The organism is Enterobacter sp. Taxon_2 (assembly GCF_058355295.1).
On record NZ_CM178024.1, the window covers coordinates 456,678 to 514,348 of the forward strand.

A 57,671-nucleotide genomic window follows, 5' to 3' on the forward strand; every position below is an offset into this window, starting at 1 on the left:
ATTGTCGGAGCGTCAGACGCCATCAACGCCCTGGGGATCCCGTGGCGAGAGATACAGGCCAACATCACGCCGGATCAGCTCGGGGTCTATTCGGGCAATATCATGGGACAGCTCGACGATTATGGCTTTGGCGGTATGCTCCAGTCGCGCCTGAAAGGCCATCGCGTCAGCGCCAAACAGTGTCCGCTGGGCCTGAACAGCATGTGCGCCGATTTCCTCAATGCGTATGTGCTGGGTAGCGTCGGTCATACCAGCGCCACGCTGGGGGCATGCGCCACGTTTCTGTATAACCTGAATGCGGCAGTTGAAGATATTAAAGCGGGGCGCATTCGCGTTGCCGTTGTGGGCAGCGCCGAAGCGCCGGTCACCTCAGAGGTGATTGAAGGATTCGATGCCATGGGCGCCCTGGCAACGGAGAGCAAGCTTAAGCATATTGATGAAACGGAAACGGCCGACTGGCGCAACAGCAGCCGCCCGTTTGGCAACAGCTGCGGTTTTGTGATCGCAGAATCCAGCCAGTACGTCGTGTTAATGGACGACGAGCTGGCGCTGCAGCTTGGGGCAGAGATCCACGGTTCGGTGGGGAATGTCTTCATCAACGCTGACGGCTTTAAGCGTTCTATCGCGTCACCGGGGCCGGGGAACTACATCACCATGGCGAAAGCGGTAGCCTCTGCGGTATCGATGGCCGGGATAGAGACGGTGCAGAAGGGATCGTTTATTCAGGCGCACGGTTCAAGCACGCCGAAGAATTGCGTCTCCGAGGCGGATATTTTTGACCGCGTTGCGCAAGCCTTTTCGATTCGCGACTGGCCGGTGACGGCGGTGAAATCGTATCTTGGTCACTCCCTGGGGCCCGCCAGCGGCGACCAGCTCATCAGCTGCCTCGGCGTCTTCCGCTATGGCATTTTGCCGGGAATTAAAAGCGTGTCGCACATTGCGCCGCAGGTGAATAACGCACGCTTAACCATACCTGTTCAGGACTGCAAATTAGAGGAAGGCCAGGGGCAGATTGCCTTTATAAATTCAAAAGGCTTTGGCGGTAATAATGCCACGGGGGTGGTTTACTCGCCAAAGCTTACCCATCAATGGTTGCGCAAACGCTATGGGGACGCGGTGTTTGCGGAGTATCAGCAGCGTAACCGCCAGGTGCGACGTCAGGCTAACGCGTATGATGAGGCGGCTTCGCAGGGTGAACTCAATGTCATTTATCTGTTTGGCCAGCAGGGGATAAATGAGGAAGATATTAAGATTGATATGAATGGCATCACCATTCCTGGATTTGAAAAACCGATTACATACGCGACGGATAAAGAATACCCGGATTTTTAATCGTTATATCTGATTTTATTTTTAATAAATAAAGGTGCTTGTATTTTCTCAGGTGCCTTACCTTTGTGCACCACTAAACAGGAGAAAAAAAGTGGCTAATCTCAGTGCAATACTGATTGCCTTTGGCTGGAGCGGTATTGTCGTCGGCATAATGATGGGCGGGTTAATGGGGATGTATGCTTTTAAGGGACCCTTTCGCGCACCCAAAGGACATGAAAACTATACCGATTTAAATCGCAGAATGTTAAGGCTGGCACATATTGCCTTTATTATGCTGCCGTTAATATCCATGCTCTATGGCATGTGTATTGATGGCCTCGCCGTGTCTTATACCTATAAATATTATGCCGTTATTTGCATGATGATACTTTCGGTGGGTATTCCGGTTCTGCTGATTGCATCGTGCTTTTATCTGCCATTTAAATATGTGCAGGTTATACCGTTTAGCTGTGGAATGTATGCGTTAATTGTAATGGCAATTGGCAGGGTTTCCGCCCTGTAAACTATCACCTACCTGAGAAATAAAAATGAAAACGTTACTGAATACCCGCCAGCTGGGTCGGGACGCTATTGTCGCGACCGTAGATAAGCACGTTTATACCGAAAACCGCGCCTTTGCCAACAGGCTTATTGACCGGATTGAATCCCATCCGCTGATGCGCAGCCCTATTTTGGCAAAAATGAACAGCGGCGAAGTTGATATTCAACAGATGCGCGTATTCCATCTGGAATTTTATCACGCGTTTGCGCAAGTCTTTACCGATGCCGTTATTGAAGCGTTAAGCGCGGCGAAACAGCTGGAAGCGCCGCTGGGTGCGCAGGCGAAAATGGCGGCCCGTTTTCTGCTGCAAATCAACCTGCTGGATGAGCTGGGCTTCCACCCTGGCGAAGACGCCGAGGGCAATTACAACGGCCAGCCCGCGCTGGCGCACTACGTGCAGTTCTTTACGACCATCCAGCAGCTGGGGATGACGGAGCACGAGGTGAAATCCTGGCTGCCGATGTCCAGCTCTCTGGCCTGCCGCGCAACCTTCGAGAATGCCTATGGCGACTATACCCAGCTGGTGGGTTTGCTGGCCGTGGCCGAGACCGTCTTCCATGACTTCGCCACGCCGTGGGCAAAAGGTGTTGATAAAGCAACGGATATTGACGTCACGAAGGGCTATCACAGCATCCATGTAGAAAGCGAAACGGGAGAGTCCATTGAAGATGGTCACTCCGAAGATGCATGGATCCTGTTCTGCCAGGCGCTGACGGAAGACCGCTACGCCGAGATGGAACAGCGTGTTGATCTGTGGCTGAAGGTCTGGAACGACTTCTGTAACGATCTGCTGGCTGGCCGCGCCGGAAAATAATCTTTTCACCCTCATTACATTTGAAAATATAGAGCGAATTATGATGCCGTCTCATCAGTTGTTTAACAGAGGATATCATTCCTTCAACCAGCTTTTGCCCGAACTTGCTGTTCAACAGACTACTCAGACGGCATTTGAATTCGTCCGCAGCGCCAGTGAAATTCACAGCCAAAGCTATGACCAGCTACACCAGCGCGCAGCGTCGCTTGCAGAGGCTTTAATGCAGTACGGGCAGCGGGGCGACAGGGTCATATTGCTTTATCCGGATGGTGAAGATTTTATTGGCGCTTTTTTTGGCTGTCTTTACGCCGGCAGAGTGGCGGTTCCCGTCCCGATGCCCGCAAAATCGTCAGGAAGCGCGTGGGAGCGTTTTGCCGGCGTATTACGTAATGCGCAAACGGACTGTATTGTTACGACAGCCAGGGGGGCAGAAACGCTAGGCCAGCTATCACTTCCATTATCCCCGCTTATTTTTACCTTCGACAAACCAGACACAGCTGCGCTACCTGCGGGTTATCGTCTGCATCATCTTGAACGCACCTTCTCCGGGGCATTTCACCCCGTTCTGGTAGCAGACAACGATCTGGCTTTTTTACAGTACACCTCGGGTTCGACGGGCTCCCCGAAAGGCGTGATGGTAACCCATGGCAACCTGTGGGCTAACTCACATGCCATTCACCGCTTTTTCGGCCACCACAGCGAAAGCCGGGGCATGATCTGGCTGCCGCATTTTCATGATATGGGGCTTATTGGCGGGCTACTGCAGCCCGTGTTTGGCGCATTCCCCTGTCGGGTGATGTCGCCCATGATGTTAATGAAAAACCCCCTTAACTGGCTCAAACAGATTTCCGACTATCAGGCCACAACCTCCGGCGGCCCTAATTTCGCCTACGATCTGTGCGTGCGTAAGATTGGCCGAGAGCAGGCTGAGGCACTGGATCTTTCGCGCTGGGACGTGGCTTTCTGTGGCGCAGAGCCGATTCGGCCCGCCACGCTAGCGCAGTTTAGCGAATACTTTGCGCCTGCAGGGTTCCGGCCCGGCGCGTTCCTGCCCTGCTACGGCATGGCGGAAACCACGCTCATCGTCACCGGAATGGACAAAGGGCAGGGGCTCCGCGTGTCGGACGAGGCCGGTGCGGTGAGCTGCGGGCAGGCTCTGACTGATACCGAGGTGCGTATTGTCGATCCTGACCACCATCAGCCGCTTGCTGACGGTGAGAGCGGAGAAATATGGCTGCGTGGTCCGAGCGTTGCCGCCGGATACTGGGCCAATGATGCCGCCACGCGCGAAACCTTCCGGGCGTCTCTGGCAGGCGATCCGCACCCGTGGCTGCGCAGCGGCGATATGGGTTTTCTCCAGTCCGGCCATTTGTACGTCACCGGACGGCTCAAAGAGCTGCTGATTATCAACGGCCAGAACCACTACCCGACGGATATTGAAGAGACGATCCGCCAGTCCGCTCCCGCGCTGGCGGAAGCGACGGTCTGCGTGTTTGCCAGTGAAGACGAGCGCCCGGTAGCGCTGCTTGAGCTGATGACGCGCCATAAAAATGATCTCGATATGGCGACGCTGGCACCGTCCGTGACCGCGGCGGTGGCGGAGCGTCACGGCATTACGCTGGATGAACTGCTCCTTGTCGAACGAAGGGCAATCCCCCGCACCACCAGCGGGAAATTACAGCGCACCCGCGCGAAGATGATGTATCAGCAGGGGACCCTGGACGTGGCCTGGCGCAGCCGCCAGGACGCGTCGAAACCGGTTGAACACGCGGGGGAAACCCCTCCCGCGCTGGCGGCGCTGATTGCCGGGATAATTGGCAATACGCTGAACACGACGATCGGCGAATACCGGTGGGATGACGCGTTTACCGGCTTTGGCTTGAGCTCTTTGCAGGCGGTGGGCGTCATTGGCGAGCTTGAACAGCGGCTGGGCCGCGAGCTCTCTCCCGCGCTGATTTACGACTATCCCACCATCAATCAGCTGGCGGTCGCGCTGGGAGAACCCGCTGCGGTCCGGCCGGTCAGCGCCGCCGTCGCGGAAAGCGCCATTGCGGTGATTGGTATCGGCGTGGAGCTGCCGGGGCATAGCGGCGTGGAGGCGCTGTGGTCGCTGCTGCAGCAGGGCCACAGCACGACCGGCGAGATCCCGGCGCAGCGCTGGCGTACCTCGTCCCTTGACGGCTTTAACCGTAAAGGCAGTTTCTTTGACGAGGTTGACGCCTTCGACGCAGGCTACTTCGGCATCTCTCCCCGCGAAGCCGTCTATATCGATCCGCAGCATCGTCTGCTGTTAGAAACCGTTCAACAGGCGCTCACCGATGCCGGCCTTAAGGCATCCTCCCTGCGCGGGAGCGATACGGCGGTTTATGTCGGGATCAGCGCCAGCGACTATGCCCTGGCCTGCGGCGATAACGTCTCGGCCTACAGCGGCTTAGGCAACGCGCACAGCATCGCGGCCAACCGAATTTCTTATCTTTATGATTTAAAAGGGCCAAGCGTCGCCGTCGACACGGCGTGCTCTTCCTCGCTGGTGGCGATAGAGGGGGCAATGCAAAGCCTGCGGGCCGGACGGAGTTCTCTGGCCATTGCCGGAGGCGTTAATCTGGCGCTGACGCCGCATTTGCAAAAAGTCTTCACCGATGCCCAGATGCTGGCCCCCGACGGCCGGTGTAAAACCTTTGACGCCCGCGCCGATGGCTACGTTCGTGGCGAAGGGTGTGGCGTCGTGGTGCTTAAGCCGCTTTCGCAGGCGCTGGCGGATGGCGATCGGGTCTATGCCACGCTGGTGGCGAGCGCCGTGAACCAGGACGGCCGCAGCAACGGCATTACCGCGCCAAATGGCCCATCGCAGCAGGCGGTCATCCGGCAGGCAATGGCGGATGCCGGAGTGGACAGCGACAGCATTGACTATATCGAAGCGCACGGGACGGGAACGGCGCTGGGCGATCTGATTGAATATCAGGCGCTGGAAGCGGTATTTGCGGACCGGAAAAAAACCGCACCTGTCCAGGTGGGGTCGATTAAAACCAACATTGGCCACCTGGAGGCGGCGGCGGGCGTGCTGGGTGTGGTGAAAACGTCTCTGATGTTGCACTACCGACAATACGTGCCGCACCTCAATTTCCAGCATAAAAACCCGCATATTGCGGCGATTAGCCGTCATGTTGAGGTAAGCGGTGCGCAGCCTGCCTCATGGCATGCCGATGGTGACGCACGCTACGCAGGCGTAAGCAGCTTTGGCTTCGGCGGCACCAACGGTCACGTGATTTTGCGCAGCGCGCCAGCGGTGGAAAAACGCCAGGAGCCCGCTGCGCCCCACGGCCTGCTTCTGATCGGTTCACATGATGAAGGGGCGTTTACCCTTCAGCGGGAGGCGGTCAAAAAAGGGTTATCGACATGTCAGGAGAGCGATATCGCCACCTGGTGTCGGCTGGTGAACACCCGCTACGACGCGGCCCGCTATCGCGGCGTGGCGTATGGCGCGGACCGCGCCCAGCTGGCGGACAGCCTTGCGCAGCTCACGGCCTGCAAAGCAGGTAAAGCCCAGCCTCAGGTCTGGCTCTTCCCGGGGCAGGGCACCCAGCAAATCGGCATGGGGGCCGAGCTGTATCACCATCTGCCGCACTATCGCGCCCAGTTTGACGCGCTGGCGACGACCATCCGGCAGCGTTATCAGATTGATATCACGCAGGCGCTGTTTGCCCGTGACGATAGCTGGCAGCGCTGCGCCAGAACCTGTCAGCTCTCCTTATTTGCCTGTAGCTACGCGCTTGCTCAGAGCATGATGCAGTTTGGACCCCGTCCGGCAGCCGTGATGGGGCACAGCCTGGGAGAGTACTGCGCGGCGGTCATCGCAGGCTATCTCTCGCTCGACGACGGGCTGGCTATGGTTCATCAGCGCGCGCTGTTGATGTCAGCCCTGACGCAGGAAGGGGCGATGGCGGTTGTCTTCAGCGGTGAAGCCGAGGTGTGCCAGCTGATTTCACCCTGGGCGGGTGACATTGATATTGCCGCATTCAACACCCCGACGCTGACCACCATCGCAGGTAGCCAGACGGCGATTGACGCCTGTCTCCAGGCCATTTCTGCTCAGGGTGGCCACGCCAGAAAAATTAAAACCGCCAGCGCATTTCACTCCTCGATGATGGATCCGATCCTCGGTGCCTGGCGCGAGTGGCTGGTCAACAACGTCACCTTCACCCGCGGGACGATCCCGTTTTACAGCAACCTGAACGGCGAGGCGTGCGACCAAACCGACGCCGACTACTGGACCCGGCAAATTCGCCAGCCCGTTCGTTTCCTTCAGGGCGTGCAAAACGTGCTTGCGCAGGGTGAGTTCACCTTTATCGATCTGAGCGCGGACAGTTCGCTGGGCAAATTTGTGACCGCCACCGACCGCCGTCACCGGGTGCTGGCCGCAGGCGATCGGCGACATGAGTACAAATCACTGCTGACGCTGCTGGGAACGCTGTGGCAGCAAGGGCACGACATCAACTGGAGCGGGCTGTACCACGCGACCACGCGGGAGGCGTTAAACCTGCCTGCTATCCAGTTTTGCCGCAAACGTTACTGGCTGGCGGATGAGACGCCAGCGCAGACCCCATCTGCAAAAGAGGACGCTATGTCAAATCAACACCATTTAGCCGCTGAAATAAAAGCGATTATTGCCGGTTTTCTTGAGGCGGATCCCGCCACGCTTGACGACGAACTGCCCTTCCTGGAAATGGGGGCGGACTCGCTGGTGCTGCTGGATGCCATCAATACCATTAAGGACCGCTACGGCGTGGCCATCCCGGTACGCGCGCTGTTTGAAGAGCTCAATACGCTGGACGCGGTGATCGGTTATGTGGTGGAGCACGCGCAGCCAGCGGCGGCTGCGGCTCCGCTTAGCACCCCGGAAACCGCCGGGCAGGCGGCGCAGCCTGTCGTGGCTATGCCGGAAACCAGCAAGCCGGTGCCTGGCGCGGTTCAGGATCTGATTGCCCGCCAGCTGGAGCTTATGTCCCAGCAGCTCACGCTGCTCAACGGCACGGCGCAGACTCTCCCGATGCCCGTCGCGCCAACGATGCCGGACGTCATCGCGCCAGCGCCTGTCGCGACCCCGGCTGCACCGGTGAAGGCCAGCGCGCACAACAGCTGGTTTAAAAAAGAGACGAAAAAGGTCTCCCTGGGCACCGAGCGCGACCAGCATCTGGCGCAGCTCACCCAGCGGTTTGTCGATAAAACAGGCGGGTCGAAACGCAATGCCCAGCAGTACCGCGCCGTGCTGGCGGATAACCGGGCCTCTGCGGGCTTTCGTTTATCCACCAAAGAGATGCTTTACCCCTTAGTGGGGGAACGCTCTCAGGGATCGCGCATCTGGGACGTCGATGGCAACGAGTATATTGATTTTACGATGGGGTTTGGCGCCAACCTGCTGGGGCATGCACCGGACTGCGTGCAGCAGGCCGTTGCCGACCAGCTGGCGCGGGGCATGCAGATCGGGCCACAAAGCGCGCTGGCGGGCGAGGTGGCAACGCTTATCAGCGAGCTGACCGGCCAGCAGCGGGTGGCATTTTGTAACTCCGGCTCTGAAGCGGTAATGAGCGCCGTGCGCCTGGCGCGCGCCGTGACGGGGAAAAATAAAGTCGCGCTGTTTAGCGGCTCATATCACGGCGTGTTTGACGGCATTCTGGGGCGGCAGCAGGGCGGAGAAACCCCCGAGCGCGCCACGCCGATTGCCGCCGGTACGCCGCCATCGCTGGTGGACGACCTGCTGGTGCTCGATTACGGCAGCGAAGAGAGCCTGGCGCTTATCGCCCGCTATGCCGCCGAGCTGGCGGTGGTGATCGTCGAACCGGTGCAGAGCCGTTATCCCGATCATCAGCCGCGCGAATACCTGCATACCCTGCGTGAGCTGACGACGACCCACAATATTGCGCTGATGTTTGACGAGGTGATCACCGGTTTCCGTCTGGCGGCCGGCGGCGCGCAGGCGTATTACGGCGTTCAGGCGGATATCGCCTCCTACGGAAAGATTGTCGGCGGCGGTATGCCGATCGGCGTGATTGCAGGCTCTGCCCGCTTTATGGACAGTATCGACGGCGGATTCTGGCAGTATGGCGATGACTCCTGGCCGCAGGCTGAACTGATCTTCTTTGCCGGTACCTTCTCCAAGCATCCGCTGACCATGGCGGCAAGCAAAGCCGTGCTGGAGTACATCAAAGCCCATCCGGCGCTGTATGACGACATCAACCAAAAAACTGCGCGTCTGACGATGTCGCTAAATACCTGGTTCTCTGCAACCGGTACGCCGATTGAGATCGTCTCTGCCGGCAGCCTGTTCCGTTTCAAATTCAACGGCAACTACGACATCCTCTTCCACCACCTGATGCTGCGCGGCATTTTCATCTGGGAAGGGCGTAACTGCTTTGTCTCGGTCGCGCACACGGACGAGGATATCGATCGCTTTATTGCGGCAGTGAAAGAGAGCGTTAACGCTATGCGCGTGGACGGCTTCTTTGGACAGGCCGGATTGCGCCCCGACACGCGATATGCCGTTGCGGACAGCCAGCAGCGTTTTCTGCAGCTGGCCGCGCAGGATGAAAGCGGGCGGTTGGCCGGGACGATCGGCGGCGTCATTGAAACGCCGCGCAACGTAGACAGCGAGATCATGCGCGCCGCCTGGCAACTGCTGTGCGAGCGCCATGACGCGCTGCGTATGCAGTTCACTGACGCAGGCGAACTTCAGGTGGCCCTGGCGCCCACCGTCGATATCAGCGAGGAATACGCAGCGCCTGCCGCCTGCCTCGCTGAGTTTGCCGCGCGTCCCTTTGATCTGACCGCTGGGCCGCTGGCCCGCCTGCTGTTGGTTCGCCATGAGGGGAAAACCACGCTCGCCATCGCGGCACATCATTCGGTGGCGGACGGCTGGTCGTTCATGGTGATGCTGCGCGAGCTACTGCATCTTTACGATGCCTTGGCGTCGGGTAAACGCCCTGACCTGGCGGCTGCGGCAAGCTATCTGCAGGCTATCCGTGCGCAGAACATCGTCAGCGAGGCAGCGCTACCTGCGCGTCTTGCGGCGCTTCCTGCCCGCCGGGCAACGGCAGACGTCCTTACCGTGCTGGCACCTTCCCGGACGTATCAGGGGCAGCGGCTGGTACAGCGCTTGTCGTATCCGGGCCTGACCGCGCAGCTGCGCAAAGCCTCCGCCGAGCTGCGGGTGACCCGCTTCGCGATGCTGAATGCGCTCTTTACCCTGACGCTTGAGAAGGCGGTCGGTCATTCCCCGGTGCCGGTCGGTGTGCCGGATGCCGGGAGGGATTTCGGGCAGGGCGATGCGCTTGTCGGCCAGTGCGTCAGGCTATTGCCGCTGTGTATCGACAGCGCCGCCTGTGCGTCGTTATCTGATGTCGCCAGGGCAATCCATGACGGCATCCTCGCGCAGCGCGACGAGCCCGCCCTGCCGTCACGCTGCTTCCACGGTCAGGATGCGCCGCTTCCGCTGCTGGCGACCTTTAACGTCGAGCCGCATGCTCCGCTGGCAGAGCTGCGGCAGTGGGAGGCCAGCCTGTCGCTCCTCCCGATCGGCGCCGTCGAATTCCCGCTGATGGTTAACATTCTCGAGACGAAAGAGGGGCTGTCCGTCGAGCTGGATTACCAGATGCGCTATTTCACCGAGGCGAGCGCCCGTGCGTTGCTGGAGCACTTCCTGAAGGCGATCGCCGTGCTGGCCGAGCAGGGCGAAGAGGCTGTTGATGCATTGTTCTCGTCATCAGAGGCGCTGGCCGCATCATGAAAAAGCTGACGATTTTTGTCCTCGCGGGCGCCGTGCTGGCGTTCGTGGTTAATCTGCTGATCGATGCCGGACTGTTTTATCAGGTGCAGGAGCGCGGCGGTGAACAGTGCCAAAAAATCACCGGCATTGAGGGCGCGGAAGATATCGCTCCTTTATCGGATGGCGGGGCAATAGCCAGTAGCCTCAACCGGCACGGCAGCGCGCCCGGCGCGCTCTATTATCTCAACGGCAGCGACAGGCCGCGGCGGTTGGCAGGTGACTATCCGGATGCCTTTTTCCCGCACGGTATCGATGTCTGGCAGCAGGAGGGCGAGACGTGGATCTACGTGGTGAACCACCGTCCCCAGGAGGACAGCATTGATGTGTTTCGCTTTAATCGCGCGCAGATGCGTCTTGAGTATCAGCCCGCCCTGTCGCGCGTGGTCGGAAACAACATCAATGATATCAGCGTCATTGATAAAACCCGCTGGCTGCTGACGCGGGACCACCGGTGGACGGGCTTCGCGGGACGCGTGGAGGACTATCTGCGACTGCCGCTCTCCAGCGTCCTGCTGGCAGACGAGGCGGGGCTGCATACCCTGATCGATGACCTGCATTTTGCGAACGGCATTTACTACAACCGACAATTGGGGCGTCTGTACGTGGCGGAAACCACCCGCGGCGCGGTGAGCAGCTGGGCGTGGCAGCCGAATGAGGCTGCGCCCGTCCTGCTGGGGCGCTTCAGCGGTCTGCATGGCGTCGACAATATCCTGCCGGACGGGCAGGGAATGCTGGTGGCGGCGCACCCGCAGCTTCTGAAGCTGGCCGCCTATCAGAAAGATGCTCAGGCGCGTTCACCGTCCATGGTGTGGCGGCTGACAACCGGCGCACAGGGTGAAATCAGTCAGGCCACTCTTTTCTATCAAAGCCACGGTGCGTCGCTGGCGGCAGTCAGCGTTGCCGCGCCCGTGGGCGGAAAAGTGATGTTGGGCAGCGTCTTTGACGACGGGCTGCTGCTGTGCGGGGAGCAATAAGATGCTGAAGAGATGGTTTTCCCGCCGCGGTCATTTTCAGGGGACGCTTGAGGGACATGAATTCCCCCTGCCGTCCGGCCATACGCTTCTCGAAAGCGCGCTCAACGCCGGCGTTTCCCTGCCGTATAACTGCCAGGTCGGCTCGTGTAAATCCTGTCTTTGCCGGGTAACGAGCGGCAAGGTGCGTTCGCTTGTCGACCTGAGCTATTTGCTCAGCCAGGAAGAGATTGCCGCTGGCCACGTGCTGGCATGCCAGTGCCTGCCAGAATCGGATTTAACGCTGGCCGCGGCATCCGCGTCCTGGACGCCTGCGCGAGTTAAGCAGGCTGTTGCGCTCTCATCCACGGTATGGCGCGTGACGCTGCTGGCGGAGCAGACATTGCCCTTTCAGCCTGGACAATACGTTCAGGTCGGTCTCGAAAAGGATAAGGATATCCGGAGCTTTTCCGTGAGCTGGCCGAGCCAGGGGCGAGAGATTGTTCTGGATATCACGCGCCGTGAAGAGGGGCGGTTATCTCCACTGCTGTGTGATGAACAGGCGACTGGACGGAAGGTGTGGCTCTCAGACTGCCTGGGGCAGTTCGGCCAGCGGGATGACGGTAACGGTCCTCTGCTGGCTATCGCCAGTGGATCGGGGCTAGGAACGACGCTGGGTCTGGTCCGCGCCGCGCTGGCGCGTCATCCCCACCGCGAGGTCATGCTGATCCACGCGGTTCGCAGGCGGCAGGACACATTCGACCTGCAGGAACTGCAGCGTCTGCGTCAGCACTATCCCGGTTTTCACTATCTGCACGCGTTATCCCGGGAGCGTGAGGTTCAGGCGCTGGAGCTGGCAGGACGCATTACCTGCTGGCTGGACGACTGGCGCGCCCTCTATCCCCGCCGGACGGCGGTTGCCGAATGGCGCGTCGTGATTTGCGGCAATCCCGCGCTGGCGCAGGCGTGCCGGCAAAGGCTGCTTGCCGGAGGGGTGATGAGCCACCTGCTTGAAATGGACTGCTTCTCCCCGCCGGTCGGTGCAAAAAACAGTCATAACAATAAGGAACCCGTATGTTGAGTTACCTGAGATTTGCCCTTGTCCCCTGCGTTTTTTTACCCCTAACCGCGCTAACGACCGTGCTCGGCGGCGTGTGGATCGTCGTCTCTATCCTCTGCGTGACGCTGAGCTATCTCCTATTCGATAACGCAACCACGCACGACACCGCCGATCGCCACTACCGGCTGCCGGCGCTGCTGGAAATCATCCCGTATTTACAGCTCCCGGCCGCGCTGCTGGCGTTGTTCGCCCTGATCTGGCAGGCCGCGCCGGGCGATCTGCTCGGGTTTGGCGCATGGCTTTCCGCCCTGACGGGTTACAACATCATGGCGCTGCATCACCTTACCGAGCCTGAGCTGCTGCTTGCGGCGGTCTCCACCGGCTATACCATGAGCACCAATACCGTGGTGGCCCATGAGCTTATCCACAAAACCCACAGCCTGGCGGCGATGATGGTCGGGCGCTGGCTTCTGGCGCTGGTCGGCGATGCGCAGTTTTCGATTTCACACGTCTATTCGCATCATCCTAACGTGGCGACCCCGGCGGACGGCGCGACGGCGCGTCGTGGGGAGAGTGTGTATCGCTTCTTTATCCGTTCTTCTCTGTCGCAGTATGTTGAATCCTGGCAGGTGGAAGCGCAGCGGCTGTCGCTTCAGAACCGAGGCGGGGCCATGCTGGTGAACCGGGTGGTGAGCGGGGTGCTGATGAGCCTGCTGATCGTGGCGATCTGCTTTACAGCGGCGGGCGTCCGGGGCGCGCTGGCGTGCCTGGTGACCATGCTGGTCTCTAAGTTCCTGTTTGAAACGGTGAATTATATCCAGCACTACGGTCTGGTTCGTCTGCCCGGCACGCGCGTGGAGCCGCGACACAGCTGGGATTGCAATAACCGGGCCTCGTCGGCCGGTCTGCTGAACCTGACGCGCCACTCCGATCATCACACCCATCCGCGTCGTGAATACTGGAATTTGCAGGCGCACAGCTACGCGGTGGGAATCGAAAAAGGGTATGTCGCCCATATTTTTTACGCGTTGATCCCGCCGCTGTGGTTTAAACGAATGGAGGCAAAACTCGCGTACTGGGACGAACACGTTGCCAGTGACGCAGAGCGTGCCCTGATCCGTCAGTCTGAATCATCCGCGGTTAAGTCTACTGTTCCCTGTGTTTCCGGAGAGTCCCATGAGTGAGCAATTTGATCGACTGATTGAGCAAGCCTACCAGCAGTATCGAGGACCCGCCTACCTGCGCTCGCCGATGGTGTCATGCGTGAAGGCCGGTATCCGCCTGATGGATCGGGTTGTGCCGGGGGCGACCGCCGACTGGCTGGGCAACCGGTTTTTTACGCCGCGCCGGGTGCCGACGCGTGCAGGCGATAAAGAGATGACGGCGCTGGCGAGCCGCATTGAGTCTCTCCCTTTGAGTAATGGTAAACATGCGGTGGTGTACCGCTGGGGCAGCGAGGGACCTACCGTGCTGTTAGCCCATGGCTGGGAGTCGAGGGCTTCCCACTTTGGCAGGCTGATCAAGACGCTGGTCGAAAAGGGCTTTCAGGTCATCGGGTTTGACGCCCCCGCGCATGGCAACGCGGCTGGACGCCAGAGCAGCATCGTCGAGTTCATTGAAATCATTGAACAGCTGGCGCAGCAGGAAGGGGGTTTTGACGCGATTGTGGCGCACTCGTTTGGCGGGTTATCCGTTATTAATGCGGTAAAAGCGGGATTGCGGACCCGCGCGCTGGTTATCGTGGGGGCGCCGACGCACTTTAGCGGGCTGGTCACCAAATATGCCGCGATCCTGAATCTCCCGGGTCGTCAGCAGCAAAGGCTACGACGGTATATTGAAGGGTACTTTGGTATTGGCGAGGCGGTCTGGCAGCGCTTTAACGCCTATGAGGGGCTACAGCAGGTCGATCAGCCCGCCCTTGTTATTCACGACAGCAGCGATGACATCGTATTGCGGGTCGAAGCGGAATGCCTGGTCAACGCCTGGCCTGGCGCGAGGCTGGCAGAGACCCACGGTCAGGGGCATAATCCGCTGCGCCGTCCGGGGGAGGGCATCGACATGGTGATGACGTATCTGGCTCCCTTGCTGGCGTCAGGCAATGAGCGTGATAACCCTGTCGCCTGAGAGCTGATAATAGCCCTGGATCCGGCTGCCCTTTACGCGTTGAGGTGACAGCGTTTGGGTCAGCTCCAGGGTGATCCTCTGCTGTTCAGGCGCGATGTGACACACGCGGGCCGCGTCAAAATCGAGGGCGCGGCCAACCTCAGGATAGAGCGCCTTATAGAGACTCTCTTTTGCGGAAAAGGTGATGAGTAGCGCGCTGGCCTCGTCGAACGGGCTGGCGGCAAGACATGCCCGCTCCTGCGGTGTGGTAAACAGGTGCGCTGTCCGCTGCATCATTCCGGGGGCAAAAAACTCAATGTCGACGCCCGGCGTCAGGCCAGACGCCTCTGGCGCGATGACCGCCAGCGCCCACTCATGAGAATGTGACAGGCTTCCCCGCCAGCCGGAAGGCCACACCGGAGAACGATCCGGCGCGCTGCCCGGCGTAGCGTCACAGCCGAAGGATCTCAGCACCCGTTGCGCGGCATAGCGTGCCGCAAGATACTCCGCCCGGCGTTTTATCACGGCGCTGTTGAGCGGAGCGGGAAAGGGGATGCCCCAATTATCAAAGAGCCCGTCATGGTAATCACGCGCGGTGAATGAGACCAGGCAGTAGCGCAGTGCGGGGAAAGGGGCGACGTTGCCCATCTCAACGGAGTGAATAAAAGGGGGCGCGGAATCCGTGTTTATCGCAGTAAACATAGCAGGGTTTCGGTATCTGTCGGGAGGACAGAATGCCATATAAGTGCGTGCCGGGTAAGGGGAATCACCCGGCCGCGGGAGAAAACGGTCAGGCCGTTACAGAATGGCTTTGATGCTCTGCGCCAGCGGCGTCGTTGCGCGCCCGATCAGTTTGCTCAGCGTATGGCTATCGTCAAAAAGTCCCCCTTTGGAGGCACCGACATCGGAGTCCGCCAGCATATCTGCCAGCCCTGCAGGCAGGCCGACGCTTTTCAGCGCGGCGGCAAAATCCGCTTCACTGAGATTCTGATAGGTGACCGGCTTCCCGCTCTGTTTGCTGAGTTCAGCCGCCAGTTCGCTCAGCGTCCAGCCATGGTCGCCCGCCAGTTCATACACCTTGCCCGCGTGGCCCTCTTCAGCAATCACTTTGGCTGCCGCCGCGGCATAGTCTGCACGAGTAGCAGAGGCAATTTTGCCTTCGCCTGCCGCACCAATAAACACGCCGTGTTCCAGCGCAGGCGGCGCGCTCGCCAGATAGTTTTCGGTATACCAGCCGTTGCGCAGCAGGGCATAAGGAATGCCGGACGCCGCCAGCGCGTTTTCAGTGGCAACGTGTTCAACGTGCAGACCGAGCGGTGATGTGTCCGCGTGCAGCAGGCTGGTGTAGGCGATAAATTTCACTCCTGCCGTTTTGGCGGCGTTAATCACGTTCTGGTGCTGGGTTGCGCGCTGGCCGACTTCACTGGAAGAGATCAGCAGCAGTTTATCCACGCCGCTCAGCGCGGCGGCGAAGGCGGCTTCATCCGTGTAGTCTGCCTGACGCACCACTATCCCCTGCTGGCTTAAGGCTTGCGCTTTCGCCGGGTTACGTACGATGGCCACAATCTGGCTGGCCGGTACGGTTTTCAACAGCTGTTCTATAACGAGATGGCCAAGCTGGCCTGTAGCGCCGGTAATCGCGATCATGGTGAATCTCCTTCGTGTTTGTCTGATGTTGTGGCACACTAGCACCATAACTAACTTTTAGTAAGTACGTACAAAAAGGTAAGTATGAAAGCAACGATACCGACGCTCAGCGAACAAATGCGCGATGGCAATCTTTTCGCGGAGCAGTGCCCTTCACGCGAGGTGCTCAAACACGTGACCAGCCGCTGGGGTGTCCTGATTCTGCTGGCCCTGCGCCAGGGAACACATCGCTTTAGCGATCTGCGCCGTAAAATGGGCGGGGTGAGCGAAAAGATGCTGTCCCAGTCGCTCCAGGCGCTGGAGCTGGACGGGTTTGTCGATCGCGTTTCGTATCCGGTGGTGCCGCCGCACGTAGAGTATAGCCTGACGCCGCTGGGCGTTGAGGTGAGCGAGAAGGTCGCTGCGCTGGCGGACTGGATTGAGGTAAATACGCCGAAGGTGATGGCGAATCGGGACGATCGCGCGGCGTAAAAGCCGGGTATGTGCGGCCTGATGCCCTCACCCTGGCCCTCTCCCACAGGGAGAGGGAACAAACACCAAAAACGGCAACGTGCGTTGCCGTTTTGCTTTTACTTGCTCAAATCCACCTGATAAATCGCGAACCCGATATCATCCGTCGCGACCTGTTTCATCGGATACTGCGCCTTCTGCTTAATAAACGCGGCTGCCTTATCGGACGGTGACGTTTCAAAACGGATATCCAGCGGCGTATCGCTGTGGATCGGCGCGAGACGCCAGTTGTTATCCACCGCCGGATGTATTTCGCCCGCTTTTTTCGACTCCGCGCTGATCCACGCCGCCAGCACCGAGCGGTTCTCATCTGGAGAAGCAAAGGCGATGTGGCTATCGCCCGTACCGGCAAACTTACCGCCGTAGGCACGGTAGTTATTGGTCACCACCAGGAAAGTGGCATTCGGGTCGATCGCCTTGCCGTTGAAGGTCAGGTTTTTGATGCGCTCCGCCTGCGGGTTGATCGCCTGACACTCGCCGTCATATTTCGCCGGCTGGGTGACGTCAATCTGGTAGTTCACGCCGTCGATCACGTCGAAGTTGTAGGTACGGAAGCCGTCCCAGTTAATCAGCGACTGCGGCTTGCTGCTGTGCGGATCAATCTGGTTAAACTGTCCGGCAGAGCACTCCAGCCACTCTTTCACCTCTTTCCCGGTGGCTTTAACCACCACCAAAGTATTCGGATAGAGGTAGAGATCGGCGGCGTTACGGAAGGTCAGCTGGCCCTTTTCGACTTCCACATAGCTTGCCGGGTCATTCTTACGTCCGCCCACTTTGAATGGCGCTGCGGCCGACAGGACAGGCAGTTTTGCCAGATCCGGATCGCCCTGCACAAAGTGTTCGGCATAGGTTTTCTGCGCCATATTGACGACCTGAACGGTCGGGTCATCCTGCACCAGCGCCAGGAAGCTGTACATGTTGTCGGCGGATTTGCCGATCGGCTTGCTGACGAATTCGCGCGTGGCGTCGTGATCGTGCTTCAGCACGTCGACCAGTTTTTTATCTTCAGCCGCCAGTGATTTTTTAGCCGCAGCGTCGTAAATCGGGCGCGCTTCAGCTTTTGACTGCGTCACCTTCCAGCTGCCGCTGTCGTTGTTCAGCACCAGGTCCACCACGCCCAGATGGTCGCCCCACATGCCCGGCATCACCGACGGCACGCCGTTGAGCGTGCCTTTCTCAATGTCCGCCCCTTTGATGCCGGCGAAATCTTTGCCAGGGAAGACCGCGTGGGCATGGCCGAAGAGGATCGCGTCGACACCCGGGACCTCACTGAGGTAGTAAACGGAGTTTTCTGCCATGGCCTGGTACGGATCGGCGGAGAGACCCGAATGGGCGACAACGACCACCAGATCGGCGCCTTTTTTACGCATTTCCGGCACGTATTTGCGCGCGGTTTCGGTGATGTCGTTCACGGTCACTTTACCGTCGAGGTTGGCCTTATCCCACGTCATGATCTGCGGCGGGACAAAACCGATATAGCCGATTTTCAGCGTCTGTTTTTTGCCGTCCTTATCGACGACGTTTGTCTCTTTGATCAGATAAGGGGTAAAGAGCGGCTTTTGGGTCTTAACGTCGATGATATTGGCGTTAACGTACGGGAATTTCGCACCGGCCAGCGCGTCATGCAGGTATGTCAGACCGTAGTTGAATTCGTGGTTGCCAAGGTTGCCGACGGTATAGTCCAGGGTGTTCATCGCCTTATATACCGGATGAACCTCGCCTTTTTTCAGGCCCCTGGTCGCCATGTAATCCCCGAGCGGACTGCCCTGAATGAGATCGCCATTGTCGACCAGCACGCTGTTTTTCACTTCGCCACGCGCCGCATCGATCAAACTTGCCGTGCGTACCAGTCCGAATTTTTCCGTCGGGGTATCTTTGTAGTAATCGAAGTCCATCATGTTGCTGTGCAGATCGGTCGTTTCCAGAATACGCAGATCTACCGTCGCCGCCTGAACGCTCGCTGCTATCAGCGTCGCCAGAAGCGTTGCACTAAACTTAATCATCAGAGGAGTCCTTTTTTCGATGCAGACCACAAAAGAGTATGTATCTATAGCTTGTTGCTTACAGAAATGTGAATCCTGACAGAAAAATGTAACCTGAAACCGGAATTGCTTCACAGATAGCGGAATTGTTCACATTACGATATAACTAAAACAAAGAGTTAACCTCACTGCGTTAACAAAGAGGTGGAAAATGCTAGATAAAATTTGTCAGCTCGCACGGGATGCGGGAGATGCCATCATGCAGGTGTATGACGGTAGTAAACCTATGGAGGTGGTCAGCAAAGCCGACGACTCTCCGGTCACGGCGGCGGATATTGCGGCACATAAGGTTATCCTGAAAGGGTTACAGGCCTTGACGCCGGACATCCCCGTCCTGTCAGAAGAAGCGCCGCAAAGCTGGGAGGAGCGTCAGCACTGGCAGCGCTACTGGCTGGTCGATCCGCTGGACGGGACAAAAGAGTTCATCAAACGCAACGGTGAATTCACCGTCAATATCGCCCTGATTGAAAAGGGAAAAGCGGTGCTGGGTGTGGTCTATGCGCCGGTCATGAAAGTGATGTACAGCGCCGCAGAAGGGAAGGCGTGGAAGGAAGAGTGCGGCGTGCGCAAGCAGATCCAGGTGCGCGATGCGCGTCCACCGCTGGTGGTGATTAGCCGCTCTCACAGCGACAGCGAGCTGCAGGAGTATCTGCAACAGCTGGGTGAACACCAGACCACCTCGATTGGCTCATCGCTGAAATTCTGTCTGGTAGCGGAAGGCCATGCGCAACTCTACCCCCGCTTCGGGCCAACCAACGTCTGGGATACCGCCGCCGGGCATGCCGTTGCAGCGGCAGCCGGGGCACACGTTCATGACTGGCAGGGCAAGCCGCTGGACTATACCCCGCGCGAATCCTTCCTCAACCCCGGCTTCCGCGTCTCGATTTATTGAGCCAGCAGCTTATGCAGCAGGTTGACAACCTGCTGCACCTCTTCCTGGGTTAACGCACCGTCTTTCACCCACTGAACGCGACCTTCTTTATCCAGCACGATAATGGCGGAGCTCTCTTCTTCCAGTTGCCAGGCCTTACGGGTGACGCCGTTGCTGTCGACGATAAACTGCGACCACGGGTAGAGCTTTTTATTGCTCTCAAGGCTTGAGCGCACAAACATCCCGGAGCCCGGAATGGCGTCATCGGTATTCACGATCGTGGTGGTCTGGTAGCGGTCGTGAGGGAATTTTGCGGCCTTGATCGCTTCCACCAGGTTGGCATTTTTCTCTTTTGCGGATGTACGACCGGCAATATGTTGTACAACTCTCACTTTGCCCGCGAGCTGCGCGCTATTCCAGGCTTTGTAGCTAAACTTATCATTGTCGAGAATCAATTCTCCCCGGTCAGCAATGCCGACTGGCGGTACACGTTGTCCTTTTTCAATACTGTGAGCGGAAGCCCACAGGGGCAGCAGCAGGCAGGCTGCTGCAAGGATATTACGTAGGGTCATGGCGTTTCCTTATTATTTGCAGGTGATCCGACCACTTGGTCATGCACTTTTAATGATAAGTGCGATCAATGTGGTTTTCCCGCAATCCCGATGCCACTTTGCGGGTGAACGCACATATCCATGAAAAAACGACGGCTTATACTGCGCTCAGTCACGCTTTGCAAAGATTATTCTGAATAATTGTAATCAAACGGTAAATAAACTTATGCACACTGGGTAACACCGTAGTTCTGGTCTATAGTCATTGGGCATTAAAATTTGCGCTCAGGACAGTCGGGCCGATTGTGGCACCGCAAGAGCGTATGATTCGCAGGAGATACAAGAATGAAAATTTTCCAACGCTACAACCCGCTTCAGGTGGCGAAGTACGTGAAGATCCTGTTCCGTGGACGGTTGTATATCAAGGATGTTGGCGCTTTTGAGTTTGATAAGGGCAAAATCCTTGTCCCAAAAGTGAAGGACAAACAGCACCTGTCTGTGATGTCCGAAGTCAACCGTCAGGTTATGCGTCTGCAAACTGAGATGGCTTAACCAACGTGCTATGCAGTAGTTAAAAAAACGGCTCCCGATGGGAGCCGTTGATGTTTGTAGGGGCTGGAACGTTACGCCGACACCTTCTCTTCCGCGTCCGGCAGCTTCGGCACCAGTACGGTCGGTTTGTTGTCGATGCGCGTCACCAGCAGCTGGTCGATGCGGTAGTTATCAATATCCACCACCTCAAACTTGTAGCCGGAGAACTTCACCGAGTCGGTACGTTTCGGGATCTTACGCAGCATAAACATCATAAAGCCGCCGATGGTCTCGTAGTTGCCGGACTGCGGGAACTCGTCGATATCCAGCACGCGCATCACGTCTTCAATCGGCGTGCCGCCATCAATCAGCCATGAATTATCGTCACGCTGAACAATCTGCTCTTCCAGCCCCTGGCCAACCAGGTCGCCCATCAGCGTGGTCATCACGTCGTTCAGGGTGATAATACCCACCACCAGCGCGTATTCGTTCATGATAACCGCGAAGTCTTCCCCGGCGGTTTTGAAACTTTCCAGCGCTTCGGAGAGCGTCAGGGTGTCCGGCACAATCAGGGTATTGCGGATCTGCACGCCGCTGTTCAGCGCCAGGCTCTGGTTTGCCAGCACGCGGTTCAGCAGGTCTTTGGAGTCGACGTAGCCGATAATGTGGTCGATATCTTCATTACAGACCAGAAACTTGGAGTGCGGGTGCTGCGCCACTTTGTTCTTCAGGCTCTGCTCATCTTCATGTAAATCGAACCAGATAATGCTTTCACGGCCCGTCATGGAAGACGGCACGGTACGGGATTCCAGTTCAAATACATTCTCAATCAGCTCGTGCTCCTGCTTGCGCAGTACCCCGGCCAGCGCGCCGGCTTCCACGACCGCATAAATGTCGTCAGAGGTGATGTCGTCTTTACGCACCATCGGCAGCTTAAAGATGCGGAAAATCACGTTCGCCAGGCCGTTGAAGAACCACACCAGCGGACGAAACACGTACAGACAGAAGCGCATCGGGTTGATGATACGCAAAGCCACAGCTTCTGGCGCAATCATACCGATGCGTTTCGGGGTCAGGTCGGCAAAGAGGATAAACAGGCCGGTGACCAGCGAGAAGGAGAGGATAAAGCTCAGCTGTTCGGCCAGCTCAACGGACATGTACTTAACAAACAGGCTATAGAACGCCGGGGAAAACGCCGCATCACCCACGATACCGCCGAGAATGGCGACCGCGTTGAGGCCGATCTGCACCACGGTGAAGAACATGCCGGGGTTTTCCTGCATTTTCAGGATGCGGGTGGCATTGATGTTGCCTTCATCGGCAAGCAGCTTCAGTTTGATTTTACGGGACGCGGCCAGCGAGATCTCAGATATCGAGAAAAATGCACTGACGGCAATCAGACAAAGTATTACTAAAATACTGTTTAACATAGTTTATCCGGCTTCTCGCCAGATCCTCAGAAGGGGAGTTGATACCATTTGTGTGAAAACACATTGAACACCAGCTCGTAGCGTTGAGCCGATTATTTCAGCGGGTAGTATAGCGTAAAGAGATGTAAATCTGCCAGAGGTCACATTTTTGGCATAAAACAGACCGGACAGCGGGCGCTGTCCGGTACATCGCGTTATTTCACGGTAGACAGGCGGACATCGCCCACCGCCCGACGGGTGGCATCGCCTCCCCATACCTGATCGTATTCATAGCCCGTGAGCTGTTTGATCACCACGCGGGTCCCGGCGTCGCAGTCGCGGTAATCCCCACCCAGCTTACGGCGCGCAATCTCCTTCAGAAGCAGCTTGTGCGTCTCACGGGTGAGCTTGAACCTGTAGGTGGTGAAGAAGCTGACCGCCAGCAGGGCTGCCGTTGCGAAGATCATCAGGCCGATAATCGCCCCCAGCGCGCTTTCAGGCTGCGCGCCGCTGCCCTTCACGAAGCCGGACTCCTGCAGCACCAGGCCAATAATCATGATGGCAATCGCCACGGTGCTCTTGCGGGTCAGGACCATTACCCCGGCAAAAATCCCTTCGCGGCGCTGCTGGGTCACCATCTCGTCAATATCCGGAATGAAGCTGTAGATATTCCACGGAATATAATAGAGGCCCGCGCGGGCGGCACCGAGCAGAATAAAGACTGCGGAGAACAGCAGCGTCGGGACCTGCGTTTTAGTGAGGTAGACCGTAAACAGGAACGCCAGCACCAGGAAGATACAGCCGTAGGAGAGCCGCAGGGCGGCAGACGGCGTGACGTTCAGCCGGTTCAGCAACAGCATAAATCCATAGGTACCCGGTACTGAGGCAAAGGCGGCAATACTCAGCCAGCCGGAAACCGCCGAGGCATCCTGGCTCAGGCAATACACGACGTAATAGGTAAAGACCGAGCCGAATACGTCCATCGCCGTGAACGAAAAGATGTAAATAATGATATGCAGGCGAAACGCGCGAATACGGAATGAAGAAAAGAGATCCAGCACCAGATATTTCAGGTGATTGAGTATCCCGCTGCTGCGCTGGTTGTCCACTTTAAAATCTGACTCTTGATGCACATCCTTTGCTTCCCAGGTGGTGTACCAGGTAATAAACACCGCAAGGCAGAACACGCAGGAAAATATCAGCCCGGTGAGGGTATAGGTAAAGGGATTATCTTTACCCGTAAACTGCATAATCACGCCGGGAACGGAAACCGCAAGAAAACCGCCCAGTTGGGAGCAGATCATCCGCACGCCTGAGAGGCGGCTACGCTCTTCATACCGGTTCGTCATCTCAGCCGCCAGGGTCTCCCAGGGGACCAGCACCATCGCCGACAGCAGCTCAATAGAGAGGTAAGTGCCCAGGTAGTACCAGTAACCCATGTCCGTCATCCACAGCAGGGCATACAAAAACATGAGCGGTGAGCTGAGTAATAAAAAGAAGCGGCGACGGCCAAATTTACGCCCGAGCCAGGTATCCCCGAAGTTATCGGTGATATAGCCCATAATCGGGCTTAATAGCGCATCAATCACGCGGGCAATAGCGAATATAGATCCCGCTTCAATGACTGAGAGTCCGCAATAGGTGGTGTAAAAAAATAACAGCCAGGTGCCGATAATGGTAAACGCACCCCCGCCAAAAAGATCGGTTACGCCGTAGCCGAGCGCCACGCCATAACCCACTCTACGTTCAGTTGGTTTGACCATAATAATATCCAGTGTAGGGTAATGATTAACCCGTTTTCTCGGGTCGTTTTTTATTAAGTGCTGGAATACAAATTACGTTCTAGTTATTGATATCTATCCATTGTCTTAACTGAGATGAGCGGTAAATAGCCTCCACAAGCGTGAGTGAGTGTCCGGCTTCATGGATGTCGGTGTAATCCGTGTTTCCGGGATGAGAAATAGCATGATAAAAACGGCGGATCGCCTGCTCGTGCCCCAGTCCCCAGTAGCTTTTGATCTGGCCGTCAGGGGAGTTATCGCTGGCCAGCCTGAGGCGCTCGCCAGGGGTAATACGCCAGAGCACGTTGTCACTGAGCAGCAGCGAGCCCTGTTCGCAGTGGATCTCCATCAGAAGCGGGGAATCGGTGGTATTGCAGTTGCTGGCGTAAAACAGGCCGCGGGCGCCGTTGGCAAAGTGCAGCGTGGCCATCGCGCTGTCTTCCCCTTCGGTCACGTCCGCCAGCTCGCCGCTGTCCACCACGCCTTTCACGCGTGTTACGCCGCCTGCGAACCACTGCATCAGGTCGAGGGTATGAATGGCCTGGTTGATCAGCAGGCTGCCCCCTTCCGTTGCCAGCCGCCCGCGCCACGGGCTTTCGGTGTAGTACGCGCCCGAGCGTGACCACGTCAGCACGGCCTTAATGCTGAGCATTTTTCCCAGCCCGCCGTCCTCCAGCATCTGGAGAATGCGCAGGCTGGTGGGGTTGAGGCGGTTCTGGTAGCACACGCCGAGCAGACCCGACGCCTGTTCGGCGGCGCGGGTGATATCCACGAGTTCGCTGCTGTTCATGCCCACCGGTTTTTCGCAGAAAACATGCTTCCCGGCGGCGAGCGCCGCCAGGATCATGTTCTTATGCTCGAAATGCGGCGTGCAGATGTGGACCACGTCGATGGCATCATCCAGCAGCATTTCCCGGTAATCCTGATAGAAGCGGCACTGATAGCGCATTGCCAGCTCCAGCCCTTTGACGCTGTCGATGTCGACCAGCGCGCGTAGCGCGACGTTGGGGAGCAGGCGCAACGCATTCACATGGCAGCCGTGAATCGCTCCGGCACCGATAACCGCCGTGTTCAGGATCGTCATTGTCGCCTCCCGCTATTCCGTCGCGTTGGCCAGCATCTGGGCCTTCACGCAGAGTTCCGCCGCTTTGAAGGCGTGCGCCTGCGTCATGGCGTTTTCGGTACGATGCAGACAGTCGAGGATCAGTTCGCCAAAGAACGGGAACCCGACCTGTCCGGCGACCGGATAGCGGAATTCCCCCTCCTTATTGACGAGATAAACCACGTCCTGCTCGCCGCGGGTGAGATCGACATATTTGCGGATCTCGATATACCCGTCGGTGCCGAGCAGCGTCAGACGTCCATCGCCCCAGGTTGAGAGCCCGTCCGGGGTGAACCAGTCGCAGCGGAAATAACCGCTGGCACCGTTTTCGCCCCTGATTGTTGCGTCACCGAAATCTTCAAATGCCGGATGCTGCGGATGGTTGAAATTGCGTGCCTGACTGGCGACCACGGTGGCGTTACGGTTGCCCGTGTAAAACAGAAATTGCTCAATCTGGTGGCTGCCGATGTCGCACAGAATGCCGCCGAAGTAGCGACGATCGTAGAACCAGTCCGGGCGGCCGGTCCCTTCCCGGTGCGGGCCTGTCCCCAGGGTTTGGACGACGCGGCCAATGACCCCCTGCTGCACCAGCTGTCCGGCAAACACCGCGCTCTCCACGTGGAGACGTTCGCTGTAGTACACGGCGTATTTCCGCCCGGTTTTCTCAACCATCGCTTTGGCATCCGCCAGCTGTTCAAGAGAGGTGAGCGGCGCTTTATCCGTGAAGTAGTCCTTGCCTGCGGCCATGGCTTTCAGCCCCAGCGCACAGCGCTCGGAGGGGATGGCCGCACCGGCCACCAGGCGCACCTCGTCGTCGTTGAGTATCACCTCCAGCGACTCCGCCACTTTTGCCTGCGGGTACTGCTGGATGAATTTATCCACTTTGGCCGGATCGGGATCGTACACCCATTTCAGGGTGGCTCCGGCTTCTATCAGGCCGTTACTCATGCCGTAGATATGGCCGTGGTCGAGCGCGGCAGCGGCAAAAACAAATTCCCCCTCGCGGACAACCGGCTGGGGTTTACCCACCGGGGCGTAGTTCATTCCGTCATTTTTGTTCATGGTGTCACTCCTTAATCCAGGTCTTTGCCAAGAGGAATCGCACCCACTTCGCTGAAGTTGGCGACGCTTGCGGATTTTTCATAAAAACGGGGAGCGAGGGTGCTCGTCCCGCCGGTACGGTAAAACGGGTCGTCGCGCTGAATCGGCAGCGAGACCACGGTGCGGGTAATGGCAGATTTGTAGATCGCGGTAATCAGCTCCAGCGAGCGTTTGCCCTGCAGGCCATCCACTAACGGCGCCGTGCCGTGCTCGATGGCGTAAAGCAGGTCATTAATCTGCCCGGTGTGCAGCGTCCACTCGAGCTTCGGCGTCCCCTGAAAAACGGCGTTGAGCTGCGCTTCTTGCGTCAGATCGTTAGTCTCCTGCGGGAAGCCGTTATCGGCGCTGACGCTGGCAAAGGCCTGCCACGGCGCAGAGATACGTGCCTTGTCACCCTGAATAATGATTTTCTGGTCTTCCCCGTGGTGTACGACCGAGGCGGTAAGCTGGGTGAGCGCGCCGCTGGGGTATTTGAAGATCGCGGCGCTGAGGTCTTCGACTTCAGCGTTGTCGTGCGCCACGTTGGTCATCATCGCCATCACCTCGGACGGGAAGCCGAGCATCCACTGAATGGCGTCGATGTGGTGAACCGCGTGGTTAAGGGTGCAGCCGCCGCCCTCTTTTTCCCAGGTGCCGCGCCACCACAGGTCGTAGTAGCAGTGTCCGCGCCACCAGAAGGAGTCCACCTGCGCGTGGCAAACCTTGCCCGCAAGCTCCGAATCCAGCGCTGCTTTTAAGCGCCAGAAGGCATCGGTAAAGCGGTTTTGGGCAATGATGGAGAGCGTTTTGCCGCTGGCCTTTTGTGCGGCGATCATCGCGTCGCACTCCTCCAGCGAGGCGGCCATCGGTTTTTCGCACAGCACGTGGCAGCCCGCGTTCAGGGCATCAATGCCGATCTCGGCGTGGACGTAGGGCGGCGTGCAGACGTCGACGATATCGATATCCGGCTCTGACGCCAGCATCTGCTGGTGGCTGTCATACACCCGGGCGTCCGTCAGGCCGTAGCGCGTTTTTTTCTCGTGGGCTTTTTCCGGGTAGATATCCACCAGCGCGACGATCCGGCAGCGCTGACCAAACTGCAAATAGCCCTGAATATGGTTGTGCGAGATATTCCCTGTTCCCACGATAGCGACATTTAACATCGTTTCTTCTCCGGAGTTACCAGGTGCCGGAGGCATCCAGCGTGACGCTGGCTGTCTCTTTAGCCACTGAGGTGCTGATGCGCTGCTGAAGCAGGCGCAAATACTGTTTTTCGTTGAGCGGGAGTTCGACCCAGTCGTCGGTCCAGGTAGAGAGGTGCATGGCATTGGAGAGCGTCAACCCGCGGATCCCTTCCAGACCCGGCGCAATGAGCGGCTCGCCGCGCAGAATGGCGGCACAGAAGTTGGCGGTAATAACGTGGTGTTCGCTGCATTCCGGGGCGACGGGAAGCGTGACCTCCCAGCATTCAGGCTCTCCAAAACCGTTTTGCCAGCGGGCGTTGAAGGCGGTTTCAGATTCCCGCAGCCGCCAGTAGCGCAGCTTGCCCTCTTCGACGACCACCTTGCCGCGATCGCCGACGATTTCCAGCCGGTTGGTGCCCGGCGTTTCCGCCACGGTGGTGATAAACACGCCCGTTGCGCCGTTGGCATACTCGGCGTAGGCGGTGACCTCGTCTTCCACTTCGATTTGACGATGCTTACCGAACTGGCAGAACGCGCGCAGACGGACCGGCATACCGACCAGCCACTGCCAGAGATCGAGCTGGTGCGGGTCCTGGTTAAGCAGCACGCCGCCGCCTTCCCCTTTCCAGGTGGCGCGCCAGCCGCCGGAGTTGTAATAGCTCTGCGAGCGATACCAGTTGGTGATGATCCAGTTGGAGCGGCGGATCTCACCCAGCTCGCCGTTGTCGATCAGATCTTTCACTTTCTGGTAGAGCGGGTTCGGGCGCTGGTTGTACATGATGCCGAACACCACATCGCACGCCTGGGCGCAGGCGTTCATCTCCTGCACCTGGGCGGTATACACGCCCGCCGGTTTTTCACACAGGGTGTGGATGCCGTTGCGCATCGCCAGCATCGACAGGCGCGGATGCTCGTAGTGCGGCGTGGCGACAATCACCGCGTCGATAAGCCCGCTCTGGAGCATCTCCTGCGCGTCGCTGAATAAGGGGAGGGTGCCGACCAACTGGCGAATAGCCGGATGCTTTTCCGGTGCATTATCACAAACCGCCGCCAGGCAGGCGTCGCTGACCGTACCCGCCAGTAAATAACGCGCGTGGACCGTACCGATATTCCCTATTCCAATAATGCCAAAACGTACCTTCTCCATGTCACACCTTAATTTCAGTTGAAATGAGTGATGACCGGAAAATAGGAAAGGGGAGCGGTAGCGACAATGTGTTTTTGTGAGAATACTCGCAAGGTGATTAAGTAATCTCCAGGATTTCTGAAATTTAGTTTTAAAATCAACGGACTGTTTCTGCAAATATTTGCAAAAACTGAATGAGAGCGAGGTCACACTATGCCGGGCAAGTTAAAAATGGAGGAAATTGCGGCCCTGACGGGCTATTCCGTCAGCACGGTTTCGCGGGTATTAAGCGGCAAGTCTTATACCAGCGATAAAGCCAGGGAGGCGATTGTTCGCACCGCGCGAGAATTAGGGGTACTGGAGTCCATGGCGAGCGGAAGACTGCTAATTAACGGAATCGCTGTTTTTGCGCCGGAAAGAACCTTTCAGGGACGCGGGGATATTTTTTATCTGGAAGTGACGAAAGGAATTGCGGAAGCCTGCGCGCGGCATAATGTGTGGGTCACGTGCTGTGGTTTAGAAGAACAGCATGCCGATGTGAAAGTCTTTATGGAAAAGGCCAGTCATAAGAATATCAACGCGATAATTATTATTGGCACTGATGATTCCACCATATTTAAACTGGCCAGCACGCTGAATAAGCCCTGCGTGTTGATTAATTCCGTCGATCGGGATCGGGTGCTGGATGCCGTGTCGCCCGATCACCGGGCGATTGGCTTCACCGCCATGCAGTACCTTTTCGAGCAGGGGCATCGCCGCGTGCTCACGCTCACCTGCCTGCGGCGGGATACGCTGTACGCGCGTCTGGACGGCATCAAAGAGGCGTATCGCCATTTTCACGTCGCCTTTGACCCGCAGCGCGATTTGCTCGTGACGGAGTGGTTTACCGCTGAAGAGGCCGAGCAGGCGCTGGATGCGTGGTTAGTGAGTCATGATCGTTCCCAGTGGCCGGAGGTGATTTTCCCGAACAGTACCCGCATGGTGGCAGGGGTGGTGAGGGTGTTAACGCGCCACGGGCTGCGCATTCCGGAAGACATTTCGCTGATTACGACCGATTTTGCATGGAATTTAGCGCACCGTCTGGAAAAACCGGTCACCGGCGTCACGGTACCCTGCCGCGAGCTGGGGATTGAGGCCGTTCACCTGCTGCAAACGCGGCTCAACCGACCGCAGGCAGCGGTCTTTAACCTGCTGTTACAGGGCAAAGTGATGGATTACGGTTCGGTCAGTAACGCCACGCGCCACGCGGCTCGCGTGGCGCTGGATGAGTAATCAGGCCAGCTGTGGCGGCAGGCAGACGCCGATGCCCCCGATGCCGCAGTAGCCGTACGGGTTTTTATGCAGGTACTGCTGGTGATCGTCCTCGGCGTAGTAGAACGGTTTCGCCGTCGCGATTTCCGTGGTCACCTCGCGCGTATCGCCCGCTTCACGCATGGCCTGCTGGAAACGCTCCAGGCTGGCGCGCGCGGCGGCATCCTGCTCAGGCGTGAGCGGATAAATGGCCGAACGGTACTGGGTGCCGTGGTCGTTGCCCTGACGCATGCCCTGCGCCGGGTCATGGTTTTCCCAGAAGACCTGCAGGAGCTGTTCGTAGCTGATTACCGCAGGGTCGTACACCACGCGTACCGCTTCCGCATGCCCGGTTTCGCCGGAACAGACTTCGCGATAGGTAGGATTTGGCGTGTAACCGCCCGTGTAGCCAGCCGCCGTGCTGTAAACGCCGGGCAACTGCCAGAAGAGGCGCTCAACGCCCCAGAAGCAGCCCATGGCGAACAGGGCGATTTCCATTCCCTCCGGCACGTTGGTCATGGAATGGCCATTGACGGCGTGTAAGGTCGCCACAGGCATAGGGGTGTTGCGTCCCGGTAATGCATCGGTTTGTGAAACCAGATGCTTTTTGTCGAATAAACTCACGATGGGGCCTCCCGGGGTGCGATGTTTCAGTTAAGGTTGTCACGAAGCGTTTAATTGAACACAATAAATGCGCTGAATGAGTCTAGATTTAATCATAAGAAATATTTGGGTGTTACACCCATTTTCAACCCGCGATTCGGGTTTTTGGCCAACAGGCCGTATTTTGCCGCGGAGCGGCACTTCATTTGCTTCCAGGGTGGAAACAGGGATATTCAGGAGAAAACGTGACAAAAATCCGCCAGTTATGTTTAGTCAGTGTGTTGCTGACAAGCGGGATTGCCAGCGCGGCGAATGTCCGTTTGCAGGTTGAGGGGTTATCCGGGGCGCTGGAAAAAAACGTGCGTGCGCAGCTATCGACCATCCAGAGTGATGAGGTGACGCCGGACCGGCGTTTTCGCGCGCGCGTCGATGATGCGATCCGTGAAGGGCTGAAAGCGCTGGGGTATTACGAACCCACCATTGATTTTGATCTTCGCCCGCCGCCAAAGAAGGGGCGCCAGGTCCTCATTGCCCGCGTTTCGCCGGGTGAGCCGGTACTGATTGGCGGCACGAACGTTATCCTGCGCGGCGGGGCGCGTACCGACCGGGACTACCTGGACCTGCTCAGCACGCGGCCAAAAGTCGGCACCGTGCTCAACCACGGTGACTACGACCATTTCAAAAAAGAGCTGACGAGTGTTTCCCTGCGTAAGGGCTACTTTGACAGCCAGTTTAATAAAAGCCAGCTGGGCATTGCGCTGGATCGACGTCAGGCCTTCTGGGATATCGACTACGACAGCGGGGAACGCTACCGCTTTGGCGACGTGACGTTCGAAGGTTCGCAAATTCGTGAAGAGTACCTGCAAAACCTCGTGCCGTTCAAAAAAGGGGATTACTACCAGTCGAGTGACCTCGGAGAGCTGAACCGACGCCTCTCAGCTACCGGCTGGTTTAACTCCGTGGTTGTCGCGCCGGAATTTGATAAGTCTCGCAAAACCAAGGTGTTGCCGCTGCATGGCGTTGTTTCGCCGCGCACCGAGAACACCATTGAGACCGGTGTTGGCTACTCGACGGATGTGGGACCACGCGTGAAAACCTCGTGGAAAAAACCGTGGATGAACTCGTACGGTCACAGCCTGACTACCAGCCTGAGCCTCTCTGCGCCCGAGCAGCAGCTGGACTTCAGCTACAAAATGCCGCTGCTGAAAAATCCGCTTGAGCAATATTACCTTCTGCAGGGCGGTTTTAAGCGCACCGATTTAAACGACACAAAGCAGGACTCTACGACGCTTGCGGTCTCCCGCTTCTGGGATCTCTCCAGCGGCTGGCAGCGCGCCATTAACCTGCGCTGGAGCCTGGACCACTTTACCCAGGCCAACGTCACCAATACCACCATGCTGCTTTATCCGGGCGTGATGATCAGCCGTACCCGCTCGCGTGGGGGCCTGATGCCGACCTGGGGCGACTCACAGCGCTACTCCATCGATTATTCCAACTCCGCCTGGGGCTCCGACGTGGACTTCTCCGTCATGCAGGCGCAAAACGTCTGGATCCGCACGCTGTACGACAAACATCGTTTTGTGATGCGCGGCAATCTCGGCTGGATTGAAACGGGAGACTTCGAGCGCGTTCCGCCGGACCTGCGCTTCTTCGCCGGGGGGGACCGCAGCATTCGCGGGTATAAGTACAAATCGATCTCACCTGAGAACGAAAAGGGCCAGCTGACCGGTGCGTCAAAACTGGCGACGGGATCGCTGGAGTATCAGTACAACGTCAGCGGAAAGTGGTGGGGCGCGATGTTTGTTGACGGCGGTGAAGCGGTAAACGATATCCGCCGCAGCGACTTTAAAACCGGCGCGGGCGTCGGCGTGCGCTGGCAGTCACCCGTCGGGCCCATCAAGCTCGATTTCGCCGTGCCTGTCGGCGACAAAGATGAACACGGATTACAGTTTTACATCGGTCTGGGGCCTGAATTATGAGTTTATGGAAGAAAATAAGCCTCGGAGTGCTGATCTTTATCGTGCTGCTGCTCGGGACGGTGGCGTTTCTGGTAGGAACGACGACCGGGCTGCATCTGCTGTTTAACGCCGCGAACCGCTGGGTGCCGGGGCTGGAGATTGGTCAGGTGACGGGCGGCTGGCGCGACCTGCGCCTGAAGAACATCCGCTATGAGCAGCCGGGCGTGGCGGTTAACGCCGGGGAGTTCCATCTCGCGGTGAAGCTGGGCTGTCTGCGTGACAGCAAGCTCTGCGTCAACGATCTGTCGCTAAAAGATGTCAACGTGGCGATAGATTCAAAGAAAATGCCGAAATCTGCGCCGGTTGAAGAAGAAGACAGCGGCCCGCTGAATCTCTCCACGCCGTACCCGATCGCGCTTTATCGGGTGGCGCTCGATAACGTCAATATCAAAATCGACGACACCACCGTGTCCGTGATGGATTTCACCTCCGGCCTGCGCTGGCAGGAGAAAAACCTCACCCTGACGCCAACGTCCCTGCAGGGCTTGCTGATCGCGCTGCCGAAAGTGGCCGACGTGGCGCAGGAAGAGATCGTCGAGCCGAAGATCCAGAATCCGCAGCCGGAAGAAAAGCCGCTGGGCGAAACGCTGAAAGACCTCTTCTCGAAGCCAGTGCTGCCGGAAATGACCGACGTTCATCTGCCGCTGAACCTTAACATTGAGGAATTCAAAGGCGAACAGCTTCGCCTGACCGGTGATACCGACCTGACGGTCTATAACATGCTGCTGAAGGTCAGCAGCATTGACGGCAACATGAAGCTCGACGCGCTGGATATCGACACCAACCAGGGCTCGGTGAATGCGTCGGGTAATGCCCTGCTGCGCGACAGCTGGCCGGTGGATATCACGCTGAATAGCACCCTGAACATCGACCCGCTGAAAGGCGAGAAAGTGAAGGTCAAGGTGGGCGGGGCGCTGCGCGATAAGCTCGATGTTGGCGTGAATCTCTCCGGCCCGGTGGATATGGCCCTGCGTGCGCAAACCCAGCTGGCGGAAGCCGGGCTGCCGCTCAATCTTGAGGTTGTCAGCAAGCAGCTTTCCTGGCCGTTCACCGGTGAAAAGCAGTTCCAGGCCGATGACCTGAAGCTGAAGCTGAGCGGCAAGATGACCGACTACACGCTCTCGTTCCGCACCGCGGTGAAGGGGCAGGGCGTGCCGCCCGCGAACATCACCCTGGATGCAAAGGGCAACGAACAGCAGGTCAACCTCGACAAGCTGACCGTCGCGGCGCTGGAGGGCAAAACCGAGCTGACCGCGCTGCTCGACTGGCAGCAGGCGATCAGCTGGCGCGGCGAACTGAAGCTGACGGGCATTAACACCGCCAAAGAGGTGCCGGACTGGCCGTCGAAGCTGGATGGCCTGATTAAGACGCGCGGCAGCCTGTACGGCGGCACGTGGCAGATGGACGTGCCGGAGATCAAGCTCACCGGGAACGTGAAGCAGAACAAGGTAAACGTTGAAGGCTCGGTGAAAGGCAACAGCTATCTGCAGTGGGTTATCCCGGGCCTGCACGTGGCCCTGGGTCGCAACACGGCGGATATCAAAGGCGAGCTGGGGGTGAAAGATCTCAATCTGGATGCCACCATCGACGCACCGAATCTGGATAACGCCCTGCCGGGGCTTGGCGGCACGGCGAAGGGGCTCGTGAAAGTGCGCGGCACGGTAGACGCGCCGCAGCTGCTGGCGGATATCACCGCCAATAACCTGCGCTGGCAGGAGTTGAGCGTTGCCCGGGTTCGCGTGGAGGGGGATGTGAAATCCACCGACCAGATCGGCGGTAACCTGAACCTGCGCGTGGAACGTATTTCTCAGCCGGACGTGAACATTAGCCTGGTCACCCTGGACGCTAAAGGCAACGAGAAGCAGCACGACCTGCAGCTACGCGTGCAGGGCGAGCCGGTCTCCGGCCAGCTGCACCTGACCGGCAGCTTCGACCGCAAAGAGGAGCGCTGGAAAGGGACGCTGGATAATACCCGTTTCAACACCCCTGTTGGGCCGCTGGCGCTGTCGCGCGCCATCGCGCTGGACTACCGCAACGCCGAGCAGAAGATCAGTATTGGGCCACACTGCTGGATCAACCCGAATGCGGAGCTGTGCGTGCCGCAGACCATCGATGCGGGCGCGGAAGGGCGCGCGCAGATCAACCTCAACCGCTTCGATCTGGCGATGCTGAAGCCGTTTATGCCGGATACCACGCAGGCCAGCGGCGTCTTCAGCGGGAAAGCCGATGTCGCCTGGGACACCACCAAAGAGGGGCTGCCGCAGGGCAGCGTGACGCTCTCCGGGCGTAACGTGAAGGTGACGCAGGAGGTCAACGACGCGCCGCTGCCGGTGGCGTTCGACACCCTGAACCTGAGTGCCGATCTGCATAACAATCGCGCACAGCTGGGGTGGACAATCCGCCTGACCAATAACGGTCAGTTGGATGGTCAGGTCCAGATTACCGACCCGCAGGGACGGCGTAATCTGGGCGGCAACGTTAACATCCGAAACTTCAACCTGGCGATGGTGAACCCGATTTTCGCGCGTGGGGAAAAAGCCGAAGGCATGCTGAACGCTAACCTGCGCCTGGCCGGCAACGCGCAAAGCCCTCAGCTGTTTGGCCAGCTGCGCCTCAGCGGCGTGGATATCGACGGCAACTTTATGCCGTTTGACATGCAGCCCAGCCAGATCGCCATGAACTTCAACGGCATGAGCTCGACGCTGAGCGGCTCGGTACTGACGCAGCAAGGGCAAATCAACCTGAGCGGCGACGCGGACTGGAGCCAGCTCGACAACTGGCGCGCCCGTATTGCCGCGAAGGGCAGTAAGGTGCGCATCACCGTACCGCCGATGGTGCGTCTGGACGTCTCGCCTGATGTGGTCTTTGAAGCCACGCCAAGCCTCTTCACGCTTGACGGTCGCGTCGACGTGCCGTGGGCGCGCATCGTGGTCCACGACGTGCCGGAAAGTGCGGTCGGCGTCTCAAGTGATGAAGTTATGCTCAATGAAAATCTGAAACCTGTCGAACAGAAGAGCGCTGGCATACCGATTAATAGTAACCTTACCGTGCACGTGGGGAATAACGTGCGGTTGAATGCGTTTGGGCTGAAGGCGAGGCTCACGGGCGACCTGAAAGTGGCGCAGGATAAACAAGGGCTTGGCCTGAACGGGCAGATCAACATTCCTGAAGGGCGTTTCCATGCCTATGGTCAGGATCTGATTGTTCGCAAAGGCGAGCTGCTGTTCTCCGGCCCACCGGATCAGCCACTGTTGAACATCGAAGCGATTCGTAACCCGGAAGCGACGGAAAACGACGTTATTGCTGGCGTTCGCGTCACCGGTTCCGCCGACGAACCGAAGGCGGAGATCTTCTCTGACCCGGCGATGTCGCAGCAGGAAGCCCTCTCTTATCTGCTGCGTGGACAAGGTCTGGACAGCGGACAAAGCGACAGTGCGGCGATGACCTCGATGTTAGTGGGTCTGGGGGTTGCACAAAGTGGGCAGGTTGTGGGTAAAATCGGCGAGACGTTCGGCGTAAGCAATCTGGCGCTGGACACCCAGGGCGTGGGTGACTCCTCGCAGGTGGTGGTCAGCGGCTATGTACTGCCGGGTCTGCAGGTAAAATATGGTGTGGGGATCTTTGACTCACTGGCAACACTCACGCTACGCTATCGCCTGATGCCTAAGCTATATCTGGAAGCAGTGTCCGGCGTAGACCAGGCACTTGATCTGCTCTATCAGTTTGAGTTTTAGCAATGCGAATATTTGTCTACGGCAGTTTAAGAACCAGGCAAGGCAACAGTCACTGGATGACCAATGCCCTGCTGCTGGGGAATTACAATATCGAGAACTACCAGTTGTACAGCCTGGGCCACTATCCAGGCGCGGTTCCGGGCGAAGGAACAGTACAGGGTGAAGTCTATCGTATTGATAACGCGACGCTTGCCGAACTTGATGCCTTGCGCACCAGGGGCGGTGAATACGCGCGCCAGTTGATCCAGACGCCGTACGGAAGTGCGTGGATGTATGTCTACCAGCGTCCGGTCGAAGGGTTAACGCGGATTGTAAGCGGTAACTGGTTAGACAGAGACCAGTACTGAAAAACGACAACGCCACCGTGAGGTGGCGTTGTTTTTTTTATGGGCTAAACGGCGTCGTGACGCAGCTTGAATATCTGCACCGATTCCAGAAGCTGTTCTGCCTGACGATGCATGGCTTGCGCTGCGGCTGAGGATTCCTGTGACAAGGTTGCGTTTTGCTGCGTGGCTGTATCCATGTGCGTCACGGCCACATTGACCTGATCGATACCCGTGCTTTGTTCATGGCTGGCATGCGAGATCGCTTCAATCAGTTCGCTCACCTTACTCACGCTATGCAGAATATCTGCCATCGCAGCACCGGCCTGCTGCACCTGCCCGTTCCCTTCATCAATTCGGTTAACAGAGCGGTCAATCAGAATGCGGATATCTTTGGCGGCGGCAGCTGAACGTTGCGCCAGGGCGCGCACCTCTGCTGCAACGACGGCAAAACCGCGGCCTTCAGTACCAGCACGCGCCGCTTCAACTGCAGCGTTTAGCGCCAGGATATTGGTCTGGAAGGCAATACTGTCGATCATGCTGATGATAGAGTTGATCTCGCTGGAGAAATTATGAATTTCACTCATAGTGTGCATTGCACGTTCAACGGCTTCTTCGCCCTGGCGGGCTACCTGGCGGGCATTACGGGCAAGATCGCTGGCAGTACGTGAATGTTCTGCATTGCTTTTTACGACTGACGTCAGCTCCTCCATGGATGCTGCGGTTTGTTCCAGGGCACTGGCCTGTGCTTCGTTGCGCGAGGAAAGCTCATGACTACCGCTGGCAATCTGCGCTGATGCGGTGGCGATGGTTTCGGTACCTTTACGTACCCCGGAGACAATGCGTGTGAGGTTGCCATTCATCTCCTGCAGAGCACGCATGAGCTCAGCCGTTTCATCTCGCCCGGCCACGGTAAAGCGGGACTGCAAATCACCGGCGGCAACGGTACGTGCTATGGTGACAGCTTGTGCCAGCGGAAGAGTAATGCTTCGAATCAGCCACCAGGTAATGAGCATCCCGGCGGCCAGCGTGAGCGCCATTACCAGCATCAGCATCCATTTCGTTTTCTGATACTGCGCCTCGTTTCTGACGATGGTCTGCTCGTGGATAGCCTGGGCATGCTGCAGCGTATGGGCCACGACGTTGTCGATCATTTTTGTCGGCTCGCGGTCAATCCCTGTTACCTGTTTGTCCACTCGCTGGGCGCTGGTGGGATCTCCCACCTGGTAGGTAGCCAGTGCCGCCAGGTATTTTTGTTCGAGTCCGGCGTGGATGTCGCGCGTTGCCAGCACTTGTTGATTATCCATGCCAATTTTCGGCAGAAGCTCACTTAGCCGGGTCAGCAGTGCCTGCGTGTTCTGACTTTCTGCGACAAAGGCCTTTTTGTATTTATCGAACGCTTCTTGCCCCTGAGCACCACGAATCAGGGTGTTCTTCCACTCCTGGACCTGAATTTTGAATTGTACCTGAGCATTGCGGGCGGTATCGATGCTGCTGGTGATGGTCTGTTCCATGGCCATAATCTGTTCGTTCTGTACCTGACTGTCGCTATTGATCAGCAGGCCACGCAGGCCAATAAAAAGCGTTGCAAGCAACAGAAGCGACGCCAGAAGGCCAAGTCGCTGTCCAATGGTGAGTGTGTTGAGTTTCATGATTTCCTGTTATGTGAAAACGCGATTGTGCTCATATCACGGGAGGTATCGACCTGCGGCAGGCAGACTTTAAAGGGGAAAGAGGGGATAGGGTAGGTAAAAAGCGATATCTAATTAATATTGCGAGATAAAATCTCTTTATGACGTTTTTGTGACAGTGCGGGGCAACAAAAAGCCCCGACATGCGGGGCTTTTATCAATCAGCAGTAAGAATTACTTCTTAGCAGCGCGTTCGAAAGAGGCGATGATTTCCGCTTTCGCCGCTTCTGCGTTGTCCCAGCCGTCAACTTTAACCCACTTGCCTTTTTCGAGGTCTTTGTAGTGCTCGAAGAAGTGAGTGATCTGCGCTTTCAGCAGCTCTGGCAGGTCGTTCACATCTTTGATGTGATCGTATTCTTTGCTCAGCTTGGTGTGCGGTACCGCAACCAGCTTCGCATCTTCACCGGATTCGTCGGTCATTTTCAGCACGCCAACTGGACGGCAGCGAATGACGGAGCCTGGCTCCAGTGGGTATGGCGTTGGGACCAGCACGTCAACCGGGTCACCGTCCAGAGACAGGGTGTGGTTGATGTAACCGTAGTTGCACGGATAGAACATCGCGGTAGACATGAAACGGTCTACGAACAGGGCGCCGCTCTCTTTGTCCACTTCGTATTTGATCGGATCTGCGTTAGCCGGGATTTCGATAACTACGTAGATGTCTTCTGGCAGTTCTTTACCCGCTGGGACGTTGAGTAAGCTCATGTCGGTGTCCTTTAAAATGGATGGTAAACAAGTGGCAGGTATTATAGCCAACTCGCGCTGAATGTCTCCGCCTGTTTTCGCTTTATCTCCCCGCTTTCTCCACTTTTCAGACCGATTCCATGACAGGAAAATCCATAAACTCAGCCGCATTTTTCATGGCGAAATGAAAGCGATTACAAACTTGTGATTAACGTTTTATTCACTTTTCTGAAGTGTGATGTAACGCAATTCGTTACATATTTCATGGGCTATAGTCATTCCGCAGAACATCTTTTAACCAACAATAACTCACCCTACGAGGACGTTCATATGTGGAAGCGCTTACTCCTGGTCACAGCAGTTTCGGCAGCCATGTCGTCTATGGCGATGGCCGCTCCCTTAACCGTAGGTTTTTCGCAAGTCGGCTCTGAATCTGGCTGGCGAGCGGCTGAAACCAACGTGGCGAAAAGCGAGGCTCAGAAACGCGGCATTACCCTGAAAATCGCCGATGGTCAGCAAAAACAAGAGAATCAGATCAAAGCCGTGCGCTCCTTTATCGCCCAGGGCGTGGATGCCATCTTTATTGCACCCGTCGTGGCGACCGGCTGGGAACCCGTCCTGAAGGAAGCGAAAGACGCTGAGATCCCGGTCTTCCTGCTCGACCGTTCCATCGACGTCAAAGACAAATCCCTCTATATGACCACCGTCACCGCCAACAACGTGCTTGAAGGGCAATTGATTGGCGACTGGCTGGTGAAGCAGGTCGACGGCAAGCCGTGTAACGTCGTTGAGCTGCAGGGTACCGTCGGGGCGAGCGTGGCCATCGACCGTAAAAAAGGCTTTGCTGAAGCCATCGCGAAAGCGCCAAACATTAAGATTATCCGCTCTCAGTCCGGCGACTTTACCCGTAGTAAAGGTAAAGAGGTCATGGAGAGCTTCATTAAGGCTGAAAACAACGGCAAGAACATCTGCATGGTTTACGCCCACAACGATGACATGGTGATCGGTGCGATTCAGGCAATTAAAGAAGCGGGCCTGAAGCCGGGCAAAGATATCCTCACCGGCTCTATCGACGGCGTGCCGGACATCTACAAAGCGATGATCGACGGCGAAGCCAACGCCAGCGTGGAGCTGACGCCAAACATGGCGGGTCCGGCATTCGACGCGCTGGAGAAATTCAAGAAAGACGGCACGATGCCGGAGAAAGTGACGGTCACCAAGTCCACCCTCTACCTGCCTGATACGGCGAAAGAGGAGTTAGAGAAGAAGAAAAATATGGGCTATTAAGACCCGCGCCCCTCACCCCAGCCCTCTCCCCGGAGGGGAGAGGGAGAAAGGCAGGGCGGAGCTGGATATTAACAATTGGCACGATCAATCCCCTCTCCCCTCCGGGGAGAGGGTCAGGGTGAGGGGGAAACCATGACCACTGAACAACACCAGGAAATCCTCCGCACAGAGGGCTTGAGTAAATTCTTCCCCGGCGTAAAAGCGCTGGATAGCGTTGATTTCAGCCTGCGGCGCGGGGAGATCATGGCGCTGCTGGGCGAGAACGGGGCGGGAAAATCAACGCTGATAAAATCCCTGACCGGTGTTTATCACGCCGACCGCGGCACCATCTGGCTGGAAGGCAACGCCATTTCGCCCAAAAACACCGCCCATGCCCAGCAGTTGGGGATCGGGACGGTGTACCAGGAAGTGAACCTGCTGCCGAATATGTCGGTGGCGGATAACCTGTTTATTGGCCGCGAACCACGCCGTTTTGGCCTGCTGCGCCGCAAAGAGATGGAAGCGCGGGCGACAACGCTGATGGAATCGTACGGCTTCTCCCTCGACGTCCGCGAGCCGCTGAACCGCTTTTCCGTGGCGATGCAGCAGATCGTCGCCATTTGTCGCGCGATCGATCTCTCCGCAAAGGTGCTGATCCTTGACGAACCCACCGCCAGCCTCGATACCCAGGAGGTGGAGATGCTCTTTACCCTGATGCGCCAGCTGCGCGATCAGGGCGTCAGCCTGATCTTCGTCACCCACTTCCTCGATCAGGTGTATGAGGTGAGCGATCGCATTACGGTGCTGCGCAACGGCAGCTTTGTCGGCTGCCGCGAAACCCGCGAGCTGCCGCAGATCGAGCTGGTAAAAATGATGCTGGGCCGCGAGCTGGAGACCAACGCCCTCCAGCGTGCAGGGCGCACGCTGCTGAGCGAGAAGCCGGTCGCCGCGTTCAGCGATTACGGCAAAAAAGGGGTGATCTCGCCGTTTAACCTTGAGGTGCGGCCAGGCGAAATTGTCGGCCTGGCGGGCCTGCTGGGCTCCGGCCGGACCGAGACCGCCGAGGTGATCTTCGGGATCAAGCCTGCCGACAGCGGCAGCGCGCTGATCAAGGGCAAACCGCAGACCCTGCGATCGCCGCATCAGGCCTCCTGTCTCGGTGTCGGCTTCTGCCCGGAGGACCGGAAAACGGACGGCATTATTGCCGCGGCCTCGGTGCGGGAAAATATCATTCTGGCGCTACAGGCCCAGCGCGGCTGGCTGCGGCCGATCCCTAAGCGCGAGCAAAACGCCATTGCCGAACGCTTTATCCGCCAGCTCGGCATCCGCACCCCGAGCGCGGAACAGCCCATTGAATTTCTCTCCGGCGGTAACCAGCAGAAAGTACTGCTGTCGCGCTGGCTGCTGACCAAACCCCAGTTCCTGATCCTCGACGAACCGACCCGCGGCATTGACGTGGGGGCGCACGCCGAAATTATCCGGCTTATCGAAACCCTGTGCGCGGACGGTCTGGCGCTGCTGGTCATTTCCTCCGAGCTGGAAGAGCTGGTGGGCTATGCCGATCGCGTCATCATCATGCGCGATCGCAAGCAGGTGGCAGAGATCCCGCTGGATAAGCTGTCCGTTCCGGCGATCATGAATGCCATCGCGGCATAAGGAGTGAATCGTGATGCCCCGTTCGCTTTCGCAAACCGGTGAGTCAAAGCGCCGCTTCAGCTGGCCAACCGGCACGCCGCAAATCGCGGCGCTGCTGGTGGTTCTGCTGGTGGATAGCCTGGTCGCGCCGCATTTCTTCCAGATCATCGTGCAGGATGGCCGCCTGTTTGGCAGCCCGATAGACATTTTAAACCGTGCCGCGCCCGTGGCGCTGCTGGCCATCGGGATGACGCTGGTCATCGCAACCGGTGGGATTGACCTCTCCGTCGGCGCGGTGATGGCTATCGCCGGGGCTACGGCCGCCTCCATGACCGTAGCCGGACATAGCCTGCCGGTGATCCTGCTCGCTGCCTTAGGCACCGGCGTGCTGGCAGGATTATGGAACGGTATTCTGGTGGCGGTGCTGAAAATTCAGCCCTTCGTTGCCACGCTGATTTTAATGGTGGCCGGGCGCGGCGTCGCGCAGCTGATAACCTCCGGCCAGATTGTGACCTTCAACTCCCCGAGCCTGGCGTGGCTCGGCAGCGGCAACCTTCTGTTCTTCCCGACGCCGGTGATTATTGCCCTGGTCACGCTCGTTGTCTTCTGGCTCTTCACCCGCAAAACGGCGCTGGGCATGTTCATTGAGGCCGTCGGGATCAACATCCGCGCCGCGCGCAACGCCGGCGTCAACACCCGGCTGATGGTAATGCTGACCTACGTGCTGAGCGGCGTCTGCGCCGCCATCGCCGGGGTCATCGTCGCGGCGGATATTCGCGGGGCCGATGCCAACAACGCGGGACTCTGGCTGGAGCTGGACGCAATCCTCGCGGTGGTGATCGGTGGCGGGTCGCTGATGGGCGGGCGCTTTAACCTGCTGCTCTCGGTGATCGGCGCCCTGATCATTCAGGGCATGAACACCGGGATCCTGCTGTCGGGATTCCAGCCGGAGCTTAACCAGGTGGTGAAGGCGGTGGTCGTGCTCTGCGTGCTGATCGTCCAGTCGCCGCGCTTTGTCAGCATCATTAAGGGGATCCGTGGCCATGATAAAACGTAATTTACCGTTAATGATCACGCTGGGCGTATTTGTGCTGGGGTACCTCTACTGTCTGACGCAGTTCCCCGGTTTTGCCTCGACGCGCGTGATCTGCAATATCCTGACCGATAACGCCTTTTTAGGCATTATCGCCGTCGGTATGACCTTTGTGATCCTCTCCGGCGGGATCGATCTCTCCGTTGGGTCGGTGATCGCGTTTACGGGCGTGTTCCTCGCGAAGGCAATCGGCTTCTGGGGCATCTCTCCGCTGGTGGCGTTTCCGCTGGTGCTGGCGATGGGCTGCGCGTTTGGTGCTTTTATGGGGCTGCTGATCGACGCGCTGAAAATCCCTGCTTTTATCATCACCCTCGCCGGGATGTTCTTCCTCCGTGGGGTGAGCTATCTGGTGTCGGAAGAGTCGATTCCAATTAACCACCCCATCTACGACACGCTCTCCAGCCTGGCGTGGAAAATCCCCGGCGGCGGCCGCCTGAGCGCGATGGGGCTGCTGATGCTGGGCGTGGTCGTCATTGGCATCTTCCTTGCTCACCGTACCCGGTTTGGCAATCAGGTTTACGCCATTGGCGGCAACGCCACGTCGGCCAACCTGATGGGCATTTCAACCCGCAGCACCACCATCCGCATCTATATGCTCTCGACCGGCCTGGCGACGCTGGCGGGTATCGTCTTCTCGGTATACACCCAGGCGGGCTATGCCCTCGCAGGCGTGGGCGTTGAGCTGGATGCGATTGCTTCTGTGGTCATTGGCGGCACGCTGCTCAGCGGCGGGGTGGGCACAGTGCTGGGGACGCTGTTCGGCGTGGCCATCCAGGGGCTGATACAAACCTATATCAACTTTGACGGCACGCTCAGCTCCTGGTGGACGAAGATCGCCATCGGTATTCTGCTGTTTATTTTTATTGCCCTGCAGCGGGGGCTGACGGTGCTCTGGGAGAACCGTCAAAGCTCGCCTGTTACCCGCGTAAACACATCGGTAACAGAGCGATAACACGCTGAATTTGCTTAAAGTCTAAACATTTTCCGGTAGCGGCCGATACTCTTTTTTTATGCCCAGAAATATCTCGCTACCGGAAATAATATCATGCTTAAAACGCTATCGATTCGTACCGGCTTGCTCTCTTTACTGGCCGTTATGACCCTTCTGCTGCTGATTGTCAGCGGCATTGGCATTTATGCCCTCACACAGAGTTCTTCTTCGCTGCAGCGTATTAATCACCTTCAGGGTGAGCAGATGGTGCAGCTTAATTCAGGCTATACGCTGCTCCTGCGCGCGCGCAATGAAGCGGGTCAGGCCGTCCGCATGATGGAAATCGGCATGCTGGACGATGCGGCCAACGCGGTAAAAAACATCAATCAGGAAGTTGCCCTGGCCCAGAAAACGCTGAAAGGGGTAATCGACGGCGGCGTGGCTGACGAGCAGGGACAACAGTTGCTCGATAAAGTGGCGGCCAGCCTGGCGACGTATAGCCAGCAGGGGATCAACCCGATGCTGAAAACGCTGAATGACCAGAGCGCGGACGGGTATTACGATCTGCTCGAGAAGACGTTGATTCCGGTGGCGAAGCAGTTTGATAACGATATGCAGGCGTTTCAGAAATGGAGCGAAGCGCGGGGTCAGGCGGAAGTGAGCGCCGTGCAGTCGAGTAAAACCCGCGTCCTGATCCTGATTATCGTCGCAGCGCTGCTGACGGCGGGCATTATCGTGCTCGCCTGGCTGGTGCTGCGCCATATGCTGCTCAAGCCGCTCTCGGCCTCCATTGCTCAACTGGAGAACGTGGCAGCGGGGGATTTAACCCATACGCTGAATGCCCCCGCGAGCCAGGAGTTTAACCGCCTCAACGCGGTGATAGAGGAGATGCGCCAGTCGCTGATGAACTCGGTTCTGCGGGTACGTGATGCCAGCGCGCAAATTGACACCGGTAGCCGCGAGCTGACGCTGGGAAACCGCGATCTTGCCGAGCGTACGGAATCCACCGCCACGTCGCTGGAGCAGACGGCGGCCAGTATGGAACAGATCACCGCCACGGTGAAACTCAACGCCGATAACGCCGAGCAGGCACACCAGCTGGCAAAATCGGTGTCCGACACGGCCGATCACGGCAGCGAGATGGTCTGCTACGTGATTGAAAAAATGCGCGATATTTCCGGCAGCTCGGCACGCATCGCCGACATCCTGAGCGTGATCGACGGCATTGCCTTCCAGACCAATATCCTGGCGCTTAACGCCTCCGTGGAAGCGGCGCGCGCGGGCGAGCAGGGGCGCGGGTTTGCCGTCGTCGCGGGTGAAGTGCGAAACCTTGCCAGCCGCAGCGCCGACGCGGCGAAAGAGATCCGAACGCTAATCAGTGATTCGCAGACCCACGTTAACGAGGGGAGCGAGCTGGCCCAGCAGGCTGGCGAAACGATGGACGAGATCGCAACCGAAGTGCTGCGCATGACCAAACTGATGCGAGAGATTGCGACCGCGTCTCAGGAGCAGAGCCGGGGCATTGAGCAGGTGAATATTGCGGTGAACCAGATGGACGAAACCGCGCAGCAGAATGCGGCGCTGGTGCAGCAATCCTCCGCCGCGACCCGCTCCCTTGAGGAGCAGTCGCGTCAGCTGATGGAAGCCATGTCATCATTCAAAGTGACGACTCAGAACGCGGCATAATATTACCCAGCCCCGGTACGTTCTGTGCCGGGGTTTTATTCCTTCCGGAATTAAGCGCCCCGATATTATCGTGAATTTCGCCCATTAATATTTCCAGCGAGCTGGTTAAGGCTAACGCTTTTTCAGTCGGTTCAAGGTATAAACCTTTACGGAAAAATAACGGCTCATCAAAGAGTTGATTAAAGCGCTTTAATGCCAGACTCACCGCGGGACGGGACATCTCCAGACGCAAAGAGGCCTTTGCCATGCTGCCGCAGCGGACGATTTCAATAAATACAGGGATAAGATTTAAATCAATACCGGTATTAGCACGGGAATAATTTTTCATTGCAATTCTGCTCCACGAAATATCTGTCAAACTGTTATGGAAATAATGCAGGAGCAGTGGTGAATATTAAAGCATGTTTTTTATAAACACTTATACGGTAAAATATATAAATGACAAGGGGAGCCGGACAGGCTCCCCTGAAGAGAGGGATTACGCGTCCGGGTACTCACGGATAAAACGTTCAACGTCTTCAACCATGTGGTTGTTGCCGACGAAGAATGAACGGCGCTGGTGAAGGCTTTCCGGCACGATGTCCAGAATACGCTCTTTACCGTCGCTCGCCTTGCCGCCCGCCTGTTCAGCAAGGAACGCCATCGGGTTGCATTCGTACAGCAGACGCAGTTTCCCGTCCGGGTGGCTGGCGGTGCTTGGGTAGAGGTAGATACCGCCTTTCAGCAGGTTACGGTGGAAATCCGCGACCAGAGAGCCAATATAACGGGACGTGTACGGGCGCTGGGTCGCTTTATCTTCTTCCTGGCAGAATTTAATGTACTTCTTCACGCCGTTCGGGAATCGGATGTAGTTGCCTTCGTTGATGGAGTAGGTATTGCCCTTCTGCGGGAAGCGCATGCGTTCCTGGCTCAGACAGAAAACGCCCAGTGATGGATCGTACGTAAAGGCGTGAACCCCGCACCCGGTGGTATACACCAGCATGGTGGAGGAGCCATAAACGACGTAACCGGCAGCAACCTGATTAATGCCCGGCTGCAGGAAATCTTCTTCGGTCACCGGCGTGCCAACAGGCGTGACGCGGCGGTAGATGGAGAAAATGGTACCGACAGAAACGTTAACGTCGATGTTTGAGGAGCCGTCGAGCGGATCCATCAGAACAACGTATTTAGCGTGTTCACACCCTTCGAAAACAACAATTTCATCTTCTTCTTCAGAGGCGATACCCGCAACGATGTCGCGCGCGCGCAGTGCAGCTTTCAATTTTTCATTTGCGAACAGATCGAGCTTCTGTTGAACCTCGCCCTGAACGTTCTCGGCACCGCTGGCACCCAGGATATCGACCAGACCGGCCTTGTTGATATCACGGTGGATGATCTTAGCGCCCAGCTTTATTGCCGACAGCAAAGCAGTGAGTTCACCGGTAGCATGAGAGAACTCGTGCTGCTTTTCGACAATAAATTCACCTAACGTTTTCATAACACTTTCCCTGCATCTTTGTGAGTAGAGCGATTGTATGTTCACTAAAACGACTAAAGCCCAACAATCTTAACAAACATTCAAATATTAGCGCAGAGGTGAATCGCGCCAGCAACATACGGATTTACCTGAAATGCGTTTCACACCCGCTAACATGTGAGTAAAATGTGCGCCACATTGAAGAAGGATAGTGACGTATGCGCATTCATATATTGGGGATTTGTGGCACTTTCATGGGCGGACTGGCAATGCTGGCGCGCTCGCTGGGCCATGAAGTGACAGGTTCGGACGCCAATGTGTATCCGCCGATGAGCACACTTCTGGAGAAACAGGGCATCGCTTTAATTCAGGGCTACGATGCCAGCCAGCTGGATCCCGAGCCGGACCTGGTGATCATTGGCAACGCCATGACCCGCGGCAATCCGTGCGTCGAGGCGGTACTGGAACGCAATATTCCGTTCATGTCCGGCCCTCAGTGGCTGCATGACTTCGTCCTGCGCGACCGCTGGGTGGTTGCCGTTGCCGGTACCCACGGCAAAACCACCACCGCGGGCATGGCTACCTGGATCCTCGAAGCCTGCGGCTACAAGCCGGGCTTCGTGATCGGCGGCGTACCGGGTAATTTCGATGTCTCTGCGCGTCTGGGCGATAGCCCGTTCTTTGTGATCGAAGCCGACGAGTATGACTGCGCGTTCTTCGACAAGCGTTCTAAGTTCGTGCATTACTGCCCGCGCACGCTGATCCTCAACAACCTTGAGTTCGACCACGCGGATATCTTTGACGACCTGAAAGCGATCCAGAAACAGTTCCACCACCTGGTGCGCATTGTTCCGGGTCAGGGCCGCATCATCCTGCCGGAGAACGACATCAACCTGAAACAGACGATGGCGATGGGCTGCTGGAGCGAGCAGGAGCTGGTGGGCGAGCAGGGCCACTGGCAGGCGAAGAAACTCAACGCCGATGCCTCCGAGTGGGAAGTGCTGCTAGACGGTGAAAAAGTGGGTGAGGTGAAGTGGGGCCTGGTGGGCGAACACAACATGCACAACGGCCTGATGGCGATTGCAGCAGCGCGTCACGTGGGCGTGCTGCCTGCGGATGCAGCCAATGCGCTGGGCTCGTTTATCAATGCCCGCCGCCGTCTGGAGCTGCGCGGTGAAGCCCACGGCGTTACCGTGTATGACGATTTCGCGCACCACCCAACGGCCATTCTGGCCACGCTTGCTGCCCTGCGTGGTAAGGTCGGCGGTACCGCGCGCATTCTGGCGGTGCTGGAACCGCGCTCGAACACCATGAAGATGGGCATCTGCAAAGACGATCTCGCGCCGTCATTAGGACGTGCCGATGAAGTCTTCCTGCTGCAGCCGCAGCATATTCCGTGGCAGGTGGCGGAAGTCGCCGATGCCTGCATTCAGCCTGCGCACTGGAGCGCGGATGTGGATGCGCTCGCGGATATGGTGGTGAAAGCCGCTCAGCCTGGCGACCACATTCTGGTGATGAGCAACGGCGGTTTTGGTGGGATCCATCAGAAGCTGCTGGACGGTCTTACGAAGAAAGCGGAAGCGGCCGCCGACGCGTAAAAAAAAGCCCGGTGGCGCTTGCGCTTACCGGGCCTACGTTCTTTTCTCCCTTGCCTCTCTGGGGAGAGGGCGGGGTGAGGGGGATTACTCTTCGTTCTCAGACAGCTCGCGCAGATACTGGAAAATCAGGCGCGCAGACTTCGGCGGTTTATTCCCTTCTTTCTCTTTCTTCGCGTTGCGGATCAAGGAACGCAGCTGCTGGCGGTCGGCATCCGGCCACAGGTTCAGCACTTCCGGTACGGCATCATCACCCTGTTCAATCAGGCGATCGCGGATCTGCTCCAGCTTGTGGAACAGCGCAACCTGCTGGTTGTGGCGGTTTTTCAGCTTGTCCAGCGCCTGGCGGATCGGATCAACATCGCGCTGACGCAGCATTTTCCCGATAAGCTGAAGCTGGCGACGACGGCCTTCTTTTTTGATTTTCTGTGCCAGTTCAATGGCATCACGCAGATCCTGGTCGAGCGGGATCTTGTCCAGCGCGTTTTTACCCAGTTCTACCATTTCCGCGCCAAGGTGTTTTAACTCTTCGGCGTCACGTTTAATTTCACTTTTACTGACCCAGATGATCTCATCATCTTCGTCTTCGATGTCATCACCGGGAACGTCGTCGAGCCAGTCTTCGGGCTGCTTAGTCATGTCAGGCTCCTTAAAAAAAGAGGCTAATGTTACCAGTTAAGACGCGCACTGAAAAACGGTTCTCTGTTAGACTTCAGATAACTCTCTCTTACAGTATGGCATTTGCGATGAAAGTAACCTCACAAGTTGAAGCGCAGCGTAAGATTCTTGAAGAAGCCGTCTCCACCGCGCTGATGCTTGCTTCAGAAAAATCAGATGGCGCCGAAGTGGCGGTCAGCAAAACCACCGGCATCAGTGTGAGTACCCGCTATGGCGAAGTGGAGAATGTCGAATTCAACAGCGACGGCGCGCTGGGGATCACGGTGTATCACCAGAATCGCAAAGGCAGCGCGTCATCCACCGATCTCAGTCCGGATGCCATTGCCCGTACGGTGCAGGCGGCGCTGGATATCGCCCGTTATACCTCCCCGGATCCTTACGCAGGCGTGGCGGATAAAGAGCTGCTGGCGTTTGATGCGCCGGATCTCGATCTTTTCCACCCGGCGGAAGTGACCCCGGACGAAGCGATCGAACTGGCCGCGCGCGCCGAGCAGGCTTCCCTGCAGGCGGATAAACGCATCACCAATACCGAAGGCGGCAGCTTCAACAGCCACTACGGCATCAAAGTCTTCGGCAACAGCCACGGCATGCTGCAGGGCTACTGCTCCACCCGTCATTCGCTCTCCAGCTGCGTCATCGCCGAAGAGAACGGTGACATGGAGCGTGACTACGCCTACACCATTGGCCGCGCGCTGGGGGACTTGCAGTCTCCGGAGTGGGTGGGTAAAGAGTGTGCCGAACGCACGCTGTCTCGCCTGTCGCCGCGCAAACTCTCCACCATGAAGGCCCCGGTTATTTTTGCCAACGAAGTGGCGACCGGTCTGTTTGGTCATCTGGTGGGCGCTATCGCGGGCGGCTCGGTGTATCGTAAATCGACCTTCCTGCTCGACTCGCTGGGCAAGCAAATCCTGCCTGAATGGTTGACCATCGAAGAGCATCCGCACCTGCTGAAAGGGCTGGCCTCCACGCCGTTCGACAGCGAAGGCGTGCGTACCGAACGTCGTGACATCGTCAAAGACGGCGTGCTGACCCAGTGGCTACTGACCAACTACTCTGCGCGCAAGCTGGGGCTGAAAAGCACCGGGCACGCGGGCGGCATTCACAACTGGCGCATTGCCGGACAGGGCCTCAACTTTGAGCAGATGTTGAAGGAGATGGGCACCGGTCTGGTGGTGACCGAGCTGATGGGTCAGGGCGTCAGCGGCATCACCGGAGACTACTCTCGCGGTGCGGCGGGCTTCTGGGTGGAAAACGGTGAAATCCAGTATCCGGTGAGCGAAATTACCATCGCTGGCAATCTGAAGGATATGTGGCGCAATATCGTTACGGTCGGTAACGATATTGAAACACGCAGCAATATACAGTGTGGTTCTGTATTACTTCCGGAAATGAAAATCGCCGGACAATAGAGATAGCGTTTTGTTAATAATAAAAAAGGAAGTGAGCAATGCGTAAACATCTGTTAGCGATCGTCGCAGCTTCAACGCTGGTTCTTGGCTCTTCTGCGTTTGCTGCCGATCTTGAAGACGACATGGGCATCCTCGGTCAAAACCTGAAGGTGGTGCAGAAAACCGACAATGCGGCGGAAATGAAAGACGCGCTGACCAAAATGCGTGAAGCGGCGCTGGACGCCCAAAAAGCGACGCCGCCGAAGCTGGAAAGCAAAGCGGCAGACAGTGCAGAGATGAAAGACTACCGCCACGGCTTTGACGTGCTGGTCGGCCAGATCGACGGCGCGCTGAAGCTCGCTAACGAAGGCAAAGTGAAAGAAGCCCAGGCGGCGGCCGAGCAGTTTGTGACCACGCGCAATACGTACCACAAAAAGTATCGTTAATTGGGTGCCTGAGCTGTACGTCCTTCCCCCTATGCGGAGGCGCATGACGCGCCTCCGCATCCTTGCTCCCTACTGGCCGGAGCGACAATCCATCCGCGCTGTCACTTCAAGCGAGCCGTTTCGAAAACGGATTTCGCACAGTGTTTTCCTCGTCACCAGCGTTAAGATGATTATTGTCAAAGCAATAATCATCAAAACCCCGATACTTGGGTTTCTGCGTTTCATGGATGCCTCCTTGCTTTAAAGCGGGCGAGGTAGCGAACATCACGTGGCTAGACGTGTCGTTTACAGCCCCGCCCTGATTTAAATTCAGGTAGGGGCTTTCCACTTTCCGTCCCATGCCTGAGACGGTCAGTCTCAAGCACCCGTTGCCACTCTAGCGGATCCCCATAAGAAAACCTTATCCACGTCACATTTCTACGAGCCCGCTCGTAATCTTTTCCGCTTTGCTTGCCCCGTTTTGGCCGCGCAATAGCGTGATATTCATCACGTAAATGCAGCGGTTTATCCAGATTCACCGCATTTATGTGGCACAGATCACTGCCGCGGCTCGCCTTTCCACTTCGAAGTGGAAAACAACTCGCTACAAACAATTCCCCCCCAACGTTAGTTTTATTCCAGAGCCATTAACGGGGTAAGACCAGTGATTAACGGAGCGGTAATGAACGACGTTGGGGAACAGGCAGAGCAAACAGAACAGCTCGCGAACACCATGCTGCAGCAGGTTTATGCCCTGCTGGCCCGAAACAACATCATCCCCAATGCGGTACAGGAGCAGATGCTCACCTCCCACGTGCGCGCCATGGCGCACCGGTCCGTGACCGGCGAGCCGCTGCCGGAGGTTGAAGCAGAGCTGTTTGACGAAATTTCACCGGATTCAATGCGGCTCGCCCGTGAAGTGGTCGCGCAGTTTGGCAACCTTCCTGATGAAGAAGCCTGGCTGCTCTCCGTTCACTTTGAAGTCGCGAAAGACAACCTTTAAGGAGCAACACATGGAACAGATTACAGTCGTGATTGGCGATCGCCTGGGTAAAGGTCAGAAAGTGGCTGCCGGTGTGGAAAAAGCAGGTGGACGCGCGGTGGTTGTGCCGGGCATGGCGGCGGACATGAAGCTCGGCGACATGATGAAAGCGGAAAACGCCACCTTCGGCATCTCCTTCTGCGGCAGCGGCGGCGCGGGTGCCATCACCGCCCAGACCAAGTATGGCTACAAAGCCAAATACGGCATGCGTTCCGTGGAAGAGGGCGTGACCGCCATCAACGAAGGCTGCAACGTGCTGGGCTTTGGCTTTATGGATAAAGAAGAGCTGGGCGAGCGTCTGGTACAGGCGTGGCAGAAGAAATACGGCGCATAAGCATGAAAGAACAGTTCACAACCACGGTGAGAGTGAAGGGGAAAGGCGACGCCAAAGCGCGCGCCTTTGCCGACGCGCTCAACCACGTTCAGGCCGCGGTGATGAAAGCCTCACCGCATATCTTACTGCGTATTGAGCCACAGGATGTGCAGGTCGTTCAGGCGCAAGAAGCGGTGCGTAAAGAAGCGTTTCTGTTCTTCTTTCTGCGCCGGGAAAGACGCACCTACAGCGTGGAGCTGGATGTGACCGTCAACGTGACCGCTATCAATCTTGACCAGGTGGATTTCGTCACGCAACGCTGATTATTCATAAAAGGGCAGACTGATGTTCTTAATTATATTAATAAAATCGCTCATCATTGGCGGCCTGGTTGGCGTCGGTGTCGGCGCCGGGGCTGCACGCATGTTTCATGCGCCTACCACTCAGGGTATGGGCGCGTTTCGTACGTTGGGGGAACTGAACTCCTGTGAAGGGGATCCGGCGTCCCACTTCTCCTTTGGGTTAGGTTTCTTCTTTAACGCCTGGGCCTCTTCCGTGGCCGCAGGTGCCTTCACACAGGACGTTGACCACCGCATCATCCCGAACTGGGGTGCTGCTGCACTGATGATCAAAAACCGTAACGTCGGCGAAACGCTGCACGACCCGCGCAAAATGGCGATTGCCTGCGGCATAATCGGCATGATCGTCGTGACCTTCCTGAACCTGACCGCCTCCTCCGTTCCGGCAGCGCTCCAGGTCACCGCCGTGAAGGTGCTGGTGCCGGCGGCTAACCTGCTGGTGAACACCGTGATGCCGGTGATCTTCTGGCTGGCGGCCATCGACGCGGGTAAAAAATCGGGCTTCTGGGCCACCATTTTCGGCGGCGCGGCGCAGCTGATTATGGGCAACGCCGTACCGGGCCTGGTGCTGGGGATCCTGATCGGTAAAGGCGTGGAAGAGAGCGGCTGGAACCACGTCACCAAAGTGATGATGGCAGCTATCGTCCTGCTCTTCGTGCTGAGCGGCTTCTTCCGCGGCTTCGACATGAAGATGATCGAATCCTTCCATCTGACCGTGCCGAACTGGCTCGACATGATCCACAACTCGCTCAGCGGTAAATAACAGGGGCCTCTAAATGGAACAGAATAAAGGTTTTTGGTATGCCGACTGGTCGTTCCCGATCTTTGTTGGCCTGCTCTCCTCCGGCGTCTTCGCCGGGACGCACATGTACTACCTCTACGGCATCGGCGCGTTTAACGAAGTGGCCTTCGTGGCGATGCTGAAGGCGGGCATTGATACCGGCGTCTACGGCGCGGTGGCGGCGTTCGGCGCAAGCTTCCTGTTCGCCCGTATTATCGAAGGGTCGCTGGTCGGTATTCTCGACATCGGCGGTGCGATCCAGACCGGCGTGGGCCTCGGGGTTCCGGCGCTGCTGCTGGGCGCGGGGATCATGTTCCCGGTGACCAACTTCATTGCTTCGCTGATCACCGGCCTGGTGATTGGTCTGGCAATTGGCTACGTCATCATCCTGGCGCGTAAGTTCACCATCAACCAGAGCAACTCCACCTACGGCGCAGACGTGATGATGGGCGCAGGTAACGCCTCCGGCCGCTTCCTCGGGCCGTTGATTATCCTCAGCGCCATGACCGCCTCCATTCCTATCGGCGTCGGTTCCCTGCTCGGTGCGCTGGTGTTCTACATCTGGCAGAAGCCGATCACCGGTGGCGCCATTCTGGGTGCAATGCTGTTGGGCTGGCTGTTCCCGGTCGCCCTTTAATACCCGCGGGCGCTCCGGCGCCCGCCCTATCAGGAGATCCTCATGTTTGATTTACTCCTGCGCCGTGCGCGCCTTGCCGACGATACCCTGACCGATATCGCCATTCAGGACGGGAAGATCGCGGCGCTGGGCGACATTGACGCCCCCGCGCATAAAACGGTTGAGCTGAACGGCGACGTGTTCGTCAGCGCAGGCTGGATTGACTCCCACGTTCACTGCTACCCGAACTCCCCGATTTACCACGACGAGCCCGACAGTGTGGGCATTGCCACTGGCGTCACCACCGTGGTGGATGCGGGCAGTACCGGTGCCGACGACGTGGACGATTTCTACGACATCACCCGCAGGGCCTCCACCGAGGTGTTTGCCCTGCTGAACATCTCCCGCGTGGGGCTGATTGCCCAGAACGAGCTGGCCAATATGGCCAACATCGACGCCGACGCGGTGAAGCAGGCGGTGAAGCGCCACCCTGATTTTATCGTCGGCCTGAAGGCGCGCATGAGCAGCAGCGTGGTCGGTGAAAACGGCATTACGCCGCTGGAGCGCGCCAAAGCCATTCAGAAAGAGAACGGCGACCTGCCGCTGATGGTGCACATTGGCAACAACCCGCCGAACCTCGACGAAATTGCCGAGCTGCTGAGCTCGGGTGACATCATCACCCACTGTTACAACGGCAAGCCTAACCGCATTCTGACGCCCTCGGGCGAGTTGCGCGCCTCCATATCCTCTGCCCTGAAGCGCGGCGTGCGTCTGGACGTCGGCCACGGCACGGCGAGCTTTAGCTTTGAGGTGGCGAAACGCGCCATCGCGATGGGCATCCTGCCGCACACCATCAGCTCGGATATCTACTGCCGCAACCGCATCAACGGCCCGGTGGGCTCGCTGGCGAGCGTGATGTCGAAATTCCTCGCCATCGGCATGTCGCTGCCGCAGGTGATTGACTGCGTGACCGCGAACGCCGCCGACGGCCTGCGTCTGGCGCGCAAAGGCCGCATTCAGCCGGGTCTCGACGCCGACCTGACGCTGTTCACGATTAAACGTCAGCCGACGGTGCTGACGGATGCCGAAAACGACAGCCTGCAGGCTGAACACATTCTGGTGCCGCTTGCTGCGATCCGCGCGGGCAAGGGCTACATGACCGAACAAGGGAGCACGGAAAATGCCTTCGATTTATGAGAAGTACCGCTTAAAGCAGGTAATCAACACCTCTGGCCGCATGACGGCGCTGGGCGTTTCCACGCCGCGCCCGGAAGTGGTACAGGCGGCGATGGACGGGATGAATCACTATTTCGAGATGAAGGATCTGGTCAATAAAACCGGGGAATACATCGCGAAGCTGCTGGATGTGGAAGGGGTGACAGTCGTCTCCTGCGCATCGGCGGGCATTGCCCAGTCCGTGGCGGCAGTGCTGGTCAAAGACAGCGACTGGCTGCTGGAAAACCTGCACGTGACCCCGATTGAGAACAACGAAATCGTCCTGCCGAAAGGCCACAACGTGAACTTTGGCGCGCCGGTGGGCACCATGGTGGCGCTGGGTGGCGGTAAGCTGGTGGAGGCGGGCTACGCCAACGAATGCTCTGCCGATCAGCTGGCGGCGGCGATCACCCCGCGCACGGCGGCGATTCTCTATATCAAATCGCACCACTGCGTGCAGAAAAGCATGCTCAGCGTCGAGCAGGCTGCAGTCGTCGCACGTAAACACGATCTCCCGCTGATCGTCGATGCCGCGGCGGAAGAAGATCTGCACGTGTACTACCGCTCGGGCGCGGACCTGGTGATCTACAGCGGCGCGAAGGCGATCGAAGGCCCAACCAGCGGGCTGGTGATCGGCAAAACCCAGTACGTAGAGTGGGTAAAACGCCAGACGGCGGGCATTGGCCGTGCCATGAAGGTGGGCAAAGAGGGCATTCTTGGCCTGACCTGCGCCATCGAACACTACCTGACGGCGACCAAAGAGAGCGGTGCGGAAATGGTGGCGAAAATGACGCCGTTTATCGAGGCGCTCAACACTCTGAACGGTGTGACCGCGCGCGTGGTCTGGGACAGCGCCGGACGCGACATCGCCCGCACCGAGATTAAGTTCGACGAAGCCGCAACGGGCGTCGGCACGGGTGACCTGGTGGCGAAGCTCAAGCAGGGCGAATACGCCATTTACTTCCGTGGCTACAAGGCCAACGAAGGGATTATCGAGGCGGACGTGCGCAGCGTGAATGCTGACCAGCTGAACATCGTGTACCGCCGCATTAGCGAAGTATTAGGACAGGAGAAAAAAGCATGAAACTGACCCCCAACTTTTACCGTGACCGCGTCTGTCTGAACGTACTGGCAGGCTCCAAAGCCAACGCCAGCGCCATTTACGAGGCGGCGGAAGGTCACGTCCTGGTGGGCGTGCTCTCCAAAAATTATCCGGACGTGGCGAGCGCCGTCGCCGATATGCGCGAGTACGCCGCGCTGATCGATAACGCGCTCTCCGTTGGCCTGGGCGCGGGTGACCCGAACCAGTCGGCAATGGTGAGTGAAATCTCCCGCCAGGTGCAGCCGCAGCATGTTAACCAGGTGTTCACCGGCGTGGCTACCAGCCGCGCGCTGCTGGGGCAGAATGAATCCGTGGTCAACGGTCTGGTCTCTCCGACTGGCTCCGTCGGCATGGTCAAAATCTCCACCGGACCGCTGAGCAGCGCGGCGCCGGACGGCATCGTGCCGGTTGAAACCGCAATTGCCCTGCTGAAAGATTTCGGCGGCAGCTCAATCAAATACTTCCCGATGGGCGGCCTGAAGTGCCGTGACGAGTACAAGGCGGTGGCGGAAGCCTGCGCCCGCCACGACTTCTGGCTGGAGCCGACCGGAGGTATCGATCTGGAAAACTATGAGGAGATCCTGCAGATCGCCCTCGACGCGGGCGTGAGCAAAATCATCCCGCATATCTACAGCTCGATTATCGACAAAGCCAGCGGTGATACGCGTCCGGAAGATGTGCGTACCCTGCTGGCGATGACGAAGAAGCTGGTGAAGTAGAACTCACATATATACAGGAGCCACCATGCACACCCGTACCTTGCTTGTCGCTTCACTCTCAATGTTCGCCACCGCCGCTGTCGCCCAGACGCAATACGCCTGGGTGGGCACCTACAACCCCAACGGCGAAGGGCTGTACCGCTTTACCGTTGATCCGCAAACCGGCGCGCTGGCGAATAAAACGCTGGTGAGCAAACTGCCGAATGCGGCGCAGTTGACCCTTTCACAGGACGGCAAAACGCTGTATCTGGCAAGCGAAGTGGAGCAGGGCGTGGTGCAGGCGCTGCGCGTCGGCGATAACGGTGCGCTGAGCGAGCTCAATCAGGTGGCCTCCGGCGGCGCGGGGCCGGTTTACCTGTCGCTGACCCCGAACGGTCGCCATCTGCTGGTGGCCAACTACGTCAGCGGGTCGATTGCCGTTTTGCCGATCAAGGCAGACGGCAGCCTGGGTGAAGCCACGGACACACATCAGGACAAGGGCGAACCGGGCGCGGCGAAGCCCGAAGCCGCTGCGGAGGGCAGCTTTGCCATCAGCGATCATAATGGCCCCCACGCGCATATGATCGCCGCCGATC

General features: G+C 57.8%; 49 protein-coding genes (2 of these 49 cut by a window edge). 32 read left to right on the forward strand and 17 right to left on the reverse strand.

The annotated features are described in order from the left end of the window. The 8 genes from AC4IC4_RS02120 to AC4IC4_RS02155 all read left to right on the forward strand — a co-directional run. Nucleotides 1–1,332, forward strand: the 3' portion of a protein-coding gene (locus AC4IC4_RS02120; RefSeq protein WP_491472059.1) for a beta-ketoacyl synthase. Its footprint begins 123 nt before the window's first position; only the last 1,332 of its 1,455 coding nucleotides appear in the window; its start codon lies off the left edge, out of view; the stop codon is at nt 1,330–1,332. A gap of 91 nt (nt 1,333–1,423) precedes the next feature. After that, entirely contained in the window at nt 1,424–1,834 is a 411-nt protein-coding gene (locus tag AC4IC4_RS02125) for a hypothetical protein (protein WP_491472060.1), read from the forward strand. A 25-nt stretch (nt 1,835–1,859) separates the two neighbouring features. Beyond that, entirely contained in the window at nt 1,860–2,687 is an 828-nt protein-coding gene (locus AC4IC4_RS02130) for a hypothetical protein (protein ID WP_032651384.1), read from the forward strand. A 43-nt stretch (nt 2,688–2,730) separates the two neighbouring features. Continuing rightward, nucleotides 2,731–10,467, forward strand: coding sequence for an aminotransferase class III-fold pyridoxal phosphate-dependent enzyme (locus tag AC4IC4_RS02135; RefSeq protein WP_491472792.1), 7,737 nt, complete (start codon nt 2,731–2,733; stop codon nt 10,465–10,467). After that, entirely contained in the window at nt 10,464–11,480 is a 1,017-nt protein-coding gene (locus AC4IC4_RS02140) for an arylesterase (protein WP_491472061.1), read from the forward strand. Before AC4IC4_RS02135 ends, AC4IC4_RS02140 begins: the two co-directional genes overlap by 4 nt. Nucleotide 11,481: 1 nt before the next feature. Further along, nucleotides 11,482–12,537, forward strand: coding sequence for a 2Fe-2S iron-sulfur cluster binding domain-containing protein (locus tag AC4IC4_RS02145; RefSeq protein WP_491472062.1), 1,056 nt, complete (start codon nt 11,482–11,484; stop codon nt 12,535–12,537). Continuing rightward, nucleotides 12,531–13,700 (forward strand): alkane 1-monooxygenase, encoded by a 1,170-nt coding sequence (locus AC4IC4_RS02150; RefSeq protein ID WP_491472063.1) that lies wholly within the window; start codon nt 12,531–12,533, stop codon nt 13,698–13,700. Before AC4IC4_RS02145 ends, AC4IC4_RS02150 begins: the two co-directional genes overlap by 7 nt. Next, on the forward strand, nt 13,693–14,640 hold the full coding sequence (locus AC4IC4_RS02155; protein ID WP_491472064.1) for an alpha/beta fold hydrolase: 948 nt from the start codon (nt 13,693–13,695) through the stop codon (nt 14,638–14,640). The genes AC4IC4_RS02150 and AC4IC4_RS02155 overlap by 8 nt, the downstream gene beginning before the upstream one ends. On the opposite strand, the gene AC4IC4_RS02160 is transcribed toward AC4IC4_RS02155, so the two are convergent. Together AC4IC4_RS02160 and AC4IC4_RS02165 are read right to left on the reverse strand one after the other, a co-directional pair. Then, the gene (locus AC4IC4_RS02160) at nt 14,608–15,321 is read right to left on the reverse strand and encodes a 4'-phosphopantetheinyl transferase family protein (protein ID WP_491472065.1); all 714 of its coding nucleotides are present in this window, start codon (nt 15,319–15,321) and stop codon (nt 14,608–14,610) included. The genes AC4IC4_RS02155 and AC4IC4_RS02160 overlap by 33 nt on opposite strands. A 96-nt stretch (nt 15,322–15,417) precedes the next feature. Next, entirely contained in the window at nt 15,418–16,266 is an 849-nt protein-coding gene (locus AC4IC4_RS02165) for an SDR family oxidoreductase (protein WP_417927942.1), read from the reverse strand. Nucleotides 16,267–16,350: 84 nt separating this feature from the next. Here AC4IC4_RS02165 and AC4IC4_RS02170 point away from each other — a divergent pair, with 84 nt between their 5' ends. Further along, nucleotides 16,351–16,737 carry a winged helix-turn-helix transcriptional regulator gene (locus AC4IC4_RS02170; RefSeq protein WP_407859369.1) on the forward strand — a complete coding sequence of 129 codons (387 nt, stop codon included), beginning with the start codon at nt 16,351–16,353 and terminating at the stop codon, nt 16,735–16,737. Between the two features lie 98 nt (nt 16,738–16,835). On the opposite strand, the gene AC4IC4_RS02175 is transcribed toward AC4IC4_RS02170, so the two are convergent. Then, nucleotides 16,836–18,779 carry a bifunctional 2',3'-cyclic-nucleotide 2'-phosphodiesterase/3'-nucleotidase gene (locus AC4IC4_RS02175; RefSeq protein WP_491472066.1) on the reverse strand — a complete coding sequence of 648 codons (1,944 nt, stop codon included), beginning with the start codon at nt 18,777–18,779 and terminating at the stop codon, nt 16,836–16,838. Between the two features lie 190 nt (nt 18,780–18,969). Here AC4IC4_RS02175 and cysQ point away from each other — a divergent pair, with 190 nt between their 5' ends. Then, a complete protein-coding gene (cysQ, locus tag AC4IC4_RS02180; RefSeq protein WP_024907298.1) occupies nt 18,970–19,710 on the forward strand; it encodes a 3'(2'),5'-bisphosphate nucleotidase CysQ in 741 nt (246 codons plus the stop codon). Here the strand turns inward: cysQ and AC4IC4_RS02185 are convergent. Next, nucleotides 19,704–20,261, reverse strand: a complete 558-nt coding sequence (locus tag AC4IC4_RS02185; RefSeq protein WP_148770194.1) for a YtfJ family protein — start codon at nt 20,259–20,261, stop codon at nt 19,704–19,706. The two genes, cysQ and AC4IC4_RS02185, sit on opposite strands and share 7 nt — an antisense overlap. A 324-nt stretch (nt 20,262–20,585) precedes the next feature. Between AC4IC4_RS02185 and AC4IC4_RS02190 the strand changes: the two genes are divergently transcribed. Next, nucleotides 20,586–20,792, forward strand: a complete 207-nt coding sequence (locus AC4IC4_RS02190; RefSeq protein WP_008501430.1) for a DUF1107 domain-containing protein — start codon at nt 20,586–20,588, stop codon at nt 20,790–20,792. A 71-nt stretch (nt 20,793–20,863) separates the two neighbouring features. Here the strand turns inward: AC4IC4_RS02190 and paeA are convergent, their stop codons facing one another. The 6 genes from paeA to AC4IC4_RS02220 all read right to left on the reverse strand — a co-directional run bounded on the left by paeA (nt 20,864) and on the right by AC4IC4_RS02220 (nt 28,474). Continuing rightward, a complete protein-coding gene (paeA, locus tag AC4IC4_RS02195) occupies nt 20,864–22,201 on the reverse strand; it encodes a polyamine export protein PaeA (protein ID WP_023310162.1) in 1,338 nt (445 codons plus the stop codon). Nucleotides 22,202–22,395: 194 nt separating this feature from the next. Then, entirely contained in the window at nt 22,396–23,943 is a 1,548-nt protein-coding gene (locus AC4IC4_RS02200; protein WP_267215324.1) for an MFS transporter, read from the reverse strand. Between the two features lie 79 nt (nt 23,944–24,022). Next, the gene (locus AC4IC4_RS02205; RefSeq protein WP_491472067.1) at nt 24,023–25,045 is read right to left on the reverse strand and encodes a Gfo/Idh/MocA family protein; all 1,023 of its coding nucleotides are present in this window, start codon (nt 25,043–25,045) and stop codon (nt 24,023–24,025) included. Between the two features lie 12 nt (nt 25,046–25,057). Continuing rightward, nucleotides 25,058–26,125, reverse strand: a complete 1,068-nt coding sequence (locus tag AC4IC4_RS02210) for a Gfo/Idh/MocA family protein (protein ID WP_491472068.1) — start codon at nt 26,123–26,125, stop codon at nt 25,058–25,060. 11 nt (nt 26,126–26,136) lie between these two features. After that, nucleotides 26,137–27,306 carry a Gfo/Idh/MocA family protein gene (locus AC4IC4_RS02215; protein ID WP_491472069.1) on the reverse strand — a complete coding sequence of 390 codons (1,170 nt, stop codon included), beginning with the start codon at nt 27,304–27,306 and terminating at the stop codon, nt 26,137–26,139. Nucleotides 27,307–27,322: 16 nt separating this feature from the next. Further along, on the reverse strand, nt 27,323–28,474 hold the full coding sequence (locus AC4IC4_RS02220) for a Gfo/Idh/MocA family protein (protein ID WP_491472070.1): 1,152 nt from the start codon (nt 28,472–28,474) through the stop codon (nt 27,323–27,325). A 192-nt stretch (nt 28,475–28,666) separates the two neighbouring features. Here AC4IC4_RS02220 and AC4IC4_RS02225 point away from each other — a divergent pair, with 192 nt between their 5' ends. Next, on the forward strand, nt 28,667–29,725 hold the full coding sequence (locus AC4IC4_RS02225; protein WP_491472071.1) for a LacI family DNA-binding transcriptional regulator: 1,059 nt from the start codon (nt 28,667–28,669) through the stop codon (nt 29,723–29,725). Here the strand turns inward: AC4IC4_RS02225 and msrA are convergent, their stop codons facing one another. Next, nucleotides 29,726–30,367 (reverse strand): peptide-methionine (S)-S-oxide reductase MsrA, encoded by a 642-nt coding sequence (msrA, locus tag AC4IC4_RS02230; protein WP_048989437.1) that lies wholly within the window; start codon nt 30,365–30,367, stop codon nt 29,726–29,728. Between the two features lie 224 nt (nt 30,368–30,591). On the opposite strand from msrA, the gene tamA reads away from it, so the two are divergent. The 3 genes from tamA to AC4IC4_RS02245 are packed head-to-tail and all read left to right on the forward strand — an operon-like array spanning nt 30,592 to nt 36,445. Further along, nucleotides 30,592–32,325, forward strand: a complete 1,734-nt coding sequence (gene tamA, locus AC4IC4_RS02235) for an autotransporter assembly complex protein TamA (protein ID WP_032651421.1) — start codon at nt 30,592–30,594, stop codon at nt 32,323–32,325. Then, a complete protein-coding gene (gene tamB / locus AC4IC4_RS02240) occupies nt 32,322–36,098 on the forward strand; it encodes an autotransporter assembly complex protein TamB (protein ID WP_491472072.1) in 3,777 nt (1,258 codons plus the stop codon). The genes tamA and tamB overlap by 4 nt, the downstream gene beginning before the upstream one ends. A 2-nt stretch (nt 36,099–36,100) precedes the next feature. After that, a complete protein-coding gene (locus AC4IC4_RS02245) occupies nt 36,101–36,445 on the forward strand; it encodes a gamma-glutamylcyclotransferase family protein (protein ID WP_024907288.1) in 345 nt (114 codons plus the stop codon). 44 nt (nt 36,446–36,489) lie between these two features. Here the strand turns inward: AC4IC4_RS02245 and AC4IC4_RS02250 are convergent, their stop codons facing one another. Beyond that, nucleotides 36,490–38,073 (reverse strand): methyl-accepting chemotaxis protein, encoded by a 1,584-nt coding sequence (locus AC4IC4_RS02250; RefSeq protein ID WP_491472073.1) that lies wholly within the window; start codon nt 38,071–38,073, stop codon nt 36,490–36,492. A gap of 213 nt (nt 38,074–38,286) precedes the next feature. Next, on the reverse strand, nt 38,287–38,817 hold the full coding sequence (gene ppa / locus AC4IC4_RS02255) for an inorganic diphosphatase (protein WP_010427397.1): 531 nt from the start codon (nt 38,815–38,817) through the stop codon (nt 38,287–38,289). 309 nt (nt 38,818–39,126) lie between these two features. Here ppa and ytfQ point away from each other — a divergent pair, with 309 nt between their 5' ends. The 5 genes from ytfQ to AC4IC4_RS02280 all read left to right on the forward strand — a co-directional run bounded on the left by ytfQ (nt 39,127) and on the right by AC4IC4_RS02280 (nt 45,407). After that, nucleotides 39,127–40,083 (forward strand): galactofuranose ABC transporter substrate-binding protein YtfQ, encoded by a 957-nt coding sequence (ytfQ, locus tag AC4IC4_RS02260; protein WP_014882271.1) that lies wholly within the window; start codon nt 39,127–39,129, stop codon nt 40,081–40,083. A 132-nt stretch (nt 40,084–40,215) separates the two neighbouring features. Beyond that, nucleotides 40,216–41,718 carry a galactofuranose ABC transporter, ATP-binding protein YtfR gene (gene ytfR / locus AC4IC4_RS02265; RefSeq protein ID WP_024907287.1) on the forward strand — a complete coding sequence of 501 codons (1,503 nt, stop codon included), beginning with the start codon at nt 40,216–40,218 and terminating at the stop codon, nt 41,716–41,718. A 10-nt stretch (nt 41,719–41,728) separates the two neighbouring features. Then, nucleotides 41,729–42,754: a galactofuranose ABC transporter, ATP-binding protein YtfT gene (ytfT, locus tag AC4IC4_RS02270; protein ID WP_024907286.1), complete on the forward strand. Its 1,026-nt coding sequence runs from the start codon at nt 41,729–41,731 to the stop codon at nt 42,752–42,754. Beyond that, complete coding sequence (gene yjfF, locus AC4IC4_RS02275; RefSeq protein ID WP_023334296.1) at nt 42,741–43,742, forward strand: galactofuranose ABC transporter, permease protein YjfF; 1,002 nt, start codon at nt 42,741–42,743, stop codon at nt 43,740–43,742. Before ytfT ends, yjfF begins: the two co-directional genes overlap by 14 nt. Before the next feature lie 93 nt (nt 43,743–43,835). Further along, complete coding sequence (locus AC4IC4_RS02280) at nt 43,836–45,407, forward strand: methyl-accepting chemotaxis protein (RefSeq protein WP_048989433.1); 1,572 nt, start codon at nt 43,836–43,838, stop codon at nt 45,405–45,407. Here AC4IC4_RS02280 and AC4IC4_RS02285 read toward each other — a convergent pair. Both AC4IC4_RS02285 and fbp read right to left on the reverse strand, forming a co-directional pair. Further along, nucleotides 45,379–45,735 (reverse strand): helix-turn-helix domain-containing protein, encoded by a 357-nt coding sequence (locus AC4IC4_RS02285; protein ID WP_024907284.1) that lies wholly within the window; start codon nt 45,733–45,735, stop codon nt 45,379–45,381. The genes AC4IC4_RS02280 and AC4IC4_RS02285 overlap by 29 nt on opposite strands. 150 nt (nt 45,736–45,885) lie before the next feature. Further along, nucleotides 45,886–46,884, reverse strand: coding sequence for a class 1 fructose-bisphosphatase (fbp, locus tag AC4IC4_RS02290; protein WP_024907283.1), 999 nt, complete (start codon nt 46,882–46,884; stop codon nt 45,886–45,888). A 197-nt stretch (nt 46,885–47,081) separates the two neighbouring features. Between fbp and mpl the strand changes: the two genes are divergently transcribed. Continuing rightward, on the forward strand, nt 47,082–48,461 hold the full coding sequence (gene mpl, locus AC4IC4_RS02295; protein ID WP_024907282.1) for a UDP-N-acetylmuramate:L-alanyl-gamma-D-glutamyl-meso-diaminopimelate ligase: 1,380 nt from the start codon (nt 47,082–47,084) through the stop codon (nt 48,459–48,461). Between the two features lie 84 nt (nt 48,462–48,545). Here mpl and yjgA read toward each other — a convergent pair whose 3' ends face one another. Continuing rightward, nucleotides 48,546–49,097, reverse strand: coding sequence for a ribosome biogenesis factor YjgA (yjgA, locus tag AC4IC4_RS02300; protein ID WP_024907281.1), 552 nt, complete (start codon nt 49,095–49,097; stop codon nt 48,546–48,548). 95 nt (nt 49,098–49,192) lie between these two features. Here yjgA and pmbA point away from each other — a divergent pair, with 95 nt between their 5' ends. Continuing rightward, on the forward strand, nt 49,193–50,545 hold the full coding sequence (gene pmbA, locus AC4IC4_RS02305) for a metalloprotease PmbA (RefSeq protein ID WP_048992995.1): 1,353 nt from the start codon (nt 49,193–49,195) through the stop codon (nt 50,543–50,545). Nucleotides 50,546–50,583: 38 nt separating this feature from the next. After that, entirely contained in the window at nt 50,584–50,970 is a 387-nt protein-coding gene (cybC, locus tag AC4IC4_RS02310) for a cytochrome b562 (RefSeq protein ID WP_008501412.1), read from the forward strand. Nucleotides 50,971–51,039: 69 nt separating this feature from the next. Here cybC and AC4IC4_RS02315 read toward each other — a convergent pair whose 3' ends face one another. Then, nucleotides 51,040–51,195, reverse strand: a complete 156-nt coding sequence (locus AC4IC4_RS02315) for a Hok/Gef family protein (protein ID WP_072061332.1) — start codon at nt 51,193–51,195, stop codon at nt 51,040–51,042. Between the two features lie 418 nt (nt 51,196–51,613). Between AC4IC4_RS02315 and AC4IC4_RS02320 the strand changes: the two genes are divergently transcribed. The 9 genes in view from AC4IC4_RS02320 to AC4IC4_RS02360 are tightly spaced (at most 42 nt apart) and all read left to right on the forward strand, a layout consistent with a single transcriptional unit that may run on beyond the window. After that, nucleotides 51,614–51,952: a glycine dehydrogenase gene (locus AC4IC4_RS02320; RefSeq protein WP_025911967.1), complete on the forward strand. Its 339-nt coding sequence runs from the start codon at nt 51,614–51,616 to the stop codon at nt 51,950–51,952. A gap of 10 nt (nt 51,953–51,962) precedes the next feature. Next, the gene (locus AC4IC4_RS02325; protein ID WP_010427372.1) at nt 51,963–52,325 is read left to right on the forward strand and encodes an SFCGS family glycine-rich protein; all 363 of its coding nucleotides are present in this window, start codon (nt 51,963–51,965) and stop codon (nt 52,323–52,325) included. A gap of 2 nt (nt 52,326–52,327) precedes the next feature. Next, nucleotides 52,328–52,627 carry a DUF4312 family protein gene (locus AC4IC4_RS02330; protein ID WP_006810338.1) on the forward strand — a complete coding sequence of 100 codons (300 nt, stop codon included), beginning with the start codon at nt 52,328–52,330 and terminating at the stop codon, nt 52,625–52,627. Between the two features lie 22 nt (nt 52,628–52,649). Then, entirely contained in the window at nt 52,650–53,426 is a 777-nt protein-coding gene (locus tag AC4IC4_RS02335; RefSeq protein WP_006810337.1) for a DUF4311 domain-containing protein, read from the forward strand. A gap of 13 nt (nt 53,427–53,439) precedes the next feature. Continuing rightward, complete coding sequence (locus AC4IC4_RS02340; RefSeq protein ID WP_024907276.1) at nt 53,440–54,081, forward strand: DUF4310 family protein; 642 nt, start codon at nt 53,440–53,442, stop codon at nt 54,079–54,081. A gap of 42 nt (nt 54,082–54,123) precedes the next feature. Then, nucleotides 54,124–55,257, forward strand: coding sequence for an amidohydrolase/deacetylase family metallohydrolase (locus tag AC4IC4_RS02345; protein ID WP_491472074.1), 1,134 nt, complete (start codon nt 54,124–54,126; stop codon nt 55,255–55,257). Continuing rightward, on the forward strand, nt 55,241–56,359 hold the full coding sequence (locus AC4IC4_RS02350; RefSeq protein WP_491472075.1) for a DgaE family pyridoxal phosphate-dependent ammonia lyase: 1,119 nt from the start codon (nt 55,241–55,243) through the stop codon (nt 56,357–56,359). Before AC4IC4_RS02345 ends, AC4IC4_RS02350 begins: the two co-directional genes overlap by 17 nt. Beyond that, entirely contained in the window at nt 56,356–57,096 is a 741-nt protein-coding gene (gene dagF / locus AC4IC4_RS02355; RefSeq protein ID WP_491472076.1) for a 2-dehydro-3-deoxy-phosphogluconate aldolase, read from the forward strand. The genes AC4IC4_RS02350 and dagF overlap by 4 nt, the downstream gene beginning before the upstream one ends. 25 nt (nt 57,097–57,121) lie before the next feature. Beyond that, nucleotides 57,122–57,671 carry the 5' portion of a lactonase family protein gene (locus AC4IC4_RS02360; protein WP_491472077.1) on the forward strand. It continues 587 nt past the right edge of the window, so 550 of the gene's 1,137 nt are visible here — the first part of the coding sequence; its start codon is at nt 57,122–57,124; its stop codon lies off the right edge, out of view.

Coding starts and splice junctions, on each gene's coding strand:
- AC4IC4_RS02315 (WP_072061332.1), bottom strand. CDS start 51,195: ATGAAACGCAGAAACCCAAGTATCGGGGTTTTGATGATTATTGCTTTG.
- AC4IC4_RS02330 (WP_006810338.1), top strand. CDS start 52,328: ATGAAAGAACAGTTCACAACCACGGTGAGAGTGAAGGGGAAAGGCGAC.
- ytfR (WP_024907287.1), top strand. CDS start 40,216: ATGACCACTGAACAACACCAGGAAATCCTCCGCACAGAGGGCTTGAGT.
- ytfQ (WP_014882271.1), top strand. CDS start 39,127: ATGTGGAAGCGCTTACTCCTGGTCACAGCAGTTTCGGCAGCCATGTCG.
- AC4IC4_RS02135 (WP_491472792.1), top strand. CDS start 2,731: ATGCCGTCTCATCAGTTGTTTAACAGAGGATATCATTCCTTCAACCAG.
- mpl (WP_024907282.1), top strand. CDS start 47,082: ATGCGCATTCATATATTGGGGATTTGTGGCACTTTCATGGGCGGACTG.
- AC4IC4_RS02285 (WP_024907284.1), bottom strand. CDS start 45,735: ATGAAAAATTATTCCCGTGCTAATACCGGTATTGATTTAAATCTTATC.
- AC4IC4_RS02150 (WP_491472063.1), top strand. CDS start 12,531: ATGTTGAGTTACCTGAGATTTGCCCTTGTCCCCTGCGTTTTTTTACCC.
- dagF (WP_491472076.1), top strand. CDS start 56,356: ATGAAACTGACCCCCAACTTTTACCGTGACCGCGTCTGTCTGAACGTA.
- AC4IC4_RS02250 (WP_491472073.1), bottom strand. CDS start 38,073: ATGAAACTCAACACACTCACCATTGGACAGCGACTTGGCCTTCTGGCG.
- AC4IC4_RS02205 (WP_491472067.1), bottom strand. CDS start 25,045: ATGACGATCCTGAACACGGCGGTTATCGGTGCCGGAGCGATTCACGGC.
- AC4IC4_RS02350 (WP_491472075.1), top strand. CDS start 55,241: ATGCCTTCGATTTATGAGAAGTACCGCTTAAAGCAGGTAATCAACACC.
- AC4IC4_RS02225 (WP_491472071.1), top strand. CDS start 28,667: ATGCCGGGCAAGTTAAAAATGGAGGAAATTGCGGCCCTGACGGGCTAT.
- AC4IC4_RS02210 (WP_491472068.1), bottom strand. CDS start 26,125: ATGAACAAAAATGACGGAATGAACTACGCCCCGGTGGGTAAACCCCAG.
- AC4IC4_RS02160 (WP_491472065.1), bottom strand. CDS start 15,321: ATGTTTACTGCGATAAACACGGATTCCGCGCCCCCTTTTATTCACTCC.
- AC4IC4_RS02170 (WP_407859369.1), top strand. CDS start 16,351: ATGAAAGCAACGATACCGACGCTCAGCGAACAAATGCGCGATGGCAAT.
- AC4IC4_RS02165 (WP_417927942.1), bottom strand. CDS start 16,266: ATGATCGCGATTACCGGCGCTACAGGCCAGCTTGGCCATCTCGTTATA.
- cysQ (WP_024907298.1), top strand. CDS start 18,970: ATGCTAGATAAAATTTGTCAGCTCGCACGGGATGCGGGAGATGCCATC.
- AC4IC4_RS02220 (WP_491472070.1), bottom strand. CDS start 28,474: ATGGAGAAGGTACGTTTTGGCATTATTGGAATAGGGAATATCGGTACG.
- AC4IC4_RS02145 (WP_491472062.1), top strand. CDS start 11,482: ATGCTGAAGAGATGGTTTTCCCGCCGCGGTCATTTTCAGGGGACGCTT.
- ppa (WP_010427397.1), bottom strand. CDS start 38,817: ATGAGCTTACTCAACGTCCCAGCGGGTAAAGAACTGCCAGAAGACATC.
- AC4IC4_RS02130 (WP_032651384.1), top strand. CDS start 1,860: ATGAAAACGTTACTGAATACCCGCCAGCTGGGTCGGGACGCTATTGTC.
- AC4IC4_RS02325 (WP_010427372.1), top strand. CDS start 51,963: ATGGAACAGATTACAGTCGTGATTGGCGATCGCCTGGGTAAAGGTCAG.
- AC4IC4_RS02335 (WP_006810337.1), top strand. CDS start 52,650: ATGTTCTTAATTATATTAATAAAATCGCTCATCATTGGCGGCCTGGTT.
- AC4IC4_RS02345 (WP_491472074.1), top strand. CDS start 54,124: ATGTTTGATTTACTCCTGCGCCGTGCGCGCCTTGCCGACGATACCCTG.
- AC4IC4_RS02140 (WP_491472061.1), top strand. CDS start 10,464: ATGAAAAAGCTGACGATTTTTGTCCTCGCGGGCGCCGTGCTGGCGTTC.
- AC4IC4_RS02280 (WP_048989433.1), top strand. CDS start 43,836: ATGCTTAAAACGCTATCGATTCGTACCGGCTTGCTCTCTTTACTGGCC.
- AC4IC4_RS02175 (WP_491472066.1), bottom strand. CDS start 18,779: ATGATTAAGTTTAGTGCAACGCTTCTGGCGACGCTGATAGCAGCGAGC.
- AC4IC4_RS02340 (WP_024907276.1), top strand. CDS start 53,440: ATGGAACAGAATAAAGGTTTTTGGTATGCCGACTGGTCGTTCCCGATC.
- yjgA (WP_024907281.1), bottom strand. CDS start 49,097: ATGACTAAGCAGCCCGAAGACTGGCTCGACGACGTTCCCGGTGATGAC.
- cybC (WP_008501412.1), top strand. CDS start 50,584: ATGCGTAAACATCTGTTAGCGATCGTCGCAGCTTCAACGCTGGTTCTT.
- AC4IC4_RS02215 (WP_491472069.1), bottom strand. CDS start 27,306: ATGTTAAATGTCGCTATCGTGGGAACAGGGAATATCTCGCACAACCAT.
- AC4IC4_RS02155 (WP_491472064.1), top strand. CDS start 13,693: ATGAGTGAGCAATTTGATCGACTGATTGAGCAAGCCTACCAGCAGTAT.
- AC4IC4_RS02245 (WP_024907288.1), top strand. CDS start 36,101: ATGCGAATATTTGTCTACGGCAGTTTAAGAACCAGGCAAGGCAACAGT.
- pmbA (WP_048992995.1), top strand. CDS start 49,193: ATGGCATTTGCGATGAAAGTAACCTCACAAGTTGAAGCGCAGCGTAAG.
- AC4IC4_RS02200 (WP_267215324.1), bottom strand. CDS start 23,943: ATGGTCAAACCAACTGAACGTAGAGTGGGTTATGGCGTGGCGCTCGGC.
- tamB (WP_491472072.1), top strand. CDS start 32,322: ATGAGTTTATGGAAGAAAATAAGCCTCGGAGTGCTGATCTTTATCGTG.
- AC4IC4_RS02185 (WP_148770194.1), bottom strand. CDS start 20,261: ATGACCCTACGTAATATCCTTGCAGCAGCCTGCCTGCTGCTGCCCCTG.
- yjfF (WP_023334296.1), top strand. CDS start 42,741: ATGATAAAACGTAATTTACCGTTAATGATCACGCTGGGCGTATTTGTG.
- fbp (WP_024907283.1), bottom strand. CDS start 46,884: ATGAAAACGTTAGGTGAATTTATTGTCGAAAAGCAGCACGAGTTCTCT.
- AC4IC4_RS02190 (WP_008501430.1), top strand. CDS start 20,586: ATGAAAATTTTCCAACGCTACAACCCGCTTCAGGTGGCGAAGTACGTG.
- paeA (WP_023310162.1), bottom strand. CDS start 22,201: ATGTTAAACAGTATTTTAGTAATACTTTGTCTGATTGCCGTCAGTGCA.